The following is a 54854-nucleotide window of genomic DNA, read 5'->3' as shown; positions in this document are numbered from 1 at the left end:
GGTGTCGTTCCACCACCACGAGGTGGTCGGCGCGCAGATGGCGAAGAAGCGGCTCACCGAGCTCAAGTTCCCCAAGGACGTGGTGTCCGACGTGTCCAAGCTCGTGGAGCTGCACCTGCGCTTCCACGGCTACGGGACGGGGGAGTGGACCGACAGCGCCGTACGCCGCTACGTCCGCGACGCGGGACACCTTCTCGAACGCCTGCACAAGCTGACCAGGGCCGACTGCACCACCCGCAACAAGCGCAAGGCGCAGGCCCTGTCCAGCACCTACGACCAGCTGGAGGAGCGCATCGCCCGGCTGGCCGAGGAGGAGGAGCTGGCCAAGATCCGGCCGGAGCTGGACGGCAACGAGATCCAGGAGATCCTCGGCGTGCCGCCGGGCCCGGTCGTCGGCACGGCCTACAAGCACATGCTGGAGATCCGCATGGACCAGGGCCTGATCGGCAAGGAGGCCGCGAAGGACGCCCTGCTCGCCTGGGCGAGGGACAACGGGCTGCTGTCGTAGGCGGTTCAGTCGGTGGCGGGGACCGGCGGCCTGCGCACGGCGGTGGGCAGGACCATCCGGTACAGCCCCGCGCTGACCACGTAGCCGACGCCGATCACGGCGAGCGCGAGATAGGACCTGCCGTCGGGCGGCAGCAGCGCCGCCGCCAGCACCGCCCCGAGGACCGTCATGCCGTTGAACAGCATGTCGTACACGGAGAACGCGCGGCCGAGATAGGCGTCCTCGACGTCGCGCTGCACGACCGTGTCGGCGCAGATCTTCACGCTCTGCCCGGCGACGCCGATCACCAGCCCGGCGGCCACGAACGCCCACTCGTGGAACGTCGCGCACAGCGCGAACTCCAGGACGCCGCAGGTCACGAGCATCATCGGGATCCAGGTCTCGATCCGGAACCGCTTGGTGGCCCATGGCGTGACCAGCACCGCGGCGAAGCTTCCCGCGCCGACGGCGCCCAGCACGAGCGCGATGCCCTCCAGCGCCTGGTCGGGGGTCGAGCTGAAGCTGTAGCGGTAGAGCATCACCACCGCCGCGGTGGAGATGCCGAACATGAGGCGGTGGCCGGCCATGCCGGTGAGCGCGGCCGCCGCCGACCGCCGGTGCCCGACGTGCCGCGCGCCGTCCACCAGCCCGGTCAGCACGTTCCGTACGGCCTCGCGGGCCTGCGGGCGGTCCGGGTCGTACGCGGGCCCGAGCAGCGAGCGTCCCATCGTCCTGGCGATCAGCGCGCTCAGCCCGAAGACGACGCCCGAGCAGACCAGCAGCACCGCCACGCCCCCGTCGCCTGACCCGGCGACCACGCGCAGCATGACGCCTGCGCCCATCCCGACGAACGTCGCCACCGTGCCCGACGTGGGGGTCACCGCGTTGGCCATCATCAACTGGTCGTTCGGCACCACGTGGGGCAGCGACGCGCCGAGGGCCGCGAGGAAGAAGCGGTTGACCGCGAGGACGCCGAGCGCCGCCGCGTAGAAGACGACGTCGGAGGTGCCCACCGCGACGAGAGCCGCGGCCAGCACGAGCAGCGTCCCGCGCACGATCGGCGCGATCACGAGGATCTGCCGCCGCGACCAGCGGTCGATGAACACCCCGACGAAGGGCCCGAGCACGCTGTACGGCAGGAGCAGCACTGCGAGTCCCGCCGCGATCGCGGTCGCGCTGGCCTGTCGTTCCGGGCTGAAGAAGGCGTAGCCGCCGACGGCGAGCTGGAAGATCCCGTCCGAGAACTGCGAGACGAGCCGTGTGGCGAAAAGCCGACGGAAGTTCGACCCCCGCAGGACCACCCGCAGGTCGGAGACGTAGGACACGGCGACAGCCTACGCGCGCGATCACAGTCGAGCATCAGGACCAACCCTGATAAAGCCCCTACGTCACACTCGCGTCGAGGTGATCACGTACTCTCGCAGAGTGACCTCACAGGAACATGTCGTGCTGGTCGACGTCGAGGGAAACTCGATCGGCACCGCTCCCAAGTCCGTCGTCCACACCGCGGACACCCCGCTGCATCTGGCGTTCTCCAGCTACGTCTTCGACCATCGCGGCCGCGTGCTGCTGTCCCGGCGGGCGGGGACGAAGCTGACCTGGCCCAACGCGTGGACCAACAGTTGCTGCGGGCACCCGCTGCCGGGCGAGCCGCTGTCGTCGGCGGTGATCCGCCGCCTCGGCTTCGAGCTGGGCCTGGCCGTCGAGTCCGTGGACCTGATCCTGCCGGGCTTCTCCTACCGGGCGGTGATGGACAACGGCACGGTGGAGAACGAGCTGTGCCCCGTCTACCGCGCGGTCGTCTCGGTGGAGGCCGCGCCCAACGCGGAGGAGGTGGGCGAGGTCCGGTGGGAGCCCTGGACGCGCTTCGCCGCCGAGGTGATGAGCGGAGAGCTGGACATCTCGCCCTGGGCACGGGAGCAGGTGCCCCAGCTCGTCGCGCTCGGGCCCGACCCGCTGGCCTGGCCGGTGGCCGACCCCGCCTCCCTGCCGCCGGCCGCGCGCCCGCTCACCCCGAACTGAGCTTCAGGGCCCGCGAAAGCCGGGCCGTGCCGAGACATGCGACCGCCCCGGTCCGATCGACGGAGCCGGGGCGGGACGCGCCGTGGCCGGCGGACGTCAGCGCTCGGCCTCGCCGCGGATGAACTTCTCTACGGCCTCGCGGGCGACGTCGTCGGAGTACTGCTCCGGCGGCGACTTCATGAAGTAGGACGAGGGCGACAGCAGCGGGCCGCCGATGCCCCGGTCGAGGGCGATCTTCGCCGCGCGGACCGCGTCGATGATGATGCCGGCCGAGTTGGGCGAGTCCCAGACCTCGAGCTTGTACTCCAGGTTGAGCGGGGTGTCGCCGAACGACTTGCCCTCAAGGCGGACGTAGGCCCACTTGCGGTCGTCCAGCCACGGGACGTGGTCCGACGGGCCGATGTGGACGTCGGCCTTGGACATCTCGTGCGGGATCTGCGACGTGACCGACTGGGTCTTGGAGATCTTCTTGGACTGGAGGCGGCTGCGCTCCAGCATGTTCATGAAGTCCATGTTGCCGCCGAAGTTGAGCTGGTAGGTGCGCAGCAACTCGACCCCGCGGTCCTCGAACAGCTTGGCCAGCACGCGGTGCGTGATCGTGGCGCCGACCTGCGACTTGATGTCGTCGCCCACGATCGGGACCCCGGCCTCGGTGAACTTCGCGGCCCACTCCGGGTCGGAGGCGATGAAGACCGGCAGCGCGTTGACGAAGGCGACCTTGGCGTCGATCGCGCACTGCGCGTAGAAGCGGTCGGCCTCCTCGGAGCCCACGGGGAGATAGGACACCAGGACGTCGACCCGGGCGTCCTTGAGCGCCTGGACCACGTCGACCGGCTGCTCGTCCGACTCCTCGATGATCTCCCGGTAGTAGGTGCCAAGCCCGTCGAACGTCGGGCCGCGCTGCACGGTCACGCCGAGCGGTGGCACGTCGCAAATCTTGATCGTGTTGTTCTCGGAGGCCACGAGGGCCTCCGACAGGTCGCGGCCGACCTTCTTGGCGTCCACGTCGAAGGCCGCGACGAACTCCACGTCGCCGACGTGGTAGTCACCGAATCGCACGTGCATGAGGCCCGGCACACGGCTGCCCGGATCCGCGTCCCTGTAGTAGTGGACGCCCTGCACCAGCGATGCGGCGCAGTTGCCCACACCGACGATGGCTACGCGCACCGAACCCATAGCACTCGCTCCTTTACCTATCTGCCTCGGGCGTGTCCGCCCTTCGGGTCTCTTCCTGCACGGCTTGCGCGGGGTCCGGGGGGTGACTCCCCCCGCCGGGAGCCGATCCGGTCCGTCGTTCCGAGTCGATCAGCTCGTTGAGCCAGCGGACCTCGCGCTCGACCGACTCCAGCCCGTGGCGCTGGAGTTCGAGGGTGTAGCTGTCCAGGCGCTCTCTCGTACGCGCGAGAGCCTCGCGGACACGGTCGAGACGTTCCTCCAGGCGGCTGCGGCGGCCCTCCAGGATGCGCAGGCGCACCTCCGCCTCCGTGTGCCGGAAGAAGGCGAAGCGGATGCCGAAGCTCTCGTCTTCCCAGGAGGACGGGCCCGACTGGCTGAGCAGTTCCTGCAACCGCTCCTTCCCCTCCGCCGTGATCTTGTACACGATCTTCGACCTGCGGCCGAGGACCGTGTCCTCAGGGGGCTCCTCCTCCGCGATGAGGCCTTCGTTCAGCAGGCCTCTGAGGCAGGGATACAGCGAGCCGTAGGAGAACGCACGGAACATGCCGAGCAGCGTGTTGAGCCGTTTGCGCAGCTCGTACCCGTGCAGCGGTGTCTCGTGCAGCGATCCCAGGACGGCGAGCTCCAGCACGCCTCCACGAGAACCCGACACTGGAACCACCTCCTGGGTGTCCGACCGATGTATCGACTCGATACATCCGCAGGATACGTCGGGCTGTCATAGATGGCAACGGGTCAACGGTTGGGCAAGATTTGGCAAAGGGTCGTAATCTGGCCGTATGTGGTCACAGCGGTTGGTCGTGGATTACGGCCTCGCAAAACGGGCGGCCGTGCAGTCCGTCCGTACCGGCCGCATACGGGCACGGGACGTGTGCGACGCCCACCCTTATCTGTTGCGCGCGGCTCGGTTCCACGGAGAGCCCACCAGTCGCGTCTGCCCCATATGTGAGCGGACGAACGTGACCAACGTCACATACGCATATGGGGACGAGTTAGGACGAGCGGCGGGCCAGGCGAAAGGGCGGGCCGAGCTCACCGCGATGGCCCGGGAATACCGCGAATTCCGGGTCTACGTGGTAGAGGTCTGCCAAAGTTGTTCCTGGAACCACCTGGCGGTGTCGTTCGTCCTCGGAACAGCCGATCCCCCGGGCCCTTCTACGTAGGCGACCTCCCCCTCCAGGAGGACCCCCCGCCCGCCGGCCTGCCGGCCGACGTCGATCAAATTCCGAACACTGACGAGGACGCGTGACCAACAGCAGCTATGGACCGGAGCCGACCGGCCGTCCCGAGGACGCCTCGGGCTCCGGTGGATCATCCCGCCCTGGGCGCCGTCGTCGCTCGCCCCGGGAATCCGACGAGTACGGCGAGCCCGCTCCGCCGAGACAGCCCGGCAGGGGCCCGGTCCCGCAGCCGCCCCGCGGCGCCCGGTCCGCAGGACCCGAGCAGCGCCGGCGTGAGGCGGCGGCCTTCGAGGACACGGCGGCCATGAACGCGGTGCCCCCGGGCCAGCCGCCGCACAGACCCGCACCGGGAGCCCCGCAGGGGCCTCAGCAAGGACCTCAGCAGGGACCTCGCGGGCCGATGGGCGGCGGACACCCCGGCCGCGACCCGCGCTACGCGGCCGGTCCCGGTGGCCCCGGGGGGTTCGGCGGTCCAGGCCGCCCCGGCGCGGACGAGCGCACCCAGGCGATGGGCATGCCGGCCGGCGGTCGTCGCGGGGACGCGGACGGGCAGAGCACCGAGGCGATCCAGACCGGCGGACGCCGCCGCAGGCCCCAGGCCCGGGGTGGCCGTGGCCCCGGCGGCCCCGGCGGCCCGGGCGGCCCGGGCGGCCCGGAAGGGCCCGGCGGACGCGGTCCCCGGGACCCGCGCGACTTCGGTGACTTCGACGAGGACGACGAGAAGCCGCGCCGCAGGGGCTGGAAGCGTTTCCTGCCGAGCTGGAAGATCCTCGTGGCGGCCTTCACCGTGCTCGCCGCCGGCACCTTCGGCATGATCGCCGTGGCGTACGCCAACACCCCGACGCCGACCGCGACCCAGGCGGAGGCCGTGGCCCAGGGCAGCACCATCTACTACAACGACGGCAAGACGGTGATCGGCAAGGTCGGCACCCCCCGCGTCATCCTGAACGACATCAACAAGGTGCCACGGCACGTCCAGGACGCGGTCATCGCGATCGAGAACGACACCTTCCGGTCGGACAGCGGCATCTCGATCACCGGCATGATGCGATCGGTCTACATGACCGCGACCGGGCAGCAGCTCCAGGGCGCCTCGACCATCACCCAGCAGATGGCCCGCAACTACTACGACGGCCTCAGCCAGGAAGTCTCCATCAAGCGGAAGATCAAGGAGATCTTCGTCGCGGTCAAGCTCGACAAGGAGATGCCCAAGGACCAGATCCTGCTGCAGTACCTCAACACGGTGCCCTTCGGCCGTGCGTACGGCATCGAGGCCGCCGCGCAGGCGTACTTCAAGAAGCACGTCGACCAGCTCACCCCGGAGCAGGGCGCCTACCTCGCCGCGCGCATCCAGACGCCCGCGCTGGACGCCGACTCCCCGCGGTTGCAGAGCCGGTTCAAGGACGTCGTCAACGCCATGGCGAAGCTCGACCCGGCCAAGTACGGCAAGCTGCCGAGCACGGCCAAGTTCCCCAAGACCGTCCCGGTGAACAACAGGGACGAGTACGGCGGCCTCAGGGGCTACATGATCACCCAGGTCATGAACGAGCTCGGGTCGCGCATGAACCTGTCCGCGGACCAGGTCAGGAGCGGCGGCTACAAGATCGTCTCGACCTTCGACAGAAGGCTCATGCAGGCCGCCAAGAAGGCGGTCCTCGCCACCACCTCCGGCATGTCCAAGGAGTTCCACGCCGGCCTGGCCGCGGTGGATCCCAAGACCGGGCGGGTGCTCGCCTTCTACGGCGGCAACGACTATCTGAAGGACCCCTGGAACGAGCCGTTCCAGTCCAGGAAGCAGGCCGCCTCGGCGTTCAAGCCGTACGTGCTGGCCGCCTGGCTCGACGCGGGCTACAGCCTGAACAGCTACCTGCCCGGAAACGAGACCGTGCCGGAGAAGCTGCCGGGCTTCGAGAAGGGCATCACCAACGGCCACTCGGTGCCGAACGCCATCAACGCGATCTACGCGACCTCCCACTCGATCAACACGGCCTTCGCGTCCATGGCGTACAAGCTGGACGAGGCGAACGGCACGATCGGGCAGCTCACCGCGGTGAAGCAGATCGCCGAGGATGCGGGGCTCAGCAAGGAGAGCCTGGACAAGGACATCGCGGAACACAAGTACCAGTTCTCCATCGGCAGCGCCGGGGTCACCCCCGTGGAGCAGGCCGCCGGCTACTCGATCTTCGCGAACGAGGGCAAGCACATCGACTACCACGTGGTCAAGGAGGTCCGGAAGGACAAGGATGTCGTCTTCGCCGAGCGTCGCGACGTCAAGCAGGTGATCACGCCCGAGGCGGCGGCCGACTCGGTGGCGGCCATGGAGGAGGTCCTCAAGTCGGGCACAGCGGCGGGCAAGGGCATCGGCCGCCCGGCCGCCGGCAAGACCGGCACCAACAACGACGAGAAGGAAGCCTGGTTCGTCGGCTTCACCCCGCAGTTGTCGGTCGCGGTGGGCATGTACCGCGAGCAGTGCGTCACCAAGAGCGGAAAGATCGTTCAGCCGCTGTACTCCAACTGCCCGCAGACGCCGGGCGGAAAAGAGAGCAAGAAGTACGGCCCCAACAACCCGTACACCCATGTCAAGGAGGTGTCGCTGGGCTTCGAGGGCGCCGGCCCGCCGACCACGATCTGGCGCACCTTCATGCTGGAGGCGCACACGGGCAAGCCGGTCGAGCAGTTCCCGCAGAAGGCCGGGCTGGGCACCCCGGAGAACATCGTGCCGAGCCCGACGCCGTCGCCCAGCCCGGATCCGGACGAGGGCGGGTTCCCCAACGACATCCCGAACGACTTCTTCGACGACGACGGCTGCTTCGACGGCGGCCCCGGATGTGACGACGGCGGCGGTGGCGGCAGGGGCTTCGGCGACGACCCGGGCCAGGGCGGCCACGACGGCGGCCCCGGAGGCGGCGACGTCCCGCTGAACATCCCCGCCGGGCCCCCGGCCGCGATGCCCGCAGGGCCCGGCAACGGCAAGAACGGCGGCGGCGCCTGAGCCTCGGCCAGGCACCCCAGAAGGGCCCGCGGCGACCTCCGCCGCGGGCCCTTTCGATACGCGGAGTCGCCAATCCGAGGCGTTGGATGGTGCAATACCGAGCATGACGACCCGGACCACGAACGACTCCGCCCCGATGCCCGGGGTCGCCGCGCGTGCGGTGCCGTACCTGCCTCTTGGGCTTCTCGCGGGGCTCGGCGCCGTTCTCGCGTACCTGTGGAAATATCCCTGCCGGTTCGACGGTGCCTGGAACGGCGGTGTCGGGCAGTTCACGAAGTTCTGCTACACCGACATCTATCCGCTGTTCTGGGCGGAGAAGCTCAACGAGGGGATGATCCCCTACGTCGACTACCCCGTCGAATACCCGGTCGGCATCGGCGGGATCATGGAGTTCGCCCGCCGGCTCGCGGGCGGCGACGGGGTCGTGTTCTACGACATCACCGTGGCCCTGATGGGAATCTCGCTGGTCGTGGGCGTGCTGCTGACGGCCGCGCTGGCCGGTCCGGCCCGCCGCTGGGACGCGCTCTGGTACGCCATCGGCCCGGCCGTCATCCTCACCGCGTACATCAACTGGGACCTGGTCGCGGGGGCGCTGGCGCTCGGCGGCCTGCTGGCCTGGGCCAGGCAACGGCCGTGGCTCGCGGGCGTGCTGCTGGCACTCGCCGTGGCCACGAAGTTCTACCCGCTCATGTTCTTCGGCGCGTTGTTCCTGCTCACCGCGCGTACGGCGAAGTGGGTGCCGTTCCTGAAGACCGCGGCCGCGGCGGCGGCCACGTGGCTGCTGGTGAACGTGCCGATCATGCTGGTCAACTTCGACGGCTGGAAGCGGTTCTACGCCTTCAGCAGTGAGCGCGGCGCCGACTGGGGCGGGCTGTGGTTCTTCTTCCAGAAGACCGAGTGGTTCGGCATGGAAAGGCCCGGTTTCCTGGCCTTTCTCGGCGACCCTGAGAAGCTGAACACCATGGCCATGGCCGCGCTGGCGGTGCTGCTGCTGGGCGTCGCCGTGCTGGCGCTCGCCGCGCCGCGCCGGCCGCGCCTGATGCAGCTGTGCTTCCTCGCCCTGGCCGCCTTCATGATCACGAACAAGGTGTGGTCGCCGCAGTACGTCCTGTGGCTGGTGCCGTTCGCGGTGCTGGCCAGGCCCAGGTGGGGGGCGATCGCCGCCTGGCAGGTCGCGGAGGTCTGGTACTTCTTCTCGATCTGGCTCTACCTGGTCACCCAGACGGGCGACCCCGTCCTCGGCATCGGCGACAACCCGTACTTCCTGTCGGTCTGGGCCCGGGCGCTGACCATCGCCGTCCTCATGGCGCTCGTCGTCCGCGACATCCTGCGGCCCGAGCACGACGTCGTACGCCAGGAGGACGCCGACGACCCGTCAGGCGGGGTCTTCGACGGCGCGGAGGACCGTCTCGTGCTGCGCCGTTCGCTCCTCGCGCGGGGCGCGCGGCAGCAGCCGGAGACCGTGTGAGCCCTGAAACTTACATCGGATTTGGCGCCCGTCTCGGCGCGGCAGGAAGCCGCCCGAGCGGAGGCATCGCGTAACGTCGCGTGAGAGTGTGCGACGAACGGGGGAGACGGCGATGCGCCGGAGGCCGCCATGGCTCCTGCTGCTGGTCTGGGCGGCGACCCGGGGGACGTTCCTCCTCGTCGCCACCCAGATCGTCGCCACGGCGCACGGCGAGGCCTTCACGAACGACGTCACGCTCTACCGCCGGTGGTCCGACGTCCTGATCCAGGGGGAGTTCCCCGAGGGCGACGAGAAGTGGCAGTACCCGCCGTTCGCGGCGCTGCCGCTGCTCGCCCCCCGTCTGCTGCCGCTGGACTACCACCTCGCCTTCGCCCTGCTGGCGCTGCTGTGCGACCTCGCGATCCTGCTCCTGCTGTGGCGGTTCTCCGTCTCACGATCGGCGGGTGCGCGCGGCGGCGGCCGTACGGGCCCGTGGGCGTGGACCATCGGCGCTGCCCTGCTCGGCCCGGTGCTCCTCGCCAGGTACGACCTGATGGTCACGCTCGTGGCGGTGCTGGCGCTGACGACGCCGGCCGGCCCCGCGGTGCGCGGCTCGCTCATCGGCGTCGGCCTCCTGGTGAAGGCGTGGCCGGTCGCGCTGCTCGCCGGTCTGCGGCGGTGGCGCGAACTGCTGACCGCGTCCGGAGCCGCGTTCTGCGTCGCCGTGGCGGGGTGCGGTGTGACCGCCCTGACCGTGCCGCACGCGCTGGACTTCCTGACCGCGCAGGAGGAGCGGGGCCTGCAGATCGAGTCGCTGGCCGCCACGCCGTTCGCGCTCGCCAGGGCCCTCGGCTGGTGGGGCGGCCACACCACCTACAGGCACGGCGCGATGGAGGTCGTGGGCCCCGGCGCGCACGCCGTGGCGCTGCTGAGCCTGGCCGCCACGCCCGCGGCGCTGGCGCTGGTCGGCCTGTGGTGGCTGCGCGCGGCGCCGAGCCCACGGACGTACCACGACGCCGCGCTCACCACCGTGCTCTTCCTGGTCGCCACCAGCCGGGTGCTGTCGCCGCAGTATCTGGTGTGGGTGGTCGCGGTCGCCGCCGTCATCCTGTCGGCGCGGCAGGACGGGCACGGGCCGACGCAGCGGCCGGCCGCCGTGCTCGTCATGGTCGCCGCCCTGCTGACGGGGATCATGTATCCCTGGATGGAGCTGGACTACAGCTGGAGCGGCAGGTTGCCGGGGACGCTCATGCTGGTGGTGCGCAACCTCGTCGTCCTCGCCGCGGCGGTCACGTCGTACGCGCAGCTGTGGCGCGCCACGCGCGAGCCCCGGCGGGTGCGGGGGGAATGGAACGTCCAGGCAGCGGTACCCACCGCCTGAGGTTCTCAATCCGCAGAGTTGTCCACAGGCTGTGGACGGCGACTACAGGTGCTTGCGGAGGTACGCGATGTCGTCGGCCTGGCCCTCGAACGGCGTCTCCACCACGATCGGCGCCCCGGCCGTCCGGCAGACCTCCAGGATCGACTCGGGGTCGATCTGCCCGCTGCCGAGGTTGGCGTGCCGGTCCGCGCCGGAGTCGAAGGCGTCCCGCGAGTCGTTGCAGTGGACGAGGTCGATGCGGCCGGTGATCGCCATCACCCGCTCCACGAGCCCGGCGAGCTCCTCGCCGCCCGCGTGGAAGTGGCAGGTGTCCAGGCAGAAGCCGACGACGGAGGGGTCGGGGGCGCCGGCCGTCACCGCGTCCCACAGCCGGGCGATGCGCTCCAGCTTGCGCGCCATCGCGTTGCCGCCGCCGGCCGTGTTCTCGATCAGCACGGGGATCGGGCACTCGGTGCGCTCGAAGACCTTGCGCCAGTTGTCGTAGCCGACCTGGGGGTCGTCGCCCGCGTTGACGTGCCCGCCGTGGACGATCAGGCCCTTGGCGCCGATGGCCGCCGCCGCCTTGAGGTGGGAGTCGAGCAGCTTGCGGCTCGGGATTCGGATGCGGTTGTTCGCCGTGGCCACGTTGATGACGTACGGCGCGTGCACGTAGACGTCCACGTCCGAGGCGCGCAGGGCGTCGGCGGTGGCGGGCGTCACCGGGCTCTTCCACCCCTGTGGATCGCCGAGGAAGAACTGCACCACGTCGGCGTCGCGGGCGGCCGCGTGCGCGAGCGGGTCGTCCTGGTCGACGTGGGCCCCGATCCGCGGGCGGGCGCCGATGTGGCTGTCCATGCCGTTCCTCCAACACTGCTTGCCTGGATGAGAAGGGGGGCCGCCGAGCGAAGGGCGAACTCTAGGCGCTCTCCAAGAGCGTTTCAAGAGGACTCGCTGTTTCAGGGGCGCGAATCAGGGCAGTCGCGTCTCACGCGCCCCCAGAACCCGCGCGCGATACTACTTCGTCGTCAAGGAGACGAGCATGAGATATCGCTTAGGCAGCTTCCTCCTTCTCATCTACATCCTCGTCGGCCTCTACGTGGCCTGGGTTCACGACTACATCACCCCCACCCTCCTCAGGCAGGTCGCCCAGGCCCTGATCGCGGTCTTCCTGTGGTTCCTCGTGCTGCTCGGCGTCGACCTGCACATCGGCGGCTGAGCGGCCGGCACTCAGCCGCTCCTTAGCCGCTCCCCAGCCGCCGCTCAGCCGCTGTTCAGCCGCGCAGGGAGAACCCGCGGGGGAAGAAGCCGCCGTGCGCGATCCCCAGCGCGGCGCCCACGAACGACGCCACGACCCCCACGATGATCAGCGCGCGCTGTCTGGTGGTCGACGAGACGAACTGGGCGTAGAGCCCGCCCCAGAACCCGATCGCGCCGATCCACGACGCGATCATGTGAGCCATCACGATGAAGCCCGTGACGAACGCCACCAGGCCGCATACCAGCGTCGCGATAGTCATCGCGTTCTCCGCCGGATGCGGCCTGCCGTCCGTGTTCAACGTGAGGTGGACGGGGTGCCTTCTCTTCCTGCCGATGGTGTCTGACATAGCGCCTCCCCCTCTCCGACCTCCAGTTTCACTCTTCGGAACGGGCGAGGCCAAGGGGCTGGTAGCCTTGTTCGACTGCGTCTGATATGGGCCGGGGGCATCACCGCCCGGCCGGAGCGCAGGGTCCTCCTGTCACGGCAAGGTGTCGTGACCGCAAGAGTCCAGAGGAGGTTGGATCACTCATGCGTCGCTACGAGATGATGGTCATTCTCGACCCGTCCCTCGACGAGCGCACTGTGCAGCCGTCGCTCGACCAGTTCCTCACCGTCGTACGCAACGACGGTGGCACCGTGGAGAAGGTCGACGTCTGGGGCCGTCGCCGCCTGTCCTACGACATCGCCAAGAAGTCCGAGGGCATCTACGCCGTGGTCGACCTGACCGCCGAGCCCGCCACCGTGAAGGAGCTGGACCGCCAGCTCAACCTGAACGAGGGCATCCTCCGCACCAAGGTCATCCGCCCCGAGCTTCACTGAGCTCCACTGGCAGAACCCGAAGCCCGGCGGTTTGTCGGGCCCGGGCCGTACTCTGAGCCTCTGACGGCTCAGCTGACGGGATAGGAAGGCGAAAGCGACCGATGGCAGCAGGCGACACACAGATCACCATCGTCGGCAACCTTGTCGACGACCCGGAGCTGCGCTTCACCCCGACGGGGCAGGCCGTGGCCCGGTTCCGCATCGCGTCCACTCCGCGGTTCCTCGACAAGCAGACCAACGAGTGGAAAGACGGCGAGGGCCTGTTCCTCACCTGCAACGTCTGGCGGCAGGCGGCGGAGAACGTCGCCGAGAGCCTCCAGCGCGGCATGCGGGTGATCGTGCAGGGACGGCTGCGCCAACGGTCGTACGAGACCAAGGAAGGCGAGAAGCGCACGGTCTACGAGGTCGAGGTCGACGAGGTCGGCCCCTCGCTGCGCAACGCCACGGCGAAGGTCAACAAGACCTCGCGCCAGGGCGGTGGCGGCGGCTTCGGTGGCCCGGCCAACGACCCGTGGGCGACCGCGGCGCCCGCTCCGCAGGGGGGCTACGGCTCCGGTGGCGGTGGCGGTGGCGGCTTCGGCGGCCAGCAGCAGGGCGGTGGCGGCTTCGGCGGCGACTTCAGCGACGAGCCGCCCTTCTGAGGTCCTGGGACCCTTCCGGATCCCACCAACCGTAATCACAACCGAGCGACCATTCCCGCTTCATGCGGGGCTCTGAGAGGAGCACCACGATGGCGAAGCCGGCAATCCGCAAGCCTAAAAAGAAGGTTTGCCTTTTCTGCCACGACAAGATCTCCTACGTCGACTACAAGGACACGGGGCTGCTGCGGAAGTTCATCTCCGACCGCGGCAAGATCCGTGCCCGCCGGGTGACGGGCAACTGCACCCAGCACCAGCGCGACGTGGCGACCGCTATCAAGAACGCTCGTGAGATGGCCCTGCTGCCGTACACGAGCACCGCGCGCTGAGAAAGGAGACTCAGGACAATGAAGCTCATCCTCACCACTGAGGTCTCCGGCCTCGGCGCCCCTGGCGACATCGTCGAGGTCAAGGACGGCTACGGCCGCAACTACCTCATTCCCCGCGGCTTCGCGATCCGCTGGACCCGCGGCGCCGAGTCGCAGGTCGCCTCGCTGAAGAAGGCGCGGGCCAACCGTGAGATCCGCGACCTGGGTGCGGCCAAGGAGGTCGCCGGCCAGCTCGGCGCGCTCAAGGTGCAGCTCAAGACCCGCGCGGGCGACTCGGGCCGGCTGTTCGGCTCGGTCACGACCGGCGACATCGCCGACGCCGTCAAGGCCGCGGGCGGTCCGCAGCTCGACCGCCGTCGCATCGAGATCGGCAACGCGATCAAGAGCGTCGGCACCCACAAGGTGAGCGTCCGGCTCCACCCGGAGGTCGCCGCCACCGTCAACATCGAGGTGGTCGCGGGCTGACACCCGCCGCAGTTCGTCGAGGGCCCCTCTCCGCTCGCCGGGGAGGGGCCCTTCGCGATCCTTGCCCGCAGGGGAGAGACGAAGATTCCCCCCAGGTAAACGCGGGTTATACGGAACGCTAGTATCTTGCCGTCCGATTTAGCGGATTTCGTGGATAGTCCCCCTGATGGAGGCTGTTATGCGCCGTCCTACTCTCCTGCTGGCGTCCGGCGCCCTCGTGCTGGCGGCGGCCGCCTGCGCGCCGGCGAACGACACCTCCACCTCCGCGAGCGGCGCCCCGAGCGCCGCCGGCTCCGCGGCGGCCGACGTGTGCGCGAAGGAGAGCCTGAAGCTCACCACTCCGGGCAAGCTCACGATCGGCACCGACAAGCCCGCGTACGAGCCGTGGTTCAAGGAGGACGACCCCGCCAACGGGCAGGGCTTCGAGAGCGCCGTCGCCTACGCGGTGGCCGGGAAGCTGGGCTTCACCAGGGACGAGGTCGCCTGGACGGTCGTGCCGTTCGACTCGTCGTTCGCGCCGGGGCCGAAGCAGTTCGACTTCGACGTCAACCAGATCTCGATCACCCCGAGCAGGGCCAAGGCCGTCGACTTCAGCCAGGGCTACTACACGGTCAAGCAGGGCGTGGTGGCGCTCGGCGGCACGAAGTTCGCCTCCGCCACGAGCCTCGCCGAGCTCAAGGACGCCAAGATCGGCGTCCAGGCCGGCACGACCGCGCTGGAGGCGGTGCGGTCGGTCATCCAGCCCGGCAAGGATCCGAGCGTGTACAACCAGCAGGTCGACGCGGTCAACGCGCTGAAGAACAAGCAGATCGACGCCATCGTCGTCGACCTGCCGACCGCCTTCTACGTCACCGCAGCCCAGGTGGAGGGCTCGAAGATCGTCGGTCAGTTCGCGGCCAACAGCGGCGAGCCGGAGGAGTTCGGCCTGCTGTTCCAGAAGGGCAGCCCGCTGGTGAGCTGCGTCGACAAGGCGCTCGGCGAGCTCAAGTCGTCCGGTGAGCTGGCGCAGATCGAGAGCCAGTGGCTGACCGCCGCCGCCGGCGCGCCGGAGCTGAAGTGACCGACGGGCAATCCGCCGGCTCACCCGTGCCGACGGGAGACGCCGAGCGGGCGGAGCCTGTGTGGGTGAAGAGCGAGCGGCAGCTCCGCCGGGAGGCGGAGCTGCGCGCCCGTGGGCGGCGGTCGGTCTCGGTCGCCACCGCGTCCACGATCGTCGTGATGGTCGCCCTGGTCGCCGGGATCACCTCGTCGCCGGGGTGGCCGCGGGTTCAGGAGTTGTTCTTCAGCCCCCAGGCGTTCGTCGACGCGCTGCCCGACGTGCTGCGCGGGTTCCTGCTCAACATCAAGATCTTCCTCATCGCCGAGGTGTTCATCCTGGTGGTGGGGCTCCTCGTCGCGCTGGTGCGCGGCCTGCGCTCGCCGGTGTTCTTCCCGCTGCGCGCGCTGGCCGTGCTCTACACCGACGTCTTCCGCGGCATCCCGACCATCCTGCTCATCTACCTGGTCGGCTTCGGCATCCCGGCGCTCCAGTTGCAGGGCACACCGAGCGACCCGGTCACGCTCGGCATCATCGCGCTCGTGCTGTCCTACGGGGCCTACGTCGCGGAGGTGTTCCGGGCGGGCATCGAGTCGGTGCACCCCAGCCAGCGGGCGGCGGCGCGGTCGCTGGCGCTGAGCCACGGCCAGACCATGCGCCACGTGGTGCTGCCGCAGGCCGTGCGCCGGGTGGCCCCGCCGCTGCTCAACGACTTCGTGTCCCTGCAGAAGGACAGCGCGCTGGTCTCCGTGCTGGGCCCGCTGGAGGCGCTGCGGCAGGCGCAGATTCACGTCGCCTCTTCCTTCAACTACACGCCCTACCTGGTCGCCGCGCTGCTGTTCATCGGGCTGACGGTGCCGCTCGCGCGGTTCACCGACCATCTCGCCACGCGGATCGCCCGGCGGCAGACGGGAGGCGGCACGGCATGAGCCTGCTCACGATCGAGGGCGTCTGGAAGCATTACCACGGGCTGAGCGTGCTGCGCGGAATCGACCTGGAGGTCGCGCCGCACGAGGTGGTCTGCCTGATCGGGGCGTCCGGCTCGGGCAAGTCGACGCTGCTGCGCTGCGTCAACCTGCTGGAGACGATCGACGACGGCGCGATCCACCTGGACGGCGTGGAGATCACCGACGTGCGGGCGGACGCGGACGACGTGCGCCGCCGCATCGGCATGGTGTTCCAGGCGTACAACCTGTTCCCGCACATGACCGTGCTCGACAACATCACGCTCGCGCCCCGCAAGGTGCACGGCGTGCGGCCGGAGGAGGCCGAGGCCAGGGCGCGGGAGCTGCTCGACCGGTTCGGGCTGGCCGACAAGGCGGGGGAGTATCCCGACCGCCTGTCCGGCGGCCAGCAGCAGCGGGTGGCGGTCATCCGCGCGGTCGCGACCGACCCCCGCCTGCTGCTGCTCGACGAGGTCACCTCCGCGCTCGACCCCACGCTGGTCACCGAGGTGCTCGGCGTGATCCGCGAGCTCAAGGAGACCGGGATGACGATGATCCTGGCCACCCACGAGATGGGCTTCGCCCGCGACATCGCCGACACCGTGTGCTTCCTCGAAGGCGGCGTGCTGCTGGAGAGCGGCCCGCCCGAGCAGATCTTCAGCGCGCCCGAGCACCCCCGCACCCGTGCGTTCCTCCAGCGCGTGCTCGAGGCCCGCCGCATGTGACGTCAGGCGGTCGTCCGGGACGCCCCGGTGACCATCCAGGCGGTGCCGTACGCGCGCAGGGAGAGCGTGACGAGCCGGGCGGCCATCCACGCGCCGAGCGCGACCCACAGGCCGACGAGGCTGCCGGCGACGGCGGCGAACGGCAGATAGGCCAGCGTCGTCCACAGGCCCGCCCAGGCGAGGTAGCGCTGGTCTCCGGCCCCGATGAGGACCCCGTCCAGCACGAACACGACGCCCGCGACCGGCTGCAGGAGCGCGACCGGCCACAGTACGGCCAGCAGTTCGGCGGCGGCCTCGCCGTGCGCGTCGAACAGGCCGGGGACGAGCGGGCGCGCCAGCAGGACGGCGGCGCAGAAGACGACTCCGCAGGCGACGCCCCACATGACCATGCGCCGGGTGGCCGCCCGGGTGCCGACGGTGTCGCCCGAGCCCAGCGCGCGGCCCGTGATGGCCTGCCCCGCGATGGCGATGGCGTCGAGGGCGAAGGCGAGGAACGTCCAGATCCGGACGGCGATCGTGTGCGCGCCGATCTGGTCGTCGCCCATCCGCGTGGCGAGCGAGGTGGCGACGAGCAGCACGGCCTGCAGGCATGCCGTACGGACGACCAGGGCGAACCCGGCGGCGCCCGCGGCCCGCACCCCGGCGAGGTCGGGCAGCAGCGAGGCCCCGTGCGCGCGGGCGGCCCGCACGACGATGACGAGGTAGGTGGCGGCGGCCAGGGACTGGGCGATGACCGTGCCCCAGGCGGAGCCGGCGAGCCCCCAGCCCAGGCCGAGCACGAACCAGATGTTGAGCAGCCCGTTGAGCGCGAACGACGCGACGGACACGAGCAGCGGCGTGCGGGTGTCCTGCAGCCCGCGCAGGACTCCGGTGCCGGCGAAGATCAGCAGCATGGCGGGGATGCCCAGGAGGCTGATGCGCAGGTAGGTGACGGCCTGCGCGGCGAGCTGGCCGGTCGCTCCGAACAGGTGTACGATAAACGGAGCAAGAGGCCAGCACGCCACGCTGACGGCCAGGCCGATGATCGCGGCCAGCCACAGGCCGTCCATCCCCTGGCGCATCGCCTGCCTGACGTCTCCCGCCCCCAGCCTCCGCGCCACCGCGGCGGTGGTGGCGTACGCGAGGAACACGCACAGCCCGACGAGAGCGGACAGGGCCGCGCTGGCGACGCCGAGAGCGCCGAGCGCAGGATCGGGGAGGTGGCCGACGATGACGGAGTCGGTGAGCAGGAACAGCGGCTCGGCCACCAGTGCCCCGAATGCCGGGATCGCGAGCCGGAGGATCTCCCTGTCGTGGGCGCGGCCGTGTCCGGATCCCGAGGTAAGAGGCATAAACCTATTTTGCGGCTTACGGAGTCATGCTCGTTCGGTATCGAGAACTTCCGCGACTTTCTTCCTTCCACAGGCCGTGGATATCGAAATCCCAGGTGAGAGAGGACTTCCACGACGCGGCCACATCTCTGTCCACAGGCTCGTCCCCAGGGTTTTCACATGTCCCACGTACGGACTGCACACGTTGTCCACAGGGTTGTCCACTGGTCAAGTTGCTCCTCACCCCTGTGCTTGGGGAGACTTGCGCACCGGACTGGTGATGCTGTGACCACCGGGCAGGGGGTGTGAGGTGAGCGTGCTCGACTTCCCGGGGGGACCGGGAGGCTCGGACGCGATGTTCGAGCGGACGCCGCCGCACAACATCGAGGCCGAGCAGTCGGTGCTGGGCGGCATGCTGCTGTCCAAGGATGCCATCGCCGACGTCATCGAGGTGCTGCGCGCCGACGACTTCTACCGGCCGGCCCACCAGATCGTCTTCGAGGTGATCACCGACCTGTACGGCCGGGGCGAGCCCGCGGACTCCGTGACCGTCTTCGACGAGTTGCAGAAGCGCGGCGAGGTCGCCAGGGTCGGCGGCGGCGCCTACCTGCACACGCTCACCGCGATCGTGCCCACCGCCGCGAACGCCGGCTACTACGCGAAGATCGTCAGGGAGCAGGCCGTCCTGCGCCGCCTCATCGAGGCCGGCACCCGCATCGTGTCCTACGGGTACGGCGGCCAGGGCGAGGAGGTCGACGACCTGGTCGACCGCGCGCAGGCCGAGATCTACAAGGTCACCGAGCGCCGCACCTCGGAGGACTATCTCCCGCTGTCGGAGATCATGCCGGCGGCGCTGGACGAGATCGAGGCCATCGGCAGCCGCGGCGGCCAGATGGTCGGCGTGCCCACCGGCTTCCAGGACCTCGACGCCCTGACGAACGGCCTCCACCCCGGACAGATGATCGTCGTCGCCGCTCGTCCTGCCATCGGAAAGGCGTTGGCCCTCGACACACCGCTGCCCACCCCCGATGGGTGGACCACGATGGGCGAGGTGGAGGTCGGTGACCATCTCATCGGCGCCGACGGACGCCCGACGCGTGTCGTGGCGGCCACGGACGTCATGGTGGACAGGCCCTGCTACGAGGTCGAGTTCAGCGACGGCACGGTCATCGTGGCCGACGCCCAGCACCAGTGGCGTACGAGCACGCGGGCCGGCCGCCGGCAGCGCTCGGAGAGCAGAACAAGCCATTACTGGTCCTCCGCCGCGCTGCGGAAGGTGGAGGACGCCAACGCCGCGGCTCTGACGCTTCCCGACGAGCTCATCACTCATCGGGAGGCGCTGGCCGTCGTGGGCTCGCAGTTCCGCAACGTGCTGCACACGGTGGAGCGCGTGGTCGGATCGGCGGGGAAGGCGCCCCGCCCGGTGAACGGCCCGGCCCGTAGCTATGTCTGGAACACGCCCGTGTACTCGCGCAGGCGGCTCTTCGAGAGCCTGAACGAGCACGTGCGCAAGCCGAGGAACGCGGCCACGACCGCCATCCGCGGCGACGTCGTGACCACCGAGCAGATCGCCGCGACTTTGCGCTGCGCCTCGTCGGGCAACCGCCCGAACCACGCTGTGGCCGTCGCGGAGGCGTTCGACCTGCCCGAGCGGGAGCTGCCCCTCTCGCCGTACGCTCTGGGCGTCTGGCTCGGGGACGGCCACAGCGACCGCGCGATGATCACGACCGTCGAGCCCGAGATCGTCGCCCAGCTCGAGTCCGAGGGCCTGCGAGTGGACCAGCTGAGCACAGGCATCGCCTATGCGCTGAAGCTTCCCGAGCCGGAGCGTCCCTGCGTCGTCTGCGGAGCGCTTTTCATGCCCAAGACCCCTCAGATGCGGGTGTGCGGACGGTCCTGTGCGGACATGGCGAGCTCCGTGATGACTTCCGTGGCCCCGCCGAGCTGCGTCGACTGTGGCAAGCCTTCGTCAGGCCGGTGGCGATGCCAGGATTGCGACGACCACGGCAGCGTGCAGGCGGTCCTGCGCGGCCTCGGCGTGTTCGGTGGCAAGCACATTCCGGCGGCGTACCTGCGCGCATCCGAACGCCAGCGGCGGGATCTGCTGGCCGGGCTCCTCGACACCGACGGTTATGTGAACCGTGGCGGGCAGGTGCAGCTCTCGCTGACGAACCGCAGGCTCGCGGAGGACGCCCTGGAGCTTGTGCTCAGCCTCGGCTACAAGGCCACGATGAGGACGAAGCCCGTCAAGGGCAGGACCGCGAAGTCGTCCACCTGCTACATGATCAACTTCACTCCGGCGGAGAAGGTCTTCCGGCTCGCGCGGAAGGCCGACAGGCAGGTGACGAAGGCCCATCCGACCACGCGGGTGCGTTACATCGTGGATGTTCGCCCGGTGTCTTCCGTCCCGGTGAGGTGTGTGGAGGTGGACAACGCCGACCATATGTATCTGGCCGGCAGGTCATGCATCCCCACGCACAACTCGACTTTGGGTCTGGATTTCGCCCGATCTGCGGCGATCAAGCATGGGATGACCACAGTCGTCTTCTCGCTTGAAATGTCGCGCAACGAGATCACCATGCGTCTGCTGTCGGCCGAGGCGCGGGTGGCGCTGCACACCATGCGCTCGGGCACGATGAGCGACGACGACTGGACGCGGATGGCCCGCCGCATGGGCGAGGTCGCCGAGGCGCCGCTGTTCATCGACGACTCCCCGAACATGTCGATGATGGAGATCCGGGCGAAGTGCCGCCGCCTCAAGCAGCGTCACGACCTGCGGTTCGTCATCGTCGACTATCTCCAGCTGATGAGCTCGCCGAAGAAGACCGAGAGCCGCCAGCAGGAGGTCTCCGAGCTCTCCCGGGCCCTGAAGCTGCTGGCCAAGGAGCTGGAGGTGCCGGTCATCGCGATCTCCCAGCTCAACCGTGGTCCCGAGCAGCGTACGGACAAGCGCCCGCAGGTGTCAGACCTACGCGAATCGGGATCGATCGAGCAAGATGCCGACATGGTCATCCTGCTGCACCGGGAGGACGCGTACGAGCGGGAGTCGCCGCGCGCGGGCGAGGCGGACCTGATCGTGGCCAAGCACCGTAACGGTCCGACCGCCACGGTCACGGTGGCCTTCCAGGGCCACTACAGCCGCTTCGTGGACATGGCCACCCACTGACGGTGCAGCTCCGGTGGCGCGGTCACGGGGTGTTCGTCACTCCGCCGCGGCGTGCCCCGCTTTCTGCTGCTCCAGCGCCGCCACCCGGGCGGCCGCCCACTCGGCCCAGTCGCGCTGCGCGGCGGTCAGGCGCAGGCCCCACTCCAGGGCGATGTCGCCGTACATGCGCAGCGCGTCGTCGCCCTGGCTGATGACGGACTCGCGGACGCCGCGGAGCTGGTCGTGCTCGTGGACGGCCTGCTGGGCCAGCCGCTCCAGGTAGCCGCGGGCGGCGTCGGCGTCGACCTGGTCGAGGAAGAAGACGCGGAGCAGCATGTCGTTGCGCCGGGACAGGTTGGGCGCCACCTCGACCAGCCAGTGGCGCAGCTCGGCGAGGCCCTCCTCGGTGATCTCGTACTCCTTGCGTCCTCGCGGGCCCTCCGACACGACGCGCACCAGACCTTCCTTGGCCAGCCGGCCGAGCTCGCCGTAGAGCTGGCTCTGGGTGGCGGGCCAGACCTCGGCCAGGGAGATCTCGAAGGTCTTCAGCAGGTCGTACCCGCTGGCGGGCCCGGCGGACAGGAGGCCGAGCGCGGCGTGACGAAGGCTCATGGGCCCGATCCTACATTCCTGTGTTGACATGTCACACCTGGAGGTTCTACTTTCGACATGTCACTAATGGAATGTCGCTGAAGGAACCCCGGTGCTCCGCTACGTCCTCACCTTCCTCCCCTGGATCGCCTTCGCCGTTCTCAGCACGAACGGTGAGGCCAGATTCGGAGCCGCGGCCGCGCTCCTCGTCTCGATCGTGCTGCTCGCCGCCGACCGCAGGGCCGGCCGGGGCTGGGACGAGCTGGTCGTCGAGCTCAGCTCGGGGGTCTTCTTCGCCGGTCTCACGCTCGCCGCATTCACGGTCTCGCCGGCGCCGTTCGGCGAGTACGGCCCGGCCGTGTCCGTGGCGTGGCTGGCCCTCACCGCGTGGGGGTCGCTGGCCATCGGCAAGCCGTTCACGCTGGGCATCGCCCGTCGGACGACCGCTCCCGAGATCCACGCGACCCCGCTGTTCTACCAGGTCAACGCCGTGATCACCGCCGTGTGGGCGGTGGGCTTCACCCTCAACGCCGCCGGCCTCGCCCTGCTGCTCGCCTTCGCCCCGCACGCCACCGCCGCGATCGTCGCGGTGAAGGTCTGCGGCTTCGCCCTGCCGGCCCTGTTCACCATCCGCTACCCCCAGATCGTCCGCGCCCGCTACGCCGCCTGAAGGGAGTCCCCCGACATGACCGAGACCACCGCCTCCTACCTGACCGGCCGGCTTGCCCCGGTGCCCGACGAGATCGACGCCCTCGCCCTGGCCGTCGAGGGGACCCTGCCGCCCGAGCTCACCGGCCGCTACTTCCGCAACGGCCCCAACCCGCGTCCCGGCGAGGATCCCGGGCACTGGTTCGTCGGCCACGGAATGATCCACGGCATCCGGCTGCGCGACGGGCGGGCCGAGTGGTACCGCAACCGCTGGGTGCGCACCACCCGCCTCGACGGCGCGCCCTACGTGGGCGAGCGCGGCGTGGATCTCGCCGCCGTCCCCGCCAACACGCACGTCATCCGGCACGCCGACAAGATCCTCGCGCTCGTGGAGAACGGCCTGCCTTACGAGATGACGCCGGAGCTCGACACGGTCGGCCCGTGCGACTTCGGCGGCCGGCTCGCCACGGCGATGACCGCGCACCCGAAGGAGGACCCGGTCACGGGGGATCTGCACTTCTTCGGGTACGGCTGGGCGGAGCCCTACCTCACCTATCACCGCCTGTCCGCGGCCGGCGAACTGGTGGAGAGCAGGCCGGTGGACGTCCCCGGGCCCACCATGGCCCACGACTTCGCGATCACCGAGCACCACGTGGTGTGGCTCGACCTGCCGGTCGTGTTCGACTTCGACCTGGTGGGCCGGGGCATGCCGTACCAGTGGGACGACTCCTACGGCGCCCGGCTGGGCGTGATGAGCCGCGCGACCGGCGACGTGCGGTGGTTCGAGATCGACCCCTGCTACGTCTTCCACGTCGGCAACGCGAGCGAGGACGAGCACGGGCGCGTCGTCGTCGACGCGGTGCGCTACTCGCCCGGGGCGTTCTGCGGCTTCTGGCCGACCATCGGCGGCGTGGCCAACCCGGTCGCCCACACCGGCGGCGCGGCCCTGCACCGCTGGGTTCTCGACCCGGCCACCGGCATCGCCAAGGACGAGCAACTCGACGACCTGGCCGTCGAGTTCCCCACGATCAACGAGACCCGTACGGGCCTGACCAGCCGTTACATCTACGCGGTCAGCAAGGGCGCGATCGTGAAGTACGACACCGCGACCGGTGCGAGCCGGGCACACCGGACAGGCGAGAGCTCGCCCGGTGAGGCCGTGTTCGTCCCCGCCGCGGGCGCGCAGGCCGAGGACGAGGGGTGGCTGCTGTCGATCGCGGGCACCGACCACGGCGCGGAACTGCTGGTGCTCGACGCGTCCGACCTGGCGCGCGTGGCGTCCGTACGGCTGCCGCGCCGGGTGCCCGCCGGGTTCCACGGCTCGTGGATCCCCGACGAGGGCCCCGCCGCCTGACGGGTCAGGGCACGGCCCGGTAGTGGGTGGTGATCCGGCCGTCGTCGAGCACGTGCAGGGCGACGGCCGGCGGCAGGTCGTAGTCGACCGGGGGGTGCGCCGACGTCTCGGACGGCAGCAGCGCGGTGCTGACCACTCCCGGCGCGACCAGCAGCGGCAGCCCGGCGAACGTCGTGGCCGCCGCCGTGTGGGCGTGCCCGGCCAGCACCGCGATGGCGTGCGGGTGGCGGCCCAGGACCTCGGCCAGCCCTTCCGGCCGCCCGAGCCGGATCCCGTCCACGTACGGGATGCCGAGCGGGACGGCGGGGTGGTGCATGCCGACGAAGGCCGGCACGCCGGGCGTGGCGGCGAGCACGGAGTCGAGCCAGGCCAGGGTGTCGTCGTCCAGCGCGCCATCGGGCCGCCCGGGGATGCTGGAGTCGCACAGCGCGATCGTCGCGTGGTCGAGGTTGAGCGCCTGGTTGACCGGGTGGTCGCCGTCCTGCTCCAGCAGGACCTTGCGGAGGGGGCCGCGCGCGTCGTGGTTGCCTGGACACAGCACGAGCGGCACGTCGTCGCCGGAGATCAGCTCACGGACGATCTCGTACTCCTCCATCGCGCCGTGGTCCGCCAGGTCGCCGGTGAGCACGATGGCGTCGGGCCGCAGTGAACGGACGTAGTCGAGCGCGCGTGCGGCGCGCGAGGTGTTCCTCTCGCTTCCGTCGATGTGGATGTCGCTGACGTGCGCCAGCACGAGCATGTGCTACCTCCTGGCGATGATGGGGAGCTTCAGCTTCTCACGCGAGAGGACGGCGAAAAGGGGTGACGAGCGCCAGATTGGCTGAAGTCACTCAGATGCCGCCGGCGGACCGTACGGCCAGCCGTTCGGCGAGGATCCCGGCCCTGGCGAGCTGGACCTTGCGCGCCTGGCCCGCCGCGAAGCCCAGCAGGAACCGGGACGCGCTCACGTCCAGCCGGTCGTCCACCCGGGTGCCGCCGTCCTGCGGGGACAGGTCGAACCGGTAGTCCAGGCGTACGCCGCCGGGGCTGCGCACCTTCCCGTGTACGGACGATCCCTCGGCCGTGCGCTCGGTCAGCAGCGTGACGGCGATCGGGTTGTCGTACGACAGGCCGAGGAAGCGGAACCGTTCGACGGAGGTGTACCGCACGACCCCGGGCTCGGACCTGTCGACGTCCCGCACGGCCACCACGAGCGGTGACAGGCCGATGTAGCTCTCGGGCGTCGTGAGGTGCTCGAAGACCTCCTCAGGCGAGGCGTCCACGTGGAACGTGTTGGTCAGCACCCGTGTGGGCATCCTGCTCTCCCCTTGTCCGCGGGCCCCGGCGAGGGAATTGTGGCAGGCCGTGATCGCCGCGCGGACGCCGGTTGATCACGAAAGGAGGACGGCGGCCGTCGCGGCGTCGGCCGGATAGAACGACTCGATGGCCAGCTCGGAGACGGTGATGTCGAGCGGGGTGCCGAAGGTCGCCACGATGCTGAAGAACGACAGCTCCCGCCCGCCCCGCCGCACCCGCAGCGGCACGAGGATGTCCCCGGGGCCGGGCAGTTCCACCTCGGGCTCGGGCTGGTCGCAGGGGTAGCCGCGCAGTTCGGCGTACAGCTCGGAGAGCCGTGGGTCGGCGGTTAGCGTGATCTGCCGGCGCAGCCGCCCGAGCAGGTGCGCCCGCCACTCACCCAGGTTGAGGATGTGCGGGGCGAGCCCTTCCGGGTGGAGGCTCGCCCTCAGCACGTTGCCGAGCAGGTCGGGGTCGATCCCATCCGCGAGCAGGGAGATGCCCTCGTTGGCGTCGACGAGGTCCCAGGCGCGGTCCACCACCACGGCCGGATAGGGGTCGTGGGCCGACAGCAGCCGCCGTACCGCGTCGTACACGGCGGCCATCCCCGGCGAGTCGAGCGGCGACTCGGTGTAGACGGGGGCGTATCCGGCGGCCAGCAGCAGGTGGTTGCGCTCGCGGAGCGGAAGGTCGAGGTGCTCGGCGAGGTGGAGCACCATGTCGCGGCTGGGGGCGGCCCGGCCGGTCTCCAGGAAGCTGATGTGCCGCGTGGAGATCTCGGCCCGGTTGGACAGTTCGAGCTGGCTCAGCCGCCGGTGCTCGCGCCACTGGCGCAGGAGCTCGCCGAACGGCCGCTGACGGAGCGTGGCGACGGTCACGGCCCCGACGCTATCCGCTCGCCGATCGGCCCGGCGATTACCCGTGAGGTAAGCGCGGGGCCGAGTACGGCTACTGCCACCGGAACAGCCGGGCGGCGGCGAGGCCGGCGGCCAGCGCCCAGACCGCCAGTACGGCGAGGTGGAGCGGCTCGGGGGCCTGCCCGCCCAGCGTGTGGACGAGGCTCCGGCCGAAGGCGCCGGTGGGGGTGAAGTCGCTGATCCGGCGCAGGAGCTCCGGCATGAGCTGCGGGGGCAGCCACATGCCGGCGATGAACAGCAGGGGGAACATGAGGGCCGCCCCCGCGCCCTGGACGACCCGGGAGTTGGGCGCCACGGCGGCGAGCAGCAGTCCGAGGGCGAGCATGGCGACCGATCCGAGGACGAAGACCGCCACGAACGCCAAGGGCGCCCCGGGCAGCGGCACTCCGAGGACGAGGTGGCCCACGGTGAGCGTCAGCGCGGTCGCCACGACCCCCGCCACCACGTTGACGAGCAACTGGGCGGACAGCAGCGACCCCGGCCGCACCGGCGTGGTGGACATCCGCCGCAGCACCCCGCGCTCCCGGTAGAGCACCAAGGCGGACGGCAGCGTGCTGAACGCGAGCGTCACGATCGACAGCAGGATCATCATGCCGGTGAACGGCGCGTCCACGTAGCGCTGCCCGCCCAGCGCGGGGTCGGCGTCACGGAAGCCGGGAATCGTGCCGCCGAGCGCGAGCAGCAGCCCCAACGGCAGCACGACGACGAAGAACACCGCCACGGGCTCGCGGAGGAACAGCCGGGCCTCCACCGCCGCGAGCTTCCCGAATGCCTTGGTCATGACTCCTCCTGGCCGGTGAGAACGAGAAACGCGTCGTCGAGGGTGGTGCGCTCCATGCGCAGGTCCCGCATCAGGGCGGGGGGCAGCACGGCGGTGACCGCGCTCAGCACGTCGCTGGTGCCGGCGACCGTGACCAGCGCGCCGTTCCCGTCGCCGGTCCCTTCGCCGGTTACCGTGACGGACGTCACCTCGGGCAGCGCCCGAAGGCCGTCGACGGGCGCGTCGGTGTGGAAGACCAGACGCTGCTCGCCGTCGGCGCGGGCGGCCAGCCCCGCGGGGGTGTCCACCGCCCGCACGCGCCCATGGGAGATGACCGCGACCCGGTCGCACAGGCGCTCCACCTCCTCCATGAAGTGGGTCACGAGCAGGACGGTCACGCCGCGGTCCTTGATCCGGGTGACCATGTCCCACGTCTCGCGGCGGGCCCGCGGGTCGAGGCCGGTCGTGAGTTCGTCGAGTATCGCGATGCGCGGGTTTCCGACCAGCGCGAGCGCGACCGACAGCCGCTGGCGCTGGCCGCCGGACAGCTTGCCGAAGGACGCGCGGAGGTCGAGCCCGGCCTCCTCGGCCAGGGCCCGCCAGTCGGCCGGGCGGGAGTAGAACGAGGCGTAGAGCTCCAGTGCCTCCCCGACTCGGATCTTGTCGGGCAGCGAGCACTCCTGGAGTTGCACGCCGACCTGTTCCTTCAGGTCCGCGTCGACGGTGACGGTGCCGGAGGTGGGGGTCCGCAGCCCGGCGACGCACTCGACCGTCGTCGTCTTGCCGGCCCCGTTGCGGCCGACGATGCCGAAGACCTCCCCCTCCTCCACGGAGAACGACACGTCCTTGACCGCCACCCGCGTGCCGTACGTCTTGCGGAGGTGATCCACGGTGATGATTGCCATGCCGACGACGTTAGGAATCGGGCGGGCTGCCCGGAATGCGTCTGCGGACCCGGCGGGGGTGCACTTTTCCCCACCCCCATCGGGTGGCTCGGGCCACTGTGCCGCCCTGGCGGGAGCCCCCAGACTGGAGGGTATGACCGCAGCCCGTCAGACCCTCGTCGCCCTCGGCAGGGCCGCCGCCCTCGCCGGCCTCGCACTGCTGGGACAGGTGGCGGGCCTGCTGATGCTCGCCGCCGTGCTGCTCACCTTCCTGGTCGGCGCCGTCTTCGTCTTCCCCTCGGCCGTACGGCTCACGCGGGTGGTGACGCGGCTGCAGCGGGGGCTGGCCGCACGATGGTCGGGCGTCTCGATCGACGAGCCCTATCTGCCCGCGCCGCCCCCGCCGGTCCCGCAGGCCGACGGCTGGTACCGGGACGGCCGCACCCTGTACAAGAAGCCCACGATCCCCGCCTTCAACAAGCGGTGGAACTGGATGACCAAGGACCCGGCCACATGGCGCGACTTCGCCTTCGTCATGGGCGACGTGTGGATGGGCGGCCTGCTCGTCGCCGCGCCGCTGCTCGTGACCGCGTACGGCATCGTCCTCCTGGCCGGGGGCGACCCCACGGGCGTGCTCTGGATCCTGCCGGCGGTGAGCACGGCGTACTGGTACGCCCCGTGGGCCGTGCGGGCACACGGCACGATCGCCGCCGCGCTGCTCGGGCCCACGGAGAAGGCCAGGCTGGCCCGGCAGGTCAGCCACCTGGACGCGGTGCGGACCGAGGTCGTCGACTCGCAGGCGGCGGAACTGCGCCGCATCGAGCGTGACCTGCACGACGGCGCCCAGGCCCGCCTCGTCGCGATCGGCATGACGATCGGCGCGGCCGAGCAACTGCTGGAAAGCGACCCGAAGGCCGCGAGGGCACTGCTCGGCAAGGCCAGCGAGGCCTCGGCGACCGCGCTGCAGGAGATCCGGCGGCTGGTGCGCGGCATCCATCCCCCGGTGCTGGCCGAGCGTGGTCTCGGTGACGCCGTACGCGCCCTCGCCCTGGACAGCCCGCTGCGCGTCCACGTCACGGTCGACCTGCCGGAGCGCGCCTCCGCCCCGCTGGAGTCCGCGGCGTACTTCGCGGTGAGCGAGTTGCTGGCGAACGCCGCCCGCCACGGCGACGCGACCGAGGCGTGGGTGGACGTGAGCGCGCAGGGCCCGGCGCTGCGTGTGACGGTGACCGACGACGGCCGCGGCGGCGCGGACCCCGAGCGCGGCACCGGTCTGCACGGCATCGAACGCAGGCTCGGGGCGTTCGACGGCGTCCTCGCGGTGAACAGCCCTGTGGGCGGTCCGACCACGGCCGTCATAGAACTGCCGCGGGCGTTCCGGGTGCGGTCGGCGCCGGTGTCGGCGTGGCGTTACTTCGGCCGGATCTGCTGGGCGCTGTGGCCGATCGCGCTCTTCCCGCAGGGGCTGGTCGCGATGGGGTTCAAGCTGGCGGGGACGCCGGTGAAGTCCTGGTTCCTCGGCCTGCACGTGGCCGAGCCCTTCCAGTGGCCGGTCATCGTCGGCATGATTGCGCTCGGCGGCGGCCTGCTGGCCGTGGCGCTGACGACGACGGTGCGGAGCCGGGAAGCGGAGGGCGGCGGGTGCGGGTAGTTCTTGCGGAGGACCTGCATCTGCTGCGCGAGGGCCTGGTCGCCCTGCTGCGCGCCCACGGCTTCGACGTGGTCGCGGCGGTGGAGTCAGGCCCTGAGCTGCTCGCCGCGCTGGTCGGCGAGCGTCCGGACGTGGCCGTGGTCGACGTACGGCTCCCGCCGACCTTCACCGACGAGGGGCTGCAGGCCGCCCTGGCCGCGCGGCGGCAGGTGCCGGGGCTGCCGGTCCTCGTGCTGTCCCAGCACGTCGAGCAGCTGTACGCGAGGGAACTGCTGGCCGACGGGTCCGGCGGCGTGGGCTACCTGCTGAAGGACCGGGTGTTCAACGGCGAGCAGTTCGTCGACGCCGTACGCCGGGTCGCGGGCGGGGGGACGGCGATGGACCCCGAGGTGATCGCCCGGCTCCTGGCGAGCAACGCGCGCAACGAACCGCTCGGCCGGCTCACCCCGAGGGAGCGCGAGGTGCTGGAACTGATGGCGGAGGGCAGGTCCAACGCCGCGATCGGGCAGCGGCTGTTCCTCAGCGACAGCGCGGTGGGCAAGCACACGGCGAGCATTTTCGGCAAGCTCGGCCTGACGCCCTCCGACGACGACAACCGCAGGGTCCTCGCGGTGCTCGCCTTCCTCAACAGCAAGTAGCGCCACTGGGATTGTCAGTGCCTGCCGCTACTTTGGAGAGCGAGTCGTGGCGCAGGCAGGAGGCCGGCATGAAGGTCCAGGTGAACCGTGACGTGCTCGCCGACGCGGTGGCGTGGGCGGCCCGGGTGCTGCCCGCCCGGCCCGCGGTGCCCGTACTCGCGGGCCTGCTTCTGGAGGCGGGTGACGACCTGCGGGTGTCCGCCTTCGACTACGACGTGTCGGCCCGGGCCGACGTCGAGGCCGACGTCGCCGAGCCGGGGCGGGTGCTGATCCCCGGAAGGGTCCTGGCCGAGATCACCCGGAGCCTGCCCGCCCAGCCCGTCGAGATCGCCACGAGCGGGTCCGAGGCGGTGCTCACCTGCGGCAGCGTCGAGTTCAACCTGCTCACCATGCCCGACGAGGACTTTCCCGCGATGCCGCCGATGCCGCCGAAGGTCGGCGCCGTGGGCGGCGGCGTGTTCGCCGACTCGATCCGGCAGGTCGCGGCCGCCGCCAGCCGCGACGACACGCTGCCGATGCTGACGGGCGTCCGCGTGGACATCGAGGGCGTGCGGGTCGCGATGGCCGCCACGGACCGCTACCGCATCGCCGCGAGCGAGTTCCTGTGGCATCCCGAGCGGGAGGACGCGCGGCACGGCGTGGTCGTGCCGGCGCGGGTCCTGGTCGAGGTGGCCCGGTCGTTGCGCGGCGGCGAGGTGGCGATCGGTCTCGGCGACAACGTGGCCGGTTTCGAGAGCCAGGGCCGCACGACCACGGTGCGCCTGCTGGAGGACCAGTTCATCGACTACCGCTCCCGGCTGACCGGCGAGTGGGGCATCCACGCCGACGTGGCGGTGGCGCCGTTCGTGGAGGCCGTCAAGCGCGTCGCGCTGGTCGCCGAGCGCAACACCGCGGTCCGGCTGTCGTTCGCGCAGGGACAGGTGCAGATCAGGGCCGGGGGCGGTGACATCGGCCGGGGGTCGGAGATCGTGGCCGCCGAGCTTGAGGGTCCGGACATCGAGATCGCCTTCCAGCCCCATTTCCTGCTCGACGGGCTCGAAGGCGTGGGGACGGAGCGGGCACGGATCCACCTGGAGTCGCCGACGCGTCCCGCGCTGATCACCGACGAGGGCGAGGACCCGGGGTTCCGCTACCTCGTCATGTCCCTGCGGCTCGGCTGACCGTGCCGGCCTGATTGTGTCGGCCTTATGGTTCAAGCCTGATCGAAGCCCGCGGGCGCCGTCGGGGAAACGGACCCGCCGGGCGGGGATCAGGAGGTGAGGGTGGCGGAGTCGGTGAGGGCGATGAGGATGTGCTCCATGCACGCGTGGCCGGCCCGCTCCGCCGCGGTGGCGTCGCCGGCGACGATCGCGCGCACGATCGCGTCGTGGGGAATGTAGTTCTGCTCCAGGGAGCCGCCGGCAGCCGCGATGCTCGCCCGCAGCGCCGCCGAGAAGTCGACGTAGAGATCGATCAGCACCCGGTTGTGGGTGGCCTCGACGACCGCCACGTGGAAAGCGAGGTCGGCCTCGACGAACGCCTCGGGGTCGCCGTCCGACCACGCCTTCTCCCGTGCGGCGAGCGCGGCCTCGATCGAGGCGACGTCGCCGTCGGTCCGCCGCGTCGCCGCGAGGCGGGCCGCCTCGACCTCCAGGGCGCGACGGACCTCCAGGATCTCCAACTGCTCGGCGGCCCGCAGCCGCCTCGCCATCGCGCCCGACAGCTCACTGGTGGCCCGCACGTAGGTCCCGTCGCCCTGGCGGCATTCGAGCAGCCCGGCGTGGGTCAGCGCGCGGACCGCCTCACGAACCGTGTTCCTGCCGACCCCCAGATGCTCGGCGAGCACCGTCTCGGTGGGGATCTTGGCATGCATCTGCCAGGAGCCGGAGGTGATCTGCTCCTTGAGCTGGTCGATCACCTGGTCTACGAGAGACGCCCGCTGCGCCGTCCGCAGGCTCACGTCAGCCTCCTTCGGGTTGCCAATCATCCGATGATGGAATGAGTGGTAGACCCTTATTATTCCAGAGCCCCCGGAACAGGTCCGGAGGCCCGGGAGGCTATCGAGCGAGCACCGTCGTGGTCAGGGCACCCGGTATGTTCACCCGGATCCCGACCGCTTCCAGGGCTCTACGATATGCCCCTGACTGCCGGTCGAGGACACCGGCCCGGCCCCACAGGTCGCCCAGCGTGCGCCAGGCCCGGGCGGTCTCCCGGTCGGGCGTCGCGACGTCCAGCAGGTCGTGTGCCCGCTCCAGCGAGAGAGCCGGATCTTCGGACCGTGCCAACGCGGCCTCGGCGAACACCAGATGCGCGGCGGCCGCGAGGGTCCCCTTAACGCCGTCCAACAGATGCAGTGCTCCGTCGGCGTATTCGGCTGCGGATTCCGTGTCTCCGGTCCGCAGGAGTACCGAACTCAGCGCCAGGAGGCTCCGCGCGTGATCCTGCCGTTCGGCCGGGAACTCCGCGAAGACCTCGGCCGCGGACCGCGCGAGCGCGTTGGCTCGGTCCAAATCGGTGTTCCCCGGATCCGCCGCGGCGAGACGAGCCCAGTGCATCGCGATGCGGGCGCGGCGTACGGCGATCCTGGCCGGGCGGCCTGCGGCGATGGCGTCCTCGGCGAGCTGCACGGCCAGCGCCGAGTCCTCGCCCTCCGCCGCCGTCACGCTCGCCTGCCACAGCGCGAGGACCTCCGTGCTGCGGTCGCTCGCTCGCTCAGGGCCCGCCGCCGACAGAACCTGCCCGACGTACGGCAGGCCGGTCTCGGCCTCGACCAGCGCGAGCGCCAGCTCCACGGCCAGCTCGCCCTCGGTCACGCCGAGCCGGTCGACCTGACCGAGCGCGTGCGCGCCGAGGTCCCGTGCCCGCAGCCGGTCGCCGGCCCGCTGGTAGCAGCGGCACAGCGCGATGGTCAGCGGCAGGTCGGCGAGGCGCTCGGGGTGCGCGGCGGCCTCGCGACGCAACCGCTCGTACGCCTCGACGGCCCGGCTCAGGCGGCCCTGCGCCTCCATCGCCCGTGCCACGCCGAGCCGCGCGTGGGCGGCGAGCATCGCGTTGTCCTCACCCGCCGCCTGGACGATCTCGGTGAAGCGTTCTGCGGCCACGGCGGGATCGCCGTGATACAGCTCGAGCTCGGCATGTCGGAGGCCGAGCTCGGTGTCGATGCGCTGCCTGGGTTCTATCCCGTGGAGAAGGAACTCGGTGGTGCATCCGAGTCGCTCGGCAAGTAACCGGGCGACGACCGGCGTTGGCGTCCGCTTTCCGGACTCGATGAGTGAGACGTAGCTGTCGGATAGGTCTGGTCCGGCCAACTGGGCCTGCGACATGCGCCTGCTCAACCGCAGTCCGCGGACGCGGTCACCGATGGTTCCCTGACTCGGCATCTGATCTCTCAGGGCGGGGGAAGGGTCAATAGTGTCGCCATAATGGCACGAAGCGAGCGAATCGTGTAACCCTCCGTCAGGAATAACGACGGTGTAGGTTCGATCACGGTGACGAGATACCGGACGGCCGGGCCGTCGTCAGTCGTCGTCCCCATCCTTGCTGGGGAAGATCATCTGACAGACCTCCAGATACAAGGTCTCGGGATAGGGGATGTGGGGGACGGTGCGCAGGGCCTGGTCCTGGCCGGCCGACTCCATCACGAACTCGCCATAGCCGAGCATGCGGCCGAGGAGCGAGCGCTGGAAGCTCATGTCGGTGACCTTGCTCAGGGGCATCATCGCGACCTTGCGCGTGATCAGGCCGGTGGTGAGAAGCATGCGCTGGGAGGTGACGACGAAGTAGTCGACCGACCACTCCGCGACCTTCCATACGAAACGGACGAGCAGGAGGAGCCAGGCCCACCAGACGAGGGCGAGGGCCTGGCTCGCCCCGTTGTCACTGAGGAACTTGCTGAGGATCCCGGCGACGACGAGCCCTCCGAAGATCTCGGCGATCGGGCGCAGCAGCACGGCGGGGTGGCGCCGCACCATGATGACTTGGTGTTCGTGGGGGAGGAGGTAACGGTTGACCGACGACGGGGCGGAGTCCCCGTGGGTCACAAGTCTCATGACAGGGTGGCGAAGAACTGCGCCATCGAGTCGGCCGCGCTGACGATTCCGTTGAAGGCTCCGTGGACGGTGTGGGCCGCGTCAGTCGGTCTCGTGAGCAGGTAGAACCCCGCCGACACGATGAGCGTCCACTTGACTACTTTCTTTGCTTGCAACGCCGTCACCACTCCCATGACCAATACATTACCCAGACGCCCCGTTTGGTAAAGCGGCTAACCGCGAACGGGTTGAGAACTCGACGCGTCATCCCCGGCCCGCGGCGGAGGTCGCCAGCACCCGCAGGTGCTTGCGGGCGATGCGTTCGACCAGCGCGGGGTGCGCGTGCCCGGTGACTTCGATGGCGCCGTGATGGGCCGCCTGAACGCACCGGGTCACCGTCGCGGGGGGATGCACCCCCGCGAACTCGTCCCTGAGCAGGGCCTCGAGCTGTTCGTAGGGCTCGCCGGCCGGATGCTGGATCATCGCTCCCCCTGGTGGCGCGCCGCTCGCGAGGGCACGAGGTGACGTCGTCATCACAGGGAGTACCCTAGCGGGCGCGCAGTGTAACCAGTCCTGAGGTGTGCACAGAGCACGCGGAAAGGAAAGGGAAATCCATCCCCGGGGAGATCAGAGCGGTGAATTCGGACGGCGGAGAATTCAGACGACGCCGTACAGGCGGTCGCCCGCGTCGCCGAGCCCGGGCACGATGTAGCCGTTCTCGTTCAGCCGCTCGTCGAGTGCGGCCGTCACCACCCGGATCGGCCGGTCGCCGCCGCGGAACGCCTCGTCCACGTACGCGAGGCCCTCGGGCGCGGCCAGCAGGCAGATCGCGGTGACGTCACGGGCGCCACGGTCGAACAGGAAGTGGATCGCCGCGGCGAGGGTGCCGCCCGTCGCGAGCATGGGGTCGAGCACGTAGCACTGCCGGCCCGACAGGTCCTCGGGCAGCCGCGTGGCGTACGTCTGGGCCTGCAGCGTGGACTCGTCGCGGATCATCCCGAGGAACCCCACCTCGGCGGTCGGCAGGAGCCGCGTCATCCCGTCGAGCATCCCCAGCCCCGCGCGCAGGATCGGGACGACGAGCGGCACGGGCCGCGCCAGCCGTACGCCGCCTGCCGGGGCGAGCGGAGTCTCGACCGTGACGTCGGTGACCCGCACGTCCCTGGTGGCCTCGTAGGCGAGCAGGGTGACCAGCTCGTCCGCCAGGCGGCGGAACGTCGGAGAGTCGGTCCGCACGTCGCGGAGGGCGGTGAGCTTGTGGGCGACGAGCGGGTGGTCGACGACGAGGGTCTCCATGGGGAGAAAAACTACCGTCTCCTGGACGAACCCTCGACGCCGCCTGAGTCTTTGATCACGATTTGGAGTGAGCGCAGTACGGTGGGACTCCGATTCTGCGACGATGGCCTGCGTGAACAGCGCGCGGCGGGGAAGACGATGACAGACGTGGACACTCTTGACTTCGCCATCGTCGTCTATCGCGAGGAGGACCGCTGGGAGGCGGAGATGCTCCCGGTGGCGCTGACCTCCGATCTCGACGGCCTCATTCACGCGCTCCGCCAGACCCCCAGCATGGGCACCACGATTGGCATGGTCGCAGTAGGGGATGACTTCTTCGTGGCGTTACGGGTCTTCGGCGAGCAGGTGGACGTCTTCCTCTCGGACATCACGGCCGCCTGGGAGTGGCCGCTGGCGCAGCAGGTCCTCGAATACCTCGACGTGCCCGTGCCCGAGGAGGAGGAGCTCGACAGCGTGCTGCCCGCCGGGGACCTGTCGATCTTCGCCGACCTCGGGCTCGACGAGATGGAGCTGGGCGCGCTGTCCGGCGACCTCGACCTGCTGCCCGACGAGGTCCTGTCCAGCATCGCCGCGCGGCTGGGCTTCTCCCAGCCCTTCGAACGCGCCGTCGACGCCGCCGTCGGCTGACCTGGGGAGACGGCCATGCCCTCCAGATCCAACCTCTTCTCCGCGGGCTTCGCCCGCATCGACGGCCGCTGGACCGGCGCCGAGGTCGACCTCGGCGAGGCCGAGATCGCCGACGACCTGAGCGACGCCCTGCAGGAGGCGCTGGGGCTGAGCGGCGACGAGCTCGCCCTGCTCTGCGTCGAGGTCGAGGACGAGTGGTTCGCGATCATCCGGTACCAGGACGACCTCGACCCCCGCGTGTTCATCTCCGACGCGCACGCCGTGCAGAACGACCCGCTCGGGGAGATCTTCGCCGAGCTCGCCGGCGCCGTGGTGGACAAGGACGCGCCCGACCTCGGCATCCGCCCCGTGGGCGACATCGAGCTGCTCGTCGACTTCTCGCTCAGCGCGGAGGAGCTCGTGGAGCTCAGCATGGAGGAGGGCGTGCTGCCCGCCGACATCCTTTCCCTCATCGCGGAACGGCTCGGCTTCGCCGACGAGCTCGACCGCCTGCGGTGACCGGTTCCCCGCAAACTGAGGCGTACGAGGCCGCCATGCGGCTGGCGCTGGGGGAGGCCGTACGGGCCGGCGGGCGCGGAGAGGTGCCCGTCGGCGCCGTCGTGCTCGGCCCGCCCCCACAGGGCATGTCACAGCCGGGCGCTGTGCTGGCGGTGGCGGGCAACGACCGTGAGGCGAGCGCCGACCCCACGGCGCACGCCGAGGTGCTCGCCCTGCGCGCGGCGGCGGCCGCGACCGGAGACTGGCGCCTGACGGGCTGCACCCTCGTGGTGACGCTCGAACCCTGCACGATGTGCGCAGGCGCCGCGGTCCTCGCCCGGGTGGACCGCGTGGTGTACGGCGCGGTGGACGAGAAGGCCGGTGCGGCGGGATCGCTGTGGGACGTCCTGCGGGACCGCAGGCTCAACCACCGGCCCGAGGTGGTCATGGGCGTGCTGGCGGACGAGTGCGGAGCGGTGCTGACCGAGTTCTTCTCCGGCCGCCGCGCCTGACGGGCGGCCCGGCGGAACGAATGCGCGCGCAGTGGTGTTCGTCCGGTAAGCTGCTGCGCGGTGGAGTCGCCTAGTGGCCGAGGGCGCACGCCTCGAAAGCGTGTGTAGGGCAACCTACCGTGGGTTCAAATCCCACCTCCACCGCCACCGAAAAGAGCCGCCGACCTGCGTGAACAGGTCGGCGGCTCTTTCGCGTTCGGGGACCGGAAGCTCAAGGGCTCTCGCGCCGTCAGCTGTCAGCCCTGCAGCTCCAGCACCCGGGCGTGCAGCACGGAACGCTGGTGCAGCGCGGCGCGCAGGGCCCGGTGCAGGCCGTCCTCCAGGTACAGCTCGCCCTGCCACTGCACCACGTGCGGGAACAGGTCGCCGTAGAAGGTCGAATCCTTGGCGAGCAACGAGTGCAGGTCCAGCACCGCCTTCGTGGTGATCAGCGTGTCGAGCCGGACCTGCCGGGGCGGGATCTGCGCCCACTCTCGGGGCGACAGTCCGTGCTCGGGATAGGGCCGTCCGTCGCCGACCATCTTGAAGATCACGGTACGTAGTTTAGGAGACTGCGCGAAGGCTCGCGCCCGATGCTCCCGCGACGATCTCAGATGCTTCCCGAGAAGGTGTCGCAGCGCGCCGGGTCGCCGGACGAGTAGCCGTTCGTGAACCACTTCGTCCGCTGGGCCGAGGTGCCGTGCGTGAACGCGTCCGGGTTGACCCTGCCCTGGGCCTGCTCCTGGATGTGGTCGTCGCCGACGGCCGCGGCGGCGCTGAGCGCCTCCTTGATGTCGGCGCCGGAGAACGGCTCGGCGTAGAAGCCGGTGTCCACCGCGTTCTTGGCCCACACGCCCGCGTAGCAGTCGGCCTGGAGTTCGAGCCGCACAGAGCCGCTCTCCGCGCCCTGGTCCTGGCCGACCCGGTTCATCGTGCCGAGCAGGTCCTGCACGTGGTGGCCGTACTCGTGGGCGATCACGTACGCCTGCGCGAACGGCCCGCCCTTGGCCCCGAACCGCGACTGCAGTTCGTCGAAGAACGACAGGTCGAGATAGACGTGCTGGTCACGAGGGCAGTAGAAGGGGCCGACGGAGGAGTCCGCGGCGCCGCAGCCGGTCTGCACGCCGCCGGAGAACAGGGTGGTCTTCGCCCCGGTGTATCCCTCGACCTGCTCGCTCCAGTACTTCTGGATGCTGTTGACCACACCCACGACCCGGCACTTCTCCGACTGGTCGGCGTCGGCGCCGGTCTTGCACTGCGCGCTCAGGTCGGTGGTCGGCTGCACGCCTGCGGGCTCGCCGCCGCCGCCCGTGATGTCGCCGGGGTTGATGCCGAAGATCAGTGCCACGATCAGGGCGATGATGCCGGCGGCCCCGCCGCCGATGGCCAGGCCTCCGCCGCGGAACCCGCCTCCACCGCCGACGTCCTCGACCTGTGAGGTGTCGAGCTTCGCTCGGTCATCGAAATCCATCTACGACGCTCCCGATGGCGTTGGACACCGGCGTGCTCCACGGCTCGCCCGGTGATGCTCGCCGTGGCTACTGCCCCGGATAGCGGTGATCATTCCAGGAGGTCCGTGATGCCGGATTCGTCTTGCCCCGATCATCGCATTTCTCCGGGTTAGGATCACCGCGTGCCTCGGAGCGCCTTACCCCGGCTGGTGCCGCCGATGCCGCGCGGCCGGGGATGGCTCGGCCCGCTGGCCGTGGCCGCCTTCGGGGGCTTCCTCCGATTCGATCGGCTCGGCGTCCCGCACGCGTTCGTCTTCGACGAGACCTACTACGCCAAGGACGCCTACTCGCTGATCAGATTCGGCGTCGAACGGCACTTCGCCGACGACGCCGATGAGACGATCCTGCGCGGCGGCACGGACGTGTTCAAGACGTGCGGTACGGCCGAGGAGTGCGCCGCGTACGTCGCCCACCCGCCGCTCGGCAAGTGGCTGATCGGCGCGGGAGAGTGGCTGTTCGGCCTGACGCCCTTCGGGTGGCGCTTCGCGGCCGCGCTGGCGGGCACCCTCTCCGTGCTGGTCCTGGCGCGGGTCGCCCGCCGGATGACCCGCTCGACCCTCCTCGGCTGCCTCGCCGGCCTGCTGCTCGCCCTCGACGGCCTGCACCTGGTGCTGTCGCGCTCGGCGCTGCTCGACGTCTTCCTCACGTTCTGGGTGCTGGCCGGCTTCGCCTGCCTGGTCGCCGACAGGGACGCGGCACGCGCCCGCCTGGCGGAGTGGTACCGCACCTCCGTCGTGACCGGGCCCGCCCCCCGGCTCGGCCCGCGGCCCTGGCGGCTGGCGGCCGGTCTGTGCCTGGGCGCGGCGATCGCGACCAAGTGGACCGGCCTGCTGTTCGCGGTGGCGTTCGCGATCATGACGCTCGTCTGGGACTGCGGGGCCAGACGCGCGGTCGGCCTGCGGAGGCCGTACCGGCAGGCGGTCCGGCACGACTGGCCGCTCGGCCTCGCCTGGCTCGGGGCCGTTCCGGTCGCCGTGTACGTCGCGTCGTTCGCCGGATGGTTCGCCTCGGCCGCCGGGTGGGGCCGCGCCTGGGACCGCGCCACGTCCAACGGCTGGGCCTACTTCGTCTTCGACTCGCTGCGGTCGCTGGTGGACTACCAGAGCCAGGTGCTCGGCTTCCACCAGGGCCTCAGCACGGGCCACGACTACCAGTCGGACCCCTGGAGCTGGCCGCTGCTGCTGCGGCCGACGCTGTTCTTCTACCAGGCGCCCCGCGGCACGTGCGGCGCGGCCTCCTGCTCGCAGGCGATCCTCGGGACCGGCACCCCGGTGATCTGGTACGCCGGACTGCTCGCGTTGCTCGCGGTGCTGGTCAGGTACGCGACGACCCGCGACTGGCGCGCGGGCGCCGTCGTGCTCGCCTACGCCGCGGGCTGGCTGCCGTGGTTCTACTTCGCGCTGGCCGACGACCGCACGATGTACCTGTTCTACGCGCTCCCGGCGGTGCCGTTCATGATCCTGGCGATCGTGCTGGCCTGCGGGCTCGTCCTCGGGCCGCCGGGCGCGTCGAGCTCCCGGCGCTCCACGGCGGCGGCGCTGGTGGGCGCGTTCACGCTGCTCGCGCTGGTGAACTTCTGGTGGCTGGCGCCCGTGCTCACCGCCGAGCCCGTGCCGTACGAGGTCTGGCTGAGCCGCATGCTGCTGCGCGGCTGGATCTGATCGCTGTCCGGGGCACCGGACGGCTAGATGCGGGTCGCGGCCCTGACCAGCCCGGCGAGGGCCTGCGACCGGCTGTGCGGCGGCCACGCGATCACCGTCGTGACCGTGGGGGCGTCCAGGACCGGTACGGCGGCGAGGTCGCGGCCAAGCTGGGGTCGGCACGACTCCGGCAGGATCGCCGAGGCCCGGCCGAGAGCGATCAGCTGGAGAAGCTGCGTGTGGTCCCGCACCTGCGGCCCGGGGCCGGGCGGGTAGGTGCCGTCGCGGTGGGGCCAGCGCGGCATCGGCAGGCCGGGCAGCGCGGCGACGTCGGCCGTGCACAGGTGGGCCCGGCCGGCGAGGGGGTGCCAGGCCGGCAGGACCGCGACCTGCCCCTCCGTGCACAGCTCCTCGGTGTCGAACCCGTTCGCCGAGTCGAACGGCCGGTGCAGCAGCGCCACGTCGGCCCGCCCGTCGCGCAGCAGCCGCTCCTGCTCGCCGATGCCGCACAGGAGCACGTCGACGGGGACGGCGCCTGGTTCCGCGGCGTACGCGTCGAGCAGCTTCGGCAGCAGCTCGCCGGACGCTCCGGCCTTCGTGACGAGGACCAGGCCGGGCCGGCCGGTCGCGGCGAGCGCGGCGCGGCGGGCACGGCGCTCGGCGGCCTCGACCGCGTCGAGAGCCGCGCGGCCCTCGGCCAGCAGCACCGAACCGGCCTCGGTCAGCAGGACGGAGCGGCTCGTGCGTTCCAGCAGCGTCACCCCGAGCCGCCGTTCGAGCTGCCGGATCGCCCGGGACAAGGGCGGCTGCGCGATCCCCAGCCGCTGCGCGGCCCGCCCGAAGTGCAGCTCCTCCGCGACGGCCACGAAATAGCGCAGCTCCCGCGTCTCCATGCCGCCACGGTACCGCCGGGATTTGGGAATCGATACCCGGAGGGTATCGCCGCCCACTCAAACGGTGTTGGAGATCCCGCCGGGGCCGGGGACAGGATGAATCGCATGAGCGAACAGACGATCGCGCTGGTCACCGGCGCGAACAAGGGGATCGGGTATGAGATCGCGGCCGGCCTCGGCGCTCTCGGCTGGAGCGTCGGCGTCGGCGCCCGCGACGAGGAACGCCGGGAGTCCGCGGTGGAGAAACTGCGCGCGGCCGGCGTCGACGCGTTCGGCGTGCCGCTCGACGTGACGGACGACGCGAGCGTGACCGCGGCCGCCGGGCTGATCGAGGAGCGCGCGGGACGCCTCGACGTGCTCGTCAACAACGCGGGGATCACCGGCGGCGAGGCCCAGATGCCCACCACGGTCGACCCCGTGACGGTGCTGACGGCCGTGGAGACCAACGTGATCGGCGTCATCCGTGTCACCAACGCGATGCTGCCGTTGCTGCGCCGCTCGGCGTCGCCGCGGATCGTGAACATGTCCAGCGGCGTCGGCTCACTGACCCGGCAGAGCACTCCGGGCGCGGAAACGGGCCCGATCGCCGTCGCCTACGCGCCGTCGAAGACGTTCCTCAACGCCGTCACGGTCCAGTACGCCAAGGAGTTGCGCGACACGAACATCCTGATCAACGCCGCCTGCCCCGGCTACTGCGCGACCGATCTCAACGGCTTCCGCGGCGTGCGTACGCCGGAACAGGGCGCGGTGGTCGCGATCCGGCTCGCGACCCTGCCCGACGACGGCCCGACCGGCGGCTTCTTCGACGACGCCGGGGTGGTGCCCTGGTGACACCAGGGCCCTGACGACAACTCGTCTAGGGCTCGAGCATGGCGGGCATGCCGAAGGCGGCGACGTGACGGGCACCGATGAAGGCGTTGCTCTCTACGATCTTCCCGTTCTCGATCCGGAGTACGTCGACGGCCAACGCCTCGTAGTGCGGGCTGCCGGGCCGGCGGAGATAGTTGATCAGTGCCGGGCGCCCGTTGGCCGAGGTGGGGAACGTACGCCAGTCGAGCGGTCGGCCGAGGAACTCCGCGGCCGCGTCGATCCCGACGACCGGCGGCTCGGGCGGCATCGTGATCCGTACGTCCTCGGCGAGCAGTGCCCGGATCGTCTCCGGGTCCTTCGCGTTGGCGTAGCGGCGCAGGATCTCTTCGTCCTTACTGGTGAGCTGCGGGCGGCGCCAGTCCTTCGGGTCCGACGGAGCGCGCCGCCGGAGTGTGTGGCGGGCCCGCTGGAGGAGGCTGTTGACGGCCGCTACGGCGGTGTCGAGCGCGGCGGCGATCTCCTGCGGCGTCCAGCCGTGGACGTCGCGCAGCACGAAGGCCGCCCGCTGCCGCGGCGGCAGGTACATGAGCGCTGCGATCACGGCCAGCTCGACGGTCTCCCGGGCGGCGAGACCGGTCTGCGGATCGTCGGCCAGCAGGGCGTCGGGATAGGGACCGAGCTCGGTGGACCACTCCAGCGGATCACCGTACGGCACCGTCCGGTGACCGGCCGCCTTGCGGCTGTCGAGGAAGACGTTCGTGGCGATCCGGTAGAACCAGGTGCGCGCCGACGCCCGGCCCTCGAAGCGGTCCCGAGCCCGCCAGGCACGGAGGAAGGTCTCCTGCACCAGGTCGTCCGCGTCGGTGACGTTCCCGGCGAGGCGGTAGCAGTGGACGTGTAGCTCACGCCGGTGCTCGTCGAAGGCGCGCCGCAGCCAGACCGCATGCTCATCAGGCGAGCCGGACATGTGATCTCCCCGGGGCTGAGTGATCCTCACAACCGTACTGACGACCGCGGACCCATCCGTCATCGGTCACCGATGACGATCGCCGGCTCGGTCGTCTGTACCTGTGACCGATCCCCACTCCACGAAGGAGACAGCCATGACGGCAACCCCCGCGTCCAGCGCCGCCGCGCCCCCGGTCGTCGACCGGGAGACCTGGCTGCGCGAGCGCGACGAACTGCTGGTCCGGGAGAAGGCCCACACCCGCGAAGGAGACGCGATCGCAGCCGCTCGTCGTCAGCTGCCGATGACCTTGATGCCGACGGTGACGGTGCGGGGCCCTGGCGGGGACACCCCGCTGGTGGAGGTGTTCGAGGGCCGCCGGATGCTCATCGCCTACTTCCACATGTGGCACGACGGCAAACCGTACGAGCATCAGTGTGAGGGGTGCACCTTCTCGACCTGTCACATGCAGATGCTGGACTACCTGCACGCTCGGGACGTCACCTACGCCGTGTTCTGCGAGGGTCCCTACGACGAAAGCGCCCCGTTCGCGGAGTTCATGGGCTATAGGTTCCCCTGGTATTCGGCGAAAGACTCCGACCCGGCTCTGGCCGACGGTCGTGACTTCGGGTTCATCGCGTGCTACCTGCGCGACGGCGACAAGGTCTACGAGACCTACTGGACCACCGGGCGGGGCGTGGAGGCGTTGATGACCACCTACCACGCCCTGGACCTCACGGTGTACGGCCGGCAGGAGAACTGGGAAAACTCGCCTGAAGGCTGGCCGCGGGTCACCGGGCACCCGTGGCGTCTCAACGGCCGCCCCACCGCGCAATGGTCACGCCCCGGCGTCGAGACCCTGGACGCGCGAAAGGCCCGGTTGGATGGACCGGGCCTTTCGCGTTCTTGCTGCTCAACCAAGCGCGGAGGATAGGAGATTCGAACTCCTGAGGGGTTGCCCCCAACACGCTTTCCAAGCGTGCGCCCTAGGCCAACTAGGCGAATCCTCCGTCGGACAGCTTAGCTCAATTCCTGTGTGCTTTCGACGGCCCGCGCACACCCGCCGAGTGGCTAGACTGTCCTAGGACCCCTCGCGCGGCGTCATCCTGTGAACCTCCCCAGGGCCGGAAGGCAGCAAGGATAAGCGGGCTCTGGCGGGTGTGCGAGGGGTCTCTCAGTTAGCGGGTACGCCGGCCGGGACGGCCCCCTGAGGAGGCGGCATGAGTCTTGCGCTGTACCGCAAGTACAGACCCGGGACATTCGCCGAGGTCAAGGGGCAGGAACACGTCACCGACCCGTTGCGCCAGGCGCTGCGCAGCGGCCGGATCCACCACGCGTATCTCTTCAGCGGCCCGCGCGGCTGCGGCAAGACCTCCAGCGCGCGCATCCTCGCCCGCTCGCTGAACTGCGAGAAGGGCCCGACGCCCGACCCCTGCGGGGAGTGCGAGTCCTGCGTCGCGCTGGCCCCCACCGGTCCCGGCCACCTCGACGTGATCGAGATCGACGCGGCGTCGCACGGCGGTGTGGACGACGCCCGCGACCTGCGTGAGCGGGCGTTCTTCGCCCCCGTCTCGGCGCGCTACAAGATCTACATCATCGACGAGGCCCACATGGTCACCCGTGAGGGCTTCAACGCGCTGCTGAAACTGGTGGAGGAGCCGCCGCCGCACCTCAAGTTCGTCTTCGCCACCACCGAGCCGGAGAAGGTCATCGGGACGATCAAGTCCCGCACCCACCACTATCCCTTCCGGCTGATGCCGCCCGCGACCCTGCGCCGGCTCATGGAGGAGATCCTCGAATCCGAGTCCGTGCCGTACGAGCCGGCCGCGTTACCCCTGGTCGTACGGGCGGGCGCGGGATCGGCCAGGGACACGCTGTCGATACTCGACCAGTTGCTCGCGGGCGCCGACGATTCGGGGATCACCTATCAGCGGGCGGTGTCGCTGCTCGGCTACACCGACGGCGACCTGCTGGACGAGGTGGTCGACGCGTTCGCCAAGCGGGACGGCGCGGCCGTGTTCCACGCCGTGCACCGGGTGATCGAGGGTGGTCACGACCCCCGCCGCTTCGCCACCGACCTGCTCGAACGCTTCCGCGACCTGGTGATCCTGTCCAACGTCCCGGAGGCGGCCGGCAGCGGCCTGCTCGACCGGCCGGCCGACGAGTTGGAGCGCCTCCAGGCGCAGGCGGCGTCGATGGGCCCCGCCGAGCTGACCAGGGCGGCCGAGGTGTTCAACGCCGGGCTGACCGAGATGCGCGGCGCGACCTCGCCTCGCCTGCTGCTGGAACTGATGTGCGCCCGCGTGCTGCTGCCCGGGGCCGACCAGGGTGAGGCGGCGCTGCTCACGCGGCTCGAACGGCTGGAGCGCGGCGCGGTGGTCGCCGCCCCCGCCGCCGCCCCCATCGCAGCCCCAGCCCCTGTCTCTGTCCCCGCCCCTGCCTCCGCTCCGGCCCCGGCTTCGGCTTCGGCCCCGGCTTCTGCTCCTCCCGCGCCGCAGGCTCAGCAGGCCGCCCGGAGCGCCGACGACTGGCCTACCCCCGTACGGCCCGGCTCAGGGGCGGCGGCACAGCCTCCGCAGCCACAACCGCAATCACAGCCACAATCTCAGCCACAGCCGCAGCAGGCCCAGGCGCCCGCGACGGGCGGCGGGCCGGTGCAGCAGGCCTGGCCCCGGGTGCTCGAAGCGATCAAGAACCGGCAGCGGGTGGCCTGGATGATCCTCAACGCCCAGGGCAGGCTGCTCGGCGTCGAGGGCAACGTCGTGACCGTGGGCTTCGAGAAGCCCGGCGACGTGCAGGGTTTCCTCAAGGGCAAGCGCGACGAGGTGGTGGCCGCCGCGCTCGGCGACGTGCTGGGGGGCACCTGGCGGGTCGACGTGGTAGTCGGCGGCTCGGGTCCCGGCCCGGCCGGTCCTGTCACGCGCGGACCCTCGGCCCCTCCCGCGCCGCAGCCGCCGCAGTCACCCCAAGCGCCCCAATCGGCCCAACCGCCCCAGCCGGCCCCGGCGCCCCAGCCGCCGTCCCCCGCTCCGGCCCCGCCGTCCGTTCCTGCTCCGGAGCGGAAGGCGTCCGCGGCGATCGACGAGACCTGGCCGGACGCGCCGTCAGACGAATACGACGCGCCGTCCCCGTCCGCGCGGCCGGCTCCCGGCCCGGCCGTGGCGCGCCAGGCGGCCGTGGCCGCCGCGGGGACCGTCCCCCGTCGGGCCTGGCCTGAGACGGTGCCGCGCGACGACGACGTGGACGTGAGCGAGCTGACCGGCATCGCGCTGATCCAGCGTGAGCTGGGCGGCCGCGTCATCGAGGAGATCGACCACGCCTGAGCGCCTTCCCCCGCCGGAGGGACGGTAGCCGCATGGACGGACACTGGTGGGGTAACCGGTGTCCGTCCGCCCAGGAACAGGCCGCCGACCGCGCGGAACACGCACGCCGCGCCGGTGCGGAAACCGGGGCGACACCGTAGGCTCGGTCGCGACGAACATGTCGCTGGACGCTGAGGAGCGCAACCATCGTGAATCCAGGGGATGTCAACCTCCAGCAGTTGCTGGAGCAGGCTCAGCTGATGCAGCAGCAGCTCGTCACCGCGCAGCAGGAGCTCAGCGACGCCGAGGTGGCGGGCAGCGCGGGGGGCGGCCTCGTCGTCGCCACCGTGAACGGCAGCGGCGAGCTGCTCGAGCTCGAGATCAGTCCGATGGCCATCGACGCGAGCGACCCGGAGGAGACCGCGCAGACGATCGCGGACCTCGTGCTCGCCGCCGTGCGGGACGCCGTACGCGCCGCAGGGGAGCTGCAGCAGGAGAAGCTGGGCCCGCTCGCGCAGGGACTGGGGGGCGGCCTCGGCGGCCAGCTGCCGGGGTTCTAGACCATGTACGAAGGGGTCGTCCAGAACCTGATCGACGAGCTCGGGCTGCTGCCCGGCGTCGGTCCCAAGAGCGCGCAGCGGATCGCGTTCCACCTCCTCGCGGCCGACCCGGCCGACGTCAAGCGGCTCGCGCACGCCCTGCTCGAAGTGAAGGAGAAGGTGCGCTTCTGCCGCGTCTGCGGAAACGTGGCCGAGGAGGAGGAGTGCCGGATCTGCCGGGACCAGCGGCGCGATCCGCACGTGATCTGCGTGGTCGAGGAGTCGAAGGACGTGGTGGCGATCGAGCGGACCCGCGAGTTCCGTGGTCGCTACCACGTGCTCGGCGGGGCGATCAGCCCGATCGACGGCATAGGCCCTGACGACCTGAAGATTCGCGAGCTGATGACACGGCTGGCCGACGGCCGGGTGACCGAGCTGATCCTCGCGACCGATCCGAATCTTGAGGGCGAGGCGACGGCCACCTACCTGGCCAGGCTCGTCAAGCCCCTGCAACTGAAAGTGACCCGACTGGCCAGCGGTCTGCCTGTGGGCGGTGATCTCGAGTACGCCGACGAGGTCACCTTGGGCCGCGCTTTCGAAGGACGGAGGCTGCTGGATGTCTGACGAGTGGAACGACCTGGCCGCACGTGTCGCAGGACACGCGCAGAACTTCGTCGACGGCCTCACCCGCCTGGCCGGCGGTGAGGGCGGCGACGCGACGCTTCCGCTGCTCCTGGTGGAGGTGGCCCAGGTCAGTCTCGCCGGCACCCAGCTCGGGGCCGCCCAGGACGTGATCCTGCAGGGCAACGTGGAACCCGCGCTGAGCGACGACCCCGACATCGACCCCCTCCGTACGGCTCTCGCCGCGCGGCTCGGCCCGGTGGACGACTACGCCGAGGTGTTCGACCCCTACAAGGACACGGTGGTCACGCCGTACCGGCTGTCTGACGATCTCACGGCGGTGGCGGCCGACCTCATCCACGGGCTGCGGCACTACCGGGCGGGCCGTCCGCTCGAGGCGCTGTGGTGGTGGCAGTACTCTTACTTCAACACCTGGGGCAACCACGCCGGCGCGGCGTTGCGGGCCCTGCAGGCGTTGGTCGCGCACACTCGGCTCGACGTGGTCGAAGAGGGCACGGCGGTCTGACCGTCCACATGCTGGTCTCCGTCGGTCTTGGTTTGGGGCGTCCAAGTACACTGTGAGCTCCACGTCCTGATTCGTTGGAGATTCCAGTGGCGCTCGTTGTGCAAAAGTACGGTGGTTCCTCCGTAGCCGACGCGTCCTGCATCAAGCGGGTCGCCCAGCGGATCGTCGCGACGAAAAAAGCGGGCAACGACGTCGTCGTGGTGGTGTCCGCGATGGGCGACACCACCGACGAACTGCTCGACCTGGCCCAGCAGGTGTCGCCGCTGCCGCCCGGCCGCGAACTCGACATGCTGCTCACCTCGGGTGAGCGGATCTCGATGGCGCTGCTCGCGATGGCGATCGCCAACCTCGGTCACGAGGCGCGCAGTTTCACCGGCTCGCAGGCCGGGGTCATCACCGACTCGACGCACGGCAAGGCGCGCATCATCGACGTGACGCCCAGCCGCATACAGGAGGCCGTCGACGCCGGTCAGATCGCGATCGTGGCCGGGTTCCAGGGCGTCTCGCAGGACAGCAAGGACATCACGACGCTTGGCCGGGGTGGTTCCGACACCACGGCCGTCGCCCTCGCGGCGGCGCTCGGCGCGGACGTCTGTGAGATCTACACCGACGTGGACGGCATCTACACCGCCGATCCCCGCATCGTCCGCTCGGCGCGGCAGATCCCGCGGATCTCCTACGACGAGGCCATGGAGATGGCGGCCTGCGGCGCCAAGATCCTGCATCTGCGCTGCGTGGAGTACGCCCGCAGGTTCGACCTGCCGATTCACGTCAGAAGCTCGTTCAGTACGAGGGAAGGCACCTGGGTCGTCTCCGACCCCTACAGCGAAGGAACCGAAGTGGAGCAGCCCATCATCTCCGGGGTCGCGCACGACCGGAGCGAGGCCAAGATCACTGTGGTCGGGGTGCCCGACAAGGTCGGAGAGGCCGCCGCCATCTTCCGCACGCTGGCCGACGCCGAGATCAACATCGACATGATCGTGCAGAACGTCTCGGCCGCGGCCACCGGCCGTACGGACATCTCCTTCACGCTGCCGGCCAACGACAGCCAGACGGCCCTGACGGCACTGAAGAAGATCCAGAACCAGGTCGCCTTCGAGTCGCTGCTGTACGACGACCAGATCGGCAAGGTGTCCCTGATCGGCGCGGGCATGCGCTCGCACCCGGGGGTCACCGCCAGGTTCTTCGGCGCGCTGGCCGACGCCGGAGTCAACATCGAGATGATCTCGACCTCGGAGATCCGCATCTCCGTCGTCGTGGGACAGAACGAGGTGGACACCGCGGTCGCCGCCGCCCACCGCGCGTTCGACCTCGACGCCGACCAGGTTGAAGCTGTTGTGTACGGAGGTACCGGACGATGAGCCGCAAGCCCACCCTCGCAGTCGTCGGCGCGACCGGGGCCGTCGGCACCGTCATGCTCGACATCCTGACGAACCGCCGCGACCTGTCCGACGCGTACGGCGAGATCCGGCTGATCGCCTCGCCGCGTTCGGCGGGCAAGGTGCTGAGCGTGCGCGGCGAGGACGTCGTCGTGCGGGCGCTGTCGCCTGAGGCGTTCGACGGCGTCGACATCGCGATGTTCGACGTGCCCGACGAGGTCTCCGCCGAGTGGGCGCCGATCGCCGCCGCGCGCGGCGCGGTGGCCGTGGACAACTCCGGCGCCTTCCGGATGGACCCCGACGTGCCGCTCGTGGTGCCGGAGTGCAACCCCGAGCAGGCCCGCAACCGGCCCAAGGGGATCATCTCGAACCCCAACTGCACCACGCTGTCGATGATGGCCGCGATGGGCGCCCTGCACCGCGAGTACGGCCTGCGCGAGCTGGTGGTGTCCTCCTACCAGGCGGTGTCCGGCGCGGGCGTGGCCGGGCCCGAGCGGCTCTACGCCGAGATCGAGGCCGTGGCCGGCGACCTGACGATGGGCACCGTGGCGGGCGACGTGCGCAAGGCCGTGCCCGACCTGGCCGGCTCGCCGTTCCCCGCTCCGCTGGCGCTCAACGTGGTGCCGCTGGCGGGCTCGCTCAAGGACGGCGGCTGGACCTCGGAGGAGCTGAAGGTCCGCAACGAGTCGCGCAAGATCCTCGGCATCCCGGACCTGAAGGTCTCGGCGACCTGCGTCCGCGTCCCCGTGGTGACCACTCACTCGCTGGCCGTCCACGCGACGTTCGAGCGGGACGTCGAGGTCGAGGGCGCCCGGGCGATCCTGGAGGCCGCGCCGACCGTCGTGGTGCTCGACGACCCCGCGAACGGCGTGTTCCCCACCCCGGCGGACGTCGTCGGCACCGACCCGACCTACGTCGGCCGGATCCGCCAGGCGCTCGACTTCCCGAACACGCTCGACCTGTTCGTGTGCGGGGACAACCTCCGCAAGGGCGCGGCGCTGAACACCGCCGAGATCGCCGCGCTGGTCGCGACCGAGTTCGCGTAGGCGCTCAGCGGAACAGCACGTCCCAGTGGGTGGGCTCGTCCGCCCACACGTCAGACGGCGCGGCGCGGTACAGCGTCGCGCCGTCCGCGCGTTCGCGCCAGTGACGGCCGGTCCTGGTGACGTACGCGTCGAGGCACGGGTTGTGGGCGAGATCCACCTTGTAGCCGTTGCCGTGGCTGTAGCGGCCGGCGGCGTGGCCGTGCTCGGTGCCGCCGGTGATCGTCACCGGGCAGCCGCTGGCCCGGCGCAGGTCGATGACGCGCCTCAGCGTGCCGTACCTGATCGCCTGGAGCGACGTGCAGCGGGGCCGGTCGCGGTCGGCGCAGCCGCCGCTCGACTTCCTGCGCACCCCGGCGCCGAGCAGCAGGTCCGCCGCGTCCTCGTGCGGGAGCCGCGCGTGCGCCGCCGCGGCCTCCCAGGCCCGCACGGTGGCGACGAACGTGCCTGCCAGCAGCGGCGGGAGGGTCACCTCCCGCGGCGGAGCCGCCACGGCGGGAGCCTGGAGCGGCGGCGGCGCGGGGTCCCTGTCGTTCTGCATGGGCAGGGAGATCAGGACGGCGGTGCTGACGCCGGCCAGCCCACGCCATGACGGGCGGACGTACAAGAGTCTCGTTTCCTCGGTCGACGACGGGGGCTGTGATCTCTCTTGCCACATCCGGCGACCGGTCCGCCCGTCGCCACGAGGTGGTTTGCCGCGACGCGTCGATCATCTTGTCGGTTCATGACCGGACACGGGCCTGACCCGTACAGTGACCAGCGTGGCCGAGAAGACACGGGAGCTGATCGTCGAGACGGCCCTCCGATTGTTCAGGGAGCGGGGGTACGAGGCGACCACCATGCGCGCCATCGCCGCGGAGGCGGGCGTGTCCGTGGGCAACGCCTACTACTACTTCAGGTCCAAGGAGCAGTTGATCCAGGCGTACTACGACCGAGCGCAGACGACGCACGAGGCGGCGTGCCGCGAGGTGTTCGCCGCGGAGCGGTCGTTCGCGGGGCGGCTCGGGGGAGTGCTGCGGGAGTGGGTGCGGATCTCCGAGCCCTATCACGAGTTCGCGGTGAAGTTCTTCAAGCACGCGGCGGAGCCGAGCAACCCGCTGAGCCCGTTCAGCGCCGAGTCGGCGCCCGCGCGCGAGTCGGCGGTCGCGCTCTACCGGGAGGTGGTCGAGGGGTCGGCCGGGCGCATGGACGACGAACTGCGCGAGGAGCTTCCCGAACTGCTGTGGCTGCTGTGGATGGGCGTCGTGCTCTTCTGGGTCCACGACAAGTCGCCGGGGTGCGCGCGGACCTACCGGCTGATCGACCGGGTGGTCCCGCTCGTCGACCGCCTGGTCGGCCTGTCGCATCTGCCCGGCATCAAGGGCGTGGCCAGGGAGCTCATCGAGGTCGTCCACGAGCTGCGGGCGTGACCGCCGCTCCATACCGTCCGGTTGGTATGGTCAAGGTCGAGACCTTGGAAGGGGTGGCCGTGGACCGCTGGGGCATGACGATTCCGTTCTTCGGGCAGACGCCGTTCGAGTCGAGGGAGCTCGTGGCCGAGTTACCCGCGCTGGGCTACACCGACGCGTGGTCGGCCGAGGTGGGCGGCACGGACGGGTTCGTCCCGCTGGCCCTGGCGGCAGAATGGGCGCCGTCCCTGCGCCTGGGCACCGCGATCATCCCCGTCTACACGCGCGGCCCCGCCCTGCTGGCGATGTCGGCCGCCACGCTGGCCGGGCTCGCCCCCGGCAGGTTCGTGCTGGGCATCGGCGCGTCGTCCCCGGTCATCGTGGGCAACTGGAACGCCGGCGAGTTCGACAAGCCGTACGCGCGGGTCCGCGACACGCTGCGCTTCCTGCGGGCGGCGCTCGCGGGGGAGAAGGTCACGGAAAGCTACGAGACCTTCGCGGTGAAGGGATTCCGGCTGGAGAAGGCCCCCGCGACGCCGCCGAGGATCGCGCTGGCCGCGCTGCGCCCCGGCATGCTCCGCCTGGCCGCGCGCGAGGCCGACGGCGCGATCACCAACTGGGTCTCGCCCGAGGACGTGCGGAAGGTCCGGGCCGAGCTGGGGGCGGAGACCGAGCTGACCGCGCGGCTGTTCGTCGTCGTGACGGAGGACGCCGCGAAGGCCAGGGAGATCGGCCGCCGGCTGCTGGCCGCCTATCTCACCGTGCCGGTGTACGCGGCCTTCCACGAGTGGCTGGGCCGTGGGGAGCTGCTGCGGCCCATGCGGGTGGCGTGGGCCGCCGGCGACAGGAAGACCGCGCTGAAGGAGATCCCCGACGAGGTCGTCGACGATCTCGTCGTGCACGGCGACGCGGCGGCGTGCCGCGCCCGCGTCAGGGAGTACGTGGCCGCCGGGCTGGACACACCCGTGCTCGCCCCGCTGGCCGGAGGCGACCTGCCGCTCGCCGACACCGTACGGGCGCTGGCGCCGGCGGGCTGAAGGAACCGGGGGAGCGCCGCCGGACGTTAACGGGACGGCAATGCGGGCAGAGGTGTCCCCCTGGAGGTGTCCTCATGGTGAAGGCAGGACGTGCGGCGGCCACCTGGCGCGCCTACCGCGAGGTCTCCAAGCCGGGCGCGCCGCGGCTCGGGTCCCGCCTCCGGGCCGTGCCCCGGATGCTCAAGGCCGCGCTGCGGGGCGACTACCCAGGCCTGACCAAGGGCAAGATCGCCATGCTCGGCATGGCCGTGGCGTACATCGTGTCGCCGATCGACGTCGTCCCCGAATTCCTCCTGGGCATCGGGGTCGTCGACGACTTCGGCGTGTTCCTCTGGCTGGCGACCGCGCTGCTCGGCGAGAGCGGCCAGTTCGTCGAGTGGGAGCACGACCGCGACCGCCGGCACCGGGTCGTGCCCGGCACTCCCGCTCCCTAGAGCTGTTCCTGCCGCAGCCAGGCCCGCGAGGGCAGGGGGTGGCCGAACAGCCGGGCGGCGTTGCCGTACGAGACTCTGGCGATGTCGGCGGGGGGCAGGCTGCCGAGGTTGCGGGCCACCGTGCGCTGGGTGTCGGGCCAGGAGGACTCCGCGCGCGGGTAGCCGCTCTCCAGCATCACCCGCTCCATGCCGACGGCGAGCCGCACCGAGCTCAGCGCGCTGTCGTCGAGCGTGCCGAAGAAGAAGTTGCGGCGCAGCACCTCGCTGGGCTTCAGGCCGCCCTCCCAGGTCGGGTCGCCGTCGACCGGGTGGTCGAGCGCGTAGTCGGCCCGCTCGGCCAGCATCGGCAGCCACCCGACGCCGCCCTCCACGATGAGGACGCGCAGCTTGGGGAAGCGCAGCGCCACCCCCGACCACAGCCAGTCGGCGCAGGCGAACATCGCGCTCGCCGGGATCAGCGTGGTGATCGCCTCGACCGGCGTGTCGGGCGACGGCACCGGCGCCCAGGACGACGCGCCGGTGTGCAGGCACACGACCGTCCCAGTCTCCTCGCAGGCGGCGAAGAACGGGTCCCAGTGGCGGCTGTGGATCGACGGAAGCCGCAGCCGGGTCGGGAACTCGGGGAACACGACGGCCTTGAACCCGCGCGCGGCGTTGGCCCTGATCTCCTTCGCCGCGATCTCGGGATCGGGGAGCCAGGGCAGCTGGAGCGCGATCATCCGCTCGGGGTAGGTGCCCGCCCACACGTCGACGTGCCAGTCGTTCCAGGCCCGTACGAGCGCGAGCCCGAGGTCCTGGTCGCGGGTGCGGCCGAACGTGATCCCCGCCTGGCTCGCGAGCATGCCCGGGAAGCACAGGGCCGCCCAGATCCCGGCACGGTCCATGTCGCCGACGCGGGCCTCGATGTCGTAGCAGCCCGGACGCATGTCCTCGAAGCGGACGGGATCGAGCGTCCACTGTTCCTTGGGCAGGCCCGCGCCCACGTCCAGCCCCGCACAGGGGTAGGTGGCGCCGCCGTACCGCCAGACCTGGTGGCCCGCGTCGGTCTCCACGACCTTGGGCGCGAGATCCTTGTACTTCTCGGGAAGGCGGTCCTCGAAGAGATCGGCCGGCTCGATCAGGTGATCATCGACCGAGATGATCACGAAGTCCCGCCGCCTCGGCTCCGGGTCGGTATGCAGCGGCGTCATCACGGTAGTAAACGGTAGGGCCAAGGGATAACACCGTACAAGCTGCGAGGTCTCCGGTTGGTATCCGTTCGCTCACCTTGCGGCGCGTACGGTCACTTCCTGTGACTCCCGCTCCGCCCGGAGATCGCGGGCCTCGCGGCGGATCAGCAGCACCCAGCCGCCCACCGCGATGCCGATGAACAGCCACCACTGCACGGCGTACGCCAGGTTGAGGCCGCCTCCGCCGCCGACGTCCGGCGGAGGAAGCAGTTCCGGCGCGTCGGCCGCCGCGGGCGTCTGGGCGGTCAGTTCGACGAACCCCCCGAAGACCTCGTACGGCAGGCCCTTGGCGAGGGCGGGCGTGTCGATCAGCAGGATCTGGCCGGTGGGCAGCCCGGACCGGTTCCTGATGCCGGTGTTCTCCCTGGTCTCGCCGGGGCGGAGCCGTCCCGTGACGGTCACCTCCCCCGGGGGCGGCGCGGGCACCTGCGGATGCGCGTCGGCGGTGGCCCCGGCGGGGACCCAGCCACGGTTCACCAGCACGGCGCCCTGCGGCGTGACGAGGGGGGTGACCACGTGGAAACCGACCCGGGTGTTGAGGGTGCGCCTGCGCACCACGAACTCGTGGGCGGTGTCGTAGCGGCCGGTGACGGTGACGAGGCGGTA

General features: G+C 70.7%; 60 protein-coding genes, 2 tRNA genes and 1 other RNA gene (2 of these 63 only partly in view). 37 read left to right on the top strand and 26 right to left on the bottom strand.

The features are described from left to right. On the top strand, window positions 1-508 hold the end of the coding sequence (locus HHX31_RS15940; RefSeq protein ID WP_169949057.1) for a CCA tRNA nucleotidyltransferase. It extends 929 nt beyond the left edge of the window; the window shows 508 of its 1437 coding nt (coding positions 930-1437); its start codon lies off the left edge, out of view; the stop codon is at window positions 506-508. A gap of 5 nt (window positions 509-513) precedes the next feature. Here the strand turns inward: HHX31_RS15940 and HHX31_RS15935 are convergent, their stop codons facing one another. Beyond that, the gene (locus HHX31_RS15935; protein WP_169949056.1) at window positions 514-1812 is read right to left on the bottom strand and encodes an MFS transporter; all 1299 of its coding nucleotides are present in this window, start codon (window positions 1810-1812) and stop codon (window positions 514-516) included. A 100-nt stretch (window positions 1813-1912) separates the two neighbouring features. On the opposite strand from HHX31_RS15935, the gene idi reads away from it, so the two are divergent. After that, window positions 1913-2509 (top strand): isopentenyl-diphosphate Delta-isomerase, encoded by a 597-nt coding sequence (gene idi / locus HHX31_RS15930; protein WP_169949055.1) that lies wholly within the window; start codon window positions 1913-1915, stop codon window positions 2507-2509. A 96-nt stretch (window positions 2510-2605) separates the two neighbouring features. Here the strand turns inward: idi and HHX31_RS15925 are convergent, their stop codons facing one another. Further along, window positions 2606-3685 (bottom strand): inositol-3-phosphate synthase, encoded by a 1080-nt coding sequence (locus HHX31_RS15925; protein ID WP_169949054.1) that lies wholly within the window; start codon window positions 3683-3685, stop codon window positions 2606-2608. A gap of 13 nt (window positions 3686-3698) precedes the next feature. Further along, window positions 3699-4337: a helix-turn-helix transcriptional regulator gene (locus tag HHX31_RS15920; protein WP_169949053.1), complete on the bottom strand. Its 639-nt coding sequence runs from the start codon at window positions 4335-4337 to the stop codon at window positions 3699-3701. 127 nt (window positions 4338-4464) lie between these two features. Here HHX31_RS15920 and HHX31_RS15915 point away from each other — a divergent pair, with 127 nt between their 5' ends. The 4 genes from HHX31_RS15915 to HHX31_RS15900 all read left to right on the top strand — a co-directional run bounded on the left by HHX31_RS15915 (window position 4465) and on the right by HHX31_RS15900 (window position 10686). Next, window positions 4465-4848 (top strand): DUF5318 family protein, encoded by a 384-nt coding sequence (locus tag HHX31_RS15915; RefSeq protein WP_169949052.1) that lies wholly within the window; start codon window positions 4465-4467, stop codon window positions 4846-4848. A gap of 418 nt (window positions 4849-5266) precedes the next feature. Then, window positions 5267-7858 (top strand): transglycosylase domain-containing protein, encoded by a 2592-nt coding sequence (locus tag HHX31_RS15910; protein ID WP_169949051.1) that lies wholly within the window; start codon window positions 5267-5269, stop codon window positions 7856-7858. Window positions 7859-7961: 103 nt separating this feature from the next. Next, entirely contained in the window at window positions 7962-9326 is a 1365-nt protein-coding gene (locus HHX31_RS15905; protein ID WP_169949050.1) for a glycosyltransferase family 87 protein, read from the top strand. Between the two features lie 112 nt (window positions 9327-9438). Then, window positions 9439-10686 (top strand): glycosyltransferase 87 family protein, encoded by a 1248-nt coding sequence (locus tag HHX31_RS15900; RefSeq protein ID WP_169949049.1) that lies wholly within the window; start codon window positions 9439-9441, stop codon window positions 10684-10686. Window positions 10687-10728: 42 nt separating this feature from the next. On the opposite strand, the gene HHX31_RS15895 is transcribed toward HHX31_RS15900, so the two are convergent. After that, window positions 10729-11520 (bottom strand): deoxyribonuclease IV, encoded by a 792-nt coding sequence (locus tag HHX31_RS15895; protein WP_169949048.1) that lies wholly within the window; start codon window positions 11518-11520, stop codon window positions 10729-10731. A gap of 184 nt (window positions 11521-11704) precedes the next feature. Here HHX31_RS15895 and HHX31_RS15890 point away from each other — a divergent pair, with 184 nt between their 5' ends. Then, window positions 11705-11881, top strand: a complete 177-nt coding sequence (locus HHX31_RS15890) for a hypothetical protein (protein WP_169949047.1) — start codon at window positions 11705-11707, stop codon at window positions 11879-11881. Window positions 11882-11936: 55 nt separating this feature from the next. Here the strand turns inward: HHX31_RS15890 and HHX31_RS15885 are convergent, their stop codons facing one another. Continuing rightward, window positions 11937-12269, bottom strand: coding sequence for a hypothetical protein (locus HHX31_RS15885; protein WP_169949046.1), 333 nt, complete (start codon window positions 12267-12269; stop codon window positions 11937-11939). 182 nt (window positions 12270-12451) lie between these two features. On the opposite strand from HHX31_RS15885, the gene rpsF reads away from it, so the two are divergent. The 7 genes from rpsF to HHX31_RS15850 all read left to right on the top strand — a co-directional run bounded on the left by rpsF (window position 12452) and on the right by HHX31_RS15850 (window position 16879). Continuing rightward, window positions 12452-12742 carry a 30S ribosomal protein S6 gene (gene rpsF / locus HHX31_RS15880; RefSeq protein ID WP_030508619.1) on the top strand — a complete coding sequence of 97 codons (291 nt, stop codon included), beginning with the start codon at window positions 12452-12454 and terminating at the stop codon, window positions 12740-12742. A 101-nt stretch (window positions 12743-12843) separates the two neighbouring features. Beyond that, window positions 12844-13383 (top strand): single-stranded DNA-binding protein, encoded by a 540-nt coding sequence (locus tag HHX31_RS15875; RefSeq protein WP_169949045.1) that lies wholly within the window; start codon window positions 12844-12846, stop codon window positions 13381-13383. Window positions 13384-13472: 89 nt separating this feature from the next. Further along, complete coding sequence (gene rpsR / locus HHX31_RS15870; RefSeq protein ID WP_030508621.1) at window positions 13473-13709, top strand: 30S ribosomal protein S18; 237 nt, start codon at window positions 13473-13475, stop codon at window positions 13707-13709. 18 nt (window positions 13710-13727) lie between these two features. Then, window positions 13728-14174, top strand: coding sequence for a 50S ribosomal protein L9 (gene rplI / locus HHX31_RS15865; RefSeq protein ID WP_169949044.1), 447 nt, complete (start codon window positions 13728-13730; stop codon window positions 14172-14174). Between the two features lie 178 nt (window positions 14175-14352). Continuing rightward, on the top strand, window positions 14353-15234 hold the full coding sequence (locus HHX31_RS15860; RefSeq protein ID WP_169949043.1) for an ABC transporter substrate-binding protein: 882 nt from the start codon (window positions 14353-14355) through the stop codon (window positions 15232-15234). Continuing rightward, window positions 15231-16139, top strand: coding sequence for an amino acid ABC transporter permease (locus tag HHX31_RS15855; RefSeq protein ID WP_311931817.1), 909 nt, complete (start codon window positions 15231-15233; stop codon window positions 16137-16139). Before HHX31_RS15860 ends, HHX31_RS15855 begins: the two co-directional genes overlap by 4 nt. Further along, a complete protein-coding gene (locus HHX31_RS15850; protein WP_169949041.1) occupies window positions 16136-16879 on the top strand; it encodes an amino acid ABC transporter ATP-binding protein in 744 nt (247 codons plus the stop codon). The genes HHX31_RS15855 and HHX31_RS15850 overlap by 4 nt, the downstream gene beginning before the upstream one ends. Window positions 16880-16881: 2 nt before the next feature. Here the strand turns inward: HHX31_RS15850 and HHX31_RS15845 are convergent, their stop codons facing one another. Then, window positions 16882-18210 (bottom strand): MATE family efflux transporter, encoded by a 1329-nt coding sequence (locus HHX31_RS15845; RefSeq protein WP_169949040.1) that lies wholly within the window; start codon window positions 18208-18210, stop codon window positions 16882-16884. Window positions 18211-18499: 289 nt separating this feature from the next. Here HHX31_RS15845 and dnaB point away from each other — a divergent pair, with 289 nt between their 5' ends. Next, window positions 18500-21355 (top strand): replicative DNA helicase, encoded by a 2856-nt coding sequence (dnaB, locus tag HHX31_RS15840; RefSeq protein WP_396711080.1) that lies wholly within the window; start codon window positions 18500-18502, stop codon window positions 21353-21355. A 36-nt stretch (window positions 21356-21391) separates the two neighbouring features. Here the strand turns inward: dnaB and HHX31_RS15835 are convergent, their stop codons facing one another. Continuing rightward, window positions 21392-21946: a PadR family transcriptional regulator gene (locus HHX31_RS15835; protein WP_169949039.1), complete on the bottom strand. Its 555-nt coding sequence runs from the start codon at window positions 21944-21946 to the stop codon at window positions 21392-21394. A gap of 91 nt (window positions 21947-22037) precedes the next feature. On the opposite strand from HHX31_RS15835, the gene HHX31_RS15830 reads away from it, so the two are divergent. Both HHX31_RS15830 and HHX31_RS15825 read left to right on the top strand, forming a co-directional pair. Continuing rightward, complete coding sequence (locus tag HHX31_RS15830) at window positions 22038-22595, top strand: hypothetical protein (protein ID WP_169949038.1); 558 nt, start codon at window positions 22038-22040, stop codon at window positions 22593-22595. Window positions 22596-22610: 15 nt separating this feature from the next. Further along, window positions 22611-23927, top strand: coding sequence for a carotenoid oxygenase family protein (locus HHX31_RS15825; protein WP_169949037.1), 1317 nt, complete (start codon window positions 22611-22613; stop codon window positions 23925-23927). Between the two features lie 4 nt (window positions 23928-23931). Here the strand turns inward: HHX31_RS15825 and HHX31_RS15820 are convergent, their stop codons facing one another. The 5 genes from HHX31_RS15820 to HHX31_RS15800 form a co-directional block, all read right to left on the bottom strand. After that, on the bottom strand, window positions 23932-24666 hold the full coding sequence (locus HHX31_RS15820; protein ID WP_169949036.1) for a metallophosphoesterase: 735 nt from the start codon (window positions 24664-24666) through the stop codon (window positions 23932-23934). A 91-nt stretch (window positions 24667-24757) separates the two neighbouring features. Continuing rightward, entirely contained in the window at window positions 24758-25222 is a 465-nt protein-coding gene (locus HHX31_RS15815) for an SRPBCC family protein (protein WP_169949035.1), read from the bottom strand. 75 nt (window positions 25223-25297) lie between these two features. Continuing rightward, window positions 25298-26080, bottom strand: a complete 783-nt coding sequence (locus tag HHX31_RS15810; RefSeq protein ID WP_169949034.1) for a helix-turn-helix domain-containing protein — start codon at window positions 26078-26080, stop codon at window positions 25298-25300. A 70-nt stretch (window positions 26081-26150) separates the two neighbouring features. After that, window positions 26151-26900 (bottom strand): ABC transporter permease, encoded by a 750-nt coding sequence (locus HHX31_RS15805; protein WP_169949033.1) that lies wholly within the window; start codon window positions 26898-26900, stop codon window positions 26151-26153. After that, window positions 26897-27784, bottom strand: coding sequence for an ABC transporter ATP-binding protein (locus tag HHX31_RS15800; RefSeq protein WP_169949032.1), 888 nt, complete (start codon window positions 27782-27784; stop codon window positions 26897-26899). The genes HHX31_RS15805 and HHX31_RS15800 overlap by 4 nt, the downstream gene beginning before the upstream one ends. 133 nt (window positions 27785-27917) lie before the next feature. On the opposite strand from HHX31_RS15800, the gene HHX31_RS15795 reads away from it, so the two are divergent. From HHX31_RS15795 to dnaN, 3 genes are all read left to right on the top strand, one after another. Beyond that, entirely contained in the window at window positions 27918-29414 is a 1497-nt protein-coding gene (locus tag HHX31_RS15795; RefSeq protein WP_211589777.1) for a sensor histidine kinase, read from the top strand. After that, entirely contained in the window at window positions 29405-30052 is a 648-nt protein-coding gene (locus tag HHX31_RS15790; RefSeq protein ID WP_169949030.1) for a response regulator transcription factor, read from the top strand. Before HHX31_RS15795 ends, HHX31_RS15790 begins: the two co-directional genes overlap by 10 nt. A 68-nt stretch (window positions 30053-30120) precedes the next feature. Then, window positions 30121-31212, top strand: a complete 1092-nt coding sequence (dnaN, locus tag HHX31_RS15785) for a DNA polymerase III subunit beta (protein ID WP_169949029.1) — start codon at window positions 30121-30123, stop codon at window positions 31210-31212. 89 nt (window positions 31213-31301) lie between these two features. Here the strand turns inward: dnaN and HHX31_RS15780 are convergent, their stop codons facing one another. From HHX31_RS15780 to upp, 6 genes are all read right to left on the bottom strand, one after another. Next, complete coding sequence (locus HHX31_RS15780) at window positions 31302-31991, bottom strand: FadR/GntR family transcriptional regulator (RefSeq protein ID WP_169949028.1); 690 nt, start codon at window positions 31989-31991, stop codon at window positions 31302-31304. Window positions 31992-32088: 97 nt separating this feature from the next. Beyond that, window positions 32089-33354: a helix-turn-helix transcriptional regulator gene (locus tag HHX31_RS15775; protein WP_249346066.1), complete on the bottom strand. Its 1266-nt coding sequence runs from the start codon at window positions 33352-33354 to the stop codon at window positions 32089-32091. A 195-nt stretch (window positions 33355-33549) separates the two neighbouring features. Further along, window positions 33550-34080 carry a PH domain-containing protein gene (locus tag HHX31_RS15770; protein ID WP_169949026.1) on the bottom strand — a complete coding sequence of 177 codons (531 nt, stop codon included), beginning with the start codon at window positions 34078-34080 and terminating at the stop codon, window positions 33550-33552. Continuing rightward, window positions 34077-34253, bottom strand: coding sequence for a hypothetical protein (locus HHX31_RS15765; protein WP_169948885.1), 177 nt, complete (start codon window positions 34251-34253; stop codon window positions 34077-34079). Before HHX31_RS15765 ends, HHX31_RS15770 begins: the two co-directional genes overlap by 4 nt. A gap of 70 nt (window positions 34254-34323) precedes the next feature. Further along, on the bottom strand, window positions 34324-34542 hold the full coding sequence (locus HHX31_RS15760) for a hypothetical protein (RefSeq protein ID WP_169949025.1): 219 nt from the start codon (window positions 34540-34542) through the stop codon (window positions 34324-34326). Window positions 34543-34716: 174 nt separating this feature from the next. Next, a complete protein-coding gene (upp, locus tag HHX31_RS15755; protein ID WP_169949024.1) occupies window positions 34717-35355 on the bottom strand; it encodes a uracil phosphoribosyltransferase in 639 nt (212 codons plus the stop codon). 138 nt (window positions 35356-35493) lie between these two features. On the opposite strand from upp, the gene HHX31_RS15750 reads away from it, so the two are divergent. The 4 genes from HHX31_RS15750 (at window position 35494) to HHX31_RS15735 (ending at window position 37118) form a co-directional block, all read left to right on the top strand. Further along, window positions 35494-35982 carry a tRNA adenosine deaminase-associated protein gene (locus tag HHX31_RS15750; RefSeq protein ID WP_169949023.1) on the top strand — a complete coding sequence of 163 codons (489 nt, stop codon included), beginning with the start codon at window positions 35494-35496 and terminating at the stop codon, window positions 35980-35982. Between the two features lie 15 nt (window positions 35983-35997). Next, window positions 35998-36480, top strand: a complete 483-nt coding sequence (locus HHX31_RS15745; RefSeq protein WP_169949022.1) for a tRNA adenosine deaminase-associated protein — start codon at window positions 35998-36000, stop codon at window positions 36478-36480. Beyond that, window positions 36477-36971: a tRNA adenosine(34) deaminase TadA gene (gene tadA / locus HHX31_RS15740; protein ID WP_311931816.1), complete on the top strand. Its 495-nt coding sequence runs from the start codon at window positions 36477-36479 to the stop codon at window positions 36969-36971. The genes HHX31_RS15745 and tadA overlap by 4 nt, the downstream gene beginning before the upstream one ends. 59 nt (window positions 36972-37030) lie before the next feature. Next, a tRNA-Ser gene (locus HHX31_RS15735) sits at window positions 37031-37118 on the top strand. Between the two features lie 89 nt (window positions 37119-37207). Here HHX31_RS15735 and HHX31_RS15730 read toward each other — a convergent pair. After that, window positions 37208-37504 (bottom strand): type II toxin-antitoxin system VapB family antitoxin, encoded by a 297-nt coding sequence (locus tag HHX31_RS15730; protein ID WP_169949021.1) that lies wholly within the window; start codon window positions 37502-37504, stop codon window positions 37208-37210. Window positions 37505-37560: 56 nt separating this feature from the next. Next, a complete protein-coding gene (locus HHX31_RS15725) occupies window positions 37561-38421 on the bottom strand; it encodes a neutral zinc metallopeptidase (RefSeq protein ID WP_169949020.1) in 861 nt (286 codons plus the stop codon). Between the two features lie 162 nt (window positions 38422-38583). On the opposite strand from HHX31_RS15725, the gene HHX31_RS15720 reads away from it, so the two are divergent. Then, window positions 38584-40122, top strand: coding sequence for a phospholipid carrier-dependent glycosyltransferase (locus HHX31_RS15720; RefSeq protein WP_311931815.1), 1539 nt, complete (start codon window positions 38584-38586; stop codon window positions 40120-40122). 23 nt (window positions 40123-40145) lie between these two features. Here the strand turns inward: HHX31_RS15720 and HHX31_RS15715 are convergent, their stop codons facing one another. Then, window positions 40146-40994 carry a LysR family transcriptional regulator gene (locus HHX31_RS15715; protein ID WP_169949019.1) on the bottom strand — a complete coding sequence of 283 codons (849 nt, stop codon included), beginning with the start codon at window positions 40992-40994 and terminating at the stop codon, window positions 40146-40148. 96 nt (window positions 40995-41090) lie between these two features. Here HHX31_RS15715 and HHX31_RS15710 point away from each other — a divergent pair, with 96 nt between their 5' ends. Next, a complete protein-coding gene (locus HHX31_RS15710; protein WP_211589775.1) occupies window positions 41091-41825 on the top strand; it encodes an SDR family oxidoreductase in 735 nt (244 codons plus the stop codon). Between the two features lie 25 nt (window positions 41826-41850). Here the strand turns inward: HHX31_RS15710 and HHX31_RS15705 are convergent, their stop codons facing one another. Continuing rightward, window positions 41851-42771, bottom strand: a complete 921-nt coding sequence (locus HHX31_RS15705) for an RNA polymerase subunit sigma-70 (RefSeq protein ID WP_169949017.1) — start codon at window positions 42769-42771, stop codon at window positions 41851-41853. Window positions 42772-42907: 136 nt separating this feature from the next. Between HHX31_RS15705 and HHX31_RS15700 the strand changes: the two genes are divergently transcribed. Beyond that, window positions 42908-43684, top strand: coding sequence for a DUF899 family protein (locus HHX31_RS15700; protein WP_211589774.1), 777 nt, complete (start codon window positions 42908-42910; stop codon window positions 43682-43684). Here the strand turns inward: HHX31_RS15700 and HHX31_RS15695 are convergent. Beyond that, window positions 43675-43760, bottom strand: a tRNA-Ser gene (locus HHX31_RS15695). The genes HHX31_RS15700 and HHX31_RS15695 overlap by 10 nt on opposite strands. A 72-nt stretch (window positions 43761-43832) precedes the next feature. On the opposite strand from HHX31_RS15695, the gene ffs reads away from it, so the two are divergent. The 7 genes from ffs (at window position 43833) to HHX31_RS15660 (ending at window position 50163) form a co-directional block, all read left to right on the top strand. Beyond that, an RNA gene (ffs, locus tag HHX31_RS15690) (signal recognition particle sRNA small type) lies at window positions 43833-43928 on the top strand. A 42-nt stretch (window positions 43929-43970) separates the two neighbouring features. Further along, entirely contained in the window at window positions 43971-46073 is a 2103-nt protein-coding gene (locus HHX31_RS15685) for a DNA polymerase III subunit gamma and tau (RefSeq protein ID WP_169949016.1), read from the top strand. Between the two features lie 188 nt (window positions 46074-46261). After that, window positions 46262-46612, top strand: coding sequence for a YbaB/EbfC family nucleoid-associated protein (locus HHX31_RS15680; protein WP_169949015.1), 351 nt, complete (start codon window positions 46262-46264; stop codon window positions 46610-46612). Window positions 46613-46615: 3 nt separating this feature from the next. Further along, window positions 46616-47215 carry a recombination mediator RecR gene (gene recR, locus HHX31_RS15675; RefSeq protein ID WP_169949014.1) on the top strand — a complete coding sequence of 200 codons (600 nt, stop codon included), beginning with the start codon at window positions 46616-46618 and terminating at the stop codon, window positions 47213-47215. After that, window positions 47208-47738, top strand: coding sequence for a DUF5063 domain-containing protein (locus HHX31_RS15670; RefSeq protein WP_169949013.1), 531 nt, complete (start codon window positions 47208-47210; stop codon window positions 47736-47738). Before recR ends, HHX31_RS15670 begins: the two co-directional genes overlap by 8 nt. A gap of 86 nt (window positions 47739-47824) precedes the next feature. Continuing rightward, window positions 47825-49099 carry an aspartate kinase gene (locus HHX31_RS15665; RefSeq protein WP_169949012.1) on the top strand — a complete coding sequence of 425 codons (1275 nt, stop codon included), beginning with the start codon at window positions 47825-47827 and terminating at the stop codon, window positions 49097-49099. Further along, entirely contained in the window at window positions 49096-50163 is a 1068-nt protein-coding gene (locus HHX31_RS15660; RefSeq protein WP_169949011.1) for an aspartate-semialdehyde dehydrogenase, read from the top strand. Before HHX31_RS15665 ends, HHX31_RS15660 begins: the two co-directional genes overlap by 4 nt. 4 nt (window positions 50164-50167) lie before the next feature. On the opposite strand, the gene HHX31_RS15655 is transcribed toward HHX31_RS15660, so the two are convergent. Next, entirely contained in the window at window positions 50168-50767 is a 600-nt protein-coding gene (locus tag HHX31_RS15655) for a hypothetical protein (RefSeq protein ID WP_169949010.1), read from the bottom strand. A gap of 154 nt (window positions 50768-50921) precedes the next feature. On the opposite strand from HHX31_RS15655, the gene HHX31_RS15650 reads away from it, so the two are divergent. The 3 genes from HHX31_RS15650 (at window position 50922) to HHX31_RS15640 (ending at window position 53019) form a co-directional block, all read left to right on the top strand. Beyond that, complete coding sequence (locus tag HHX31_RS15650; protein ID WP_311931814.1) at window positions 50922-51569, top strand: TetR family transcriptional regulator; 648 nt, start codon at window positions 50922-50924, stop codon at window positions 51567-51569. Between the two features lie 26 nt (window positions 51570-51595). Further along, window positions 51596-52585 (top strand): LLM class F420-dependent oxidoreductase, encoded by a 990-nt coding sequence (locus tag HHX31_RS15645; RefSeq protein WP_211589772.1) that lies wholly within the window; start codon window positions 51596-51598, stop codon window positions 52583-52585. A gap of 74 nt (window positions 52586-52659) precedes the next feature. Continuing rightward, complete coding sequence (locus HHX31_RS15640) at window positions 52660-53019, top strand: YkvA family protein (protein WP_169949009.1); 360 nt, start codon at window positions 52660-52662, stop codon at window positions 53017-53019. Here HHX31_RS15640 and HHX31_RS15635 read toward each other — a convergent pair. Then, complete coding sequence (locus tag HHX31_RS15635) at window positions 53016-54209, bottom strand: amidohydrolase family protein (protein ID WP_211589771.1); 1194 nt, start codon at window positions 54207-54209, stop codon at window positions 53016-53018. The two genes, HHX31_RS15640 and HHX31_RS15635, sit on opposite strands and share 4 nt — an antisense overlap. Before the next feature lie 72 nt (window positions 54210-54281). Continuing rightward, window positions 54282-54854 carry the 3' portion of an SURF1 family protein gene (locus tag HHX31_RS15630; RefSeq protein WP_169949007.1) on the bottom strand. 213 nt of this gene lie beyond the right edge of the window, so only the last 573 of its 786 coding nucleotides appear in the window; its start codon lies beyond the right edge, outside the window; its stop codon occupies window positions 54282-54284.

The organism is Microbispora sp. H11081, from assembly GCF_012999535.1.
Lineage (GTDB): Bacteria > Actinomycetota > Actinomycetes > Streptosporangiales > Streptosporangiaceae > Microbispora.
Note: the sequence above shows the minus strand (reverse complement) of the source record. Positions and strands in the feature narration are given on the sequence as shown.

Bases quoted from the DNA above. Each gene is read 5' to 3' on its own strand.
- HHX31_RS15775 (WP_249346066.1), bottom strand. From the start codon at position 33,354: ATGTCGCAGGCCCAGTTGGCCGGACCAGACCTATCCGACAGCTACGTC.
- HHX31_RS15765 (WP_169948885.1), bottom strand. From the start codon at position 34,253: ATGGGAGTGGTGACGGCGTTGCAAGCAAAGAAAGTAGTCAAGTGGACG.
- HHX31_RS15685 (WP_169949016.1), top strand. From the start codon at position 43,971: ATGAGTCTTGCGCTGTACCGCAAGTACAGACCCGGGACATTCGCCGAG.
- rpsR (WP_030508621.1), top strand. From the start codon at position 13,473: ATGGCGAAGCCGGCAATCCGCAAGCCTAAAAAGAAGGTTTGCCTTTTC.
- recR (WP_169949014.1), top strand. From the start codon at position 46,616: ATGTACGAAGGGGTCGTCCAGAACCTGATCGACGAGCTCGGGCTGCTG.
- HHX31_RS15835 (WP_169949039.1), bottom strand. From the start codon at position 21,946: ATGAGCCTTCGTCACGCCGCGCTCGGCCTCCTGTCCGCCGGGCCCGCC.
- HHX31_RS15815 (WP_169949035.1), bottom strand. From the start codon at position 25,222: ATGCCCACACGGGTGCTGACCAACACGTTCCACGTGGACGCCTCGCCT.
- HHX31_RS15750 (WP_169949023.1), top strand. From the start codon at position 35,494: ATGACAGACGTGGACACTCTTGACTTCGCCATCGTCGTCTATCGCGAG.
- HHX31_RS15800 (WP_169949032.1), bottom strand. From the start codon at position 27,784: ATGGCAATCATCACCGTGGATCACCTCCGCAAGACGTACGGCACGCGG.
- HHX31_RS15905 (WP_169949050.1), top strand. From the start codon at position 7,962: ATGACGACCCGGACCACGAACGACTCCGCCCCGATGCCCGGGGTCGCC.
- HHX31_RS15915 (WP_169949052.1), top strand. From the start codon at position 4,465: ATGTGGTCACAGCGGTTGGTCGTGGATTACGGCCTCGCAAAACGGGCG.
- HHX31_RS15875 (WP_169949045.1), top strand. From the start codon at position 12,844: ATGGCAGCAGGCGACACACAGATCACCATCGTCGGCAACCTTGTCGAC.
- rplI (WP_169949044.1), top strand. From the start codon at position 13,728: ATGAAGCTCATCCTCACCACTGAGGTCTCCGGCCTCGGCGCCCCTGGC.
- HHX31_RS15640 (WP_169949009.1), top strand. From the start codon at position 52,660: ATGGTGAAGGCAGGACGTGCGGCGGCCACCTGGCGCGCCTACCGCGAG.
- HHX31_RS15885 (WP_169949046.1), bottom strand. From the start codon at position 12,269: ATGTCAGACACCATCGGCAGGAAGAGAAGGCACCCCGTCCACCTCACG.
- upp (WP_169949024.1), bottom strand. From the start codon at position 35,355: ATGGAGACCCTCGTCGTCGACCACCCGCTCGTCGCCCACAAGCTCACC.
- HHX31_RS15745 (WP_169949022.1), top strand. From the start codon at position 35,998: ATGCCCTCCAGATCCAACCTCTTCTCCGCGGGCTTCGCCCGCATCGAC.
- HHX31_RS15705 (WP_169949017.1), bottom strand. From the start codon at position 42,771: ATGTCCGGCTCGCCTGATGAGCATGCGGTCTGGCTGCGGCGCGCCTTC.
- HHX31_RS15895 (WP_169949048.1), bottom strand. From the start codon at position 11,520: ATGGACAGCCACATCGGCGCCCGCCCGCGGATCGGGGCCCACGTCGAC.
- dnaN (WP_169949029.1), top strand. From the start codon at position 30,121: ATGAAGGTCCAGGTGAACCGTGACGTGCTCGCCGACGCGGTGGCGTGG.
- HHX31_RS15670 (WP_169949013.1), top strand. From the start codon at position 47,208: ATGTCTGACGAGTGGAACGACCTGGCCGCACGTGTCGCAGGACACGCG.
- HHX31_RS15910 (WP_169949051.1), top strand. From the start codon at position 5,267: ATGGGCGGCGGACACCCCGGCCGCGACCCGCGCTACGCGGCCGGTCCC.
- HHX31_RS15900 (WP_169949049.1), top strand. From the start codon at position 9,439: ATGCGCCGGAGGCCGCCATGGCTCCTGCTGCTGGTCTGGGCGGCGACC.
- HHX31_RS15860 (WP_169949043.1), top strand. From the start codon at position 14,353: ATGCGCCGTCCTACTCTCCTGCTGGCGTCCGGCGCCCTCGTGCTGGCG.
- rpsF (WP_030508619.1), top strand. From the start codon at position 12,452: ATGCGTCGCTACGAGATGATGGTCATTCTCGACCCGTCCCTCGACGAG.
- HHX31_RS15805 (WP_169949033.1), bottom strand. From the start codon at position 26,900: ATGACCAAGGCATTCGGGAAGCTCGCGGCGGTGGAGGCCCGGCTGTTC.
- HHX31_RS15795 (WP_211589777.1), top strand. From the start codon at position 27,918: ATGACCGCAGCCCGTCAGACCCTCGTCGCCCTCGGCAGGGCCGCCGCC.
- HHX31_RS15700 (WP_211589774.1), top strand. From the start codon at position 42,908: ATGACGGCAACCCCCGCGTCCAGCGCCGCCGCGCCCCCGGTCGTCGAC.
- HHX31_RS15760 (WP_169949025.1), bottom strand. From the start codon at position 34,542: ATGATCCAGCATCCGGCCGGCGAGCCCTACGAACAGCTCGAGGCCCTG.
- HHX31_RS15770 (WP_169949026.1), bottom strand. From the start codon at position 34,080: ATGAGACTTGTGACCCACGGGGACTCCGCCCCGTCGTCGGTCAACCGT.
- HHX31_RS15710 (WP_211589775.1), top strand. From the start codon at position 41,091: ATGAATCGCATGAGCGAACAGACGATCGCGCTGGTCACCGGCGCGAAC.
- HHX31_RS15925 (WP_169949054.1), bottom strand. From the start codon at position 3,685: ATGGGTTCGGTGCGCGTAGCCATCGTCGGTGTGGGCAACTGCGCCGCA.
- HHX31_RS15850 (WP_169949041.1), top strand. From the start codon at position 16,136: ATGAGCCTGCTCACGATCGAGGGCGTCTGGAAGCATTACCACGGGCTG.
- HHX31_RS15890 (WP_169949047.1), top strand. From the start codon at position 11,705: ATGAGATATCGCTTAGGCAGCTTCCTCCTTCTCATCTACATCCTCGTC.
- HHX31_RS15645 (WP_211589772.1), top strand. From the start codon at position 51,596: ATGGTCAAGGTCGAGACCTTGGAAGGGGTGGCCGTGGACCGCTGGGGC.
- HHX31_RS15825 (WP_169949037.1), top strand. From the start codon at position 22,611: ATGACCGAGACCACCGCCTCCTACCTGACCGGCCGGCTTGCCCCGGTG.
- HHX31_RS15725 (WP_169949020.1), bottom strand. From the start codon at position 38,421: ATGGATTTCGATGACCGAGCGAAGCTCGACACCTCACAGGTCGAGGAC.
- HHX31_RS15845 (WP_169949040.1), bottom strand. From the start codon at position 18,210: ATGCCTCTTACCTCGGGATCCGGACACGGCCGCGCCCACGACAGGGAG.
- HHX31_RS15660 (WP_169949011.1), top strand. From the start codon at position 49,096: ATGAGCCGCAAGCCCACCCTCGCAGTCGTCGGCGCGACCGGGGCCGTC.
- HHX31_RS15820 (WP_169949036.1), bottom strand. From the start codon at position 24,666: ATGCTCGTGCTGGCGCACGTCAGCGACATCCACATCGACGGAAGCGAG.
- HHX31_RS15715 (WP_169949019.1), bottom strand. From the start codon at position 40,994: ATGGAGACGCGGGAGCTGCGCTATTTCGTGGCCGTCGCGGAGGAGCTG.
- HHX31_RS15635 (WP_211589771.1), bottom strand. From the start codon at position 54,209: ATGACGCCGCTGCATACCGACCCGGAGCCGAGGCGGCGGGACTTCGTG.